A 42,937-nucleotide genomic window follows, 5' to 3' on the forward strand; every position below is an offset into this window, starting at 1 on the left:
GTGTCAAATACCCTGCGCCCTTGTTTCATCACCATTCCTCCAAAACCTTCTTCATCCCCCTATCTTACTGTCCGCTGACATTAGACCATTACACCAGTTTGTGCTTGGTTAAGTAGCGACTGCGCCAAGGTTTTTACTTCATTGCTATAGGCAATAAACAACGGTGCCAACTGAGTCGTGTTAATAGCGGCCTCGCTACTGCCAAGAATTTGGCCAAGCTGGGCAGCGAATGGCTGATAGTTGCCGGTGGTCAGATAATTTTGTACCGCGCTTAACTCATCAGCACTCACCAACTGGCTACCATCGGGCACGCTTTGGGTTGCTGCTAATTGGCTAAGTTTAACTTGTCCTGCCAATTCCAACAGACCAGCGGGGGTTAAGCTGCCGTTGTTTAACTGTGTCAGATAGGGATTGGCTTCTTGGCTATTGGCAACATGGCCGGTGAGGTTGCTATACAGGGTGTGAAATAAGGTGGTGTGGCTGGTGGCAGCGGGAATGAGGTGGGTTAAGACGGCCGCTGCGGCTTGGCTGGCACTATGAGATTGGGTTTGCACATAGTTGACAATGGTATTGACTTCGCTGCTGGTTGGGGCTTGATTAAACCACGCCATCCACAATCCAATGGTTTTAGCGACATCTGAATCCACAGCAAAGCGCGATACTTGTCCCCCGTGATCTAATAACAACGTCCCATTGCTGACTTGTGCAGTAATTGCCATGACCGATTGCCTTTCTGTTGGCGGATTAAGCAGACAACACCCGGCCAGGAAGGCGCACGGTTTGCATCCAATAGTGTTTCAAGTGATGCATCGCATCGACAAACACCGTCATATCACTGGGTTTGGTGACATAGCCGGCAGCACCAAGGCGATAGACATCCAAGACATCTCGCTCGGCATCCGAGGTGGTCAACACCACCACTGGAATTTGACTCCACCTCGGATGATGTTTCACGGTTTTTAAAAACTCTTTGCCATCCATCCTCGGCATATTCAAATCTAACAAAATCAGATCGGGCAGGGCGACAGGATGTTGTTCGAGGTATTGCACCGCATCTAAGCCATCACAAGCGTGATGGAGTGAGACGGGTAATTCCCCATTATTTAAAGCAAAGCGGATTAAGTGCATATCCGCTAGCTCATCCTCAACCAACATAATATTTAGGGCAGAAACAGGCATAGTGATTCCAACTTTTTGTGCGCGCTATGATTTGCATAGCATACGCAGCATATTTTGCAATAAACCCCACGGTTCCCCTGCTTCCGCCCCTTTGATACAACGATCAATCCGTGCACATTCACTCAAAGCATTGAGCAACTGTGGACGTGATAGCCGGCGCAAAGCAGGTTCAATCCAACGTTGACGTGCCCCCCACACTCGGAATTCACGCAACAACTCATTCATGGATCGGCCTTGTTGCCGACCATCGCTCACCCGAATTAGGGTGCGCAGCTCTTCTGCCAACGACCACAACACCAACACTGGGCTTTCGCCCTCTGCCGCTAAACCATGCAACATACGCAAGGTTCGGGCGGTATCGCCTGCCAGCCAAGCTTCTGACAAGGCAAACACATCAAACCGCGCTACATTGGCTACCGCCGCTTGCACCTCGGGCAAATCCAGTTCGCCGGCAGGATAGAGCAACGCTAATTTGTCGATTTCTTGTCGTGCTGCGAGTAAATTTCCCTCGACACGATCGACAAAAAACGCCAACGCTTCAGGGGTCATGCTGTGTTGTTGTGCTGCCAGCCGACGACGAATCCATTGTGGCAATTCGCGGCGGTCGATGGGCTGTGCTGCCAACACCACACCCTGTTTTTCTAGTGCGCTAAACCACTTGCTTTGTTGTTGAGCACGCTCTAGGCGAGGCAACAAAATCAGGACCAACGTATCAACAGGAAGCTGTTGGGCCAAGCGTTGTAGTGCCTCAGCGCCTTCGGTGCCGGGCTTGCCAGAGGGAATACGCAATTCAAGCAATTTACGGCTGGCAAACAACGACACACTCATCGCGGCTTCAAACAGATACGACCAATCAAAATGGCCCTCAACTGTCAAAACTTCGCGTTCTTCAAAACCCTGTTGCCGCGCGACAGTGCGTAGCACATCGGCAGCTTCGAGCGCGAGCAAGGTTTCCTCACCGTGGATTACGTACAACGGGGCAAGGCCTTGCTTGGATAAGGCAGTATTGAGCTCGTCAATCTTCAACTGTGGCATTAAGGACGACTCACCGCTTTCACCGCCGGCAACCGATACATTAACAGCGTGGTCGCTTCTTCTCGCATCATGCGCCAGACCAATTGTTCTTCTTGTTCCTTACCCAACACTGAACTATCGCTATACGGAAAATCGCGCCGCACCCATACCGTGACGGGCTCGCCAAACGCTTGGTTATTTTTCTTGAGCTGCACGCTGACGCGATATGTCAGCTGATATTCGTTGACACGACCGGCGCGGTTTAAGGTCAGTAAGTCTTTTGCTTGTTGTTCTGACAACACGCTTAAGACGGTATCTGCTGCCCGTACATCACTCATCACGCTCACGCCTTTTTGCAAAGACAGTGAGCGGCTGAGTAGGGGAGCGATGGCGCTACCACTTGGGTTTTCAACATACACCGTCGAAAACGGTAAGGCAGGGCCAACTTGGCCTTGGCCACGCAAGTGGAAGCCACAGGCCGACAGCCCTAGCGCCAGCACCGCAGCACAAAAGGTGCGAAAAGGGAAAGCCATCGGCACATCACTCCTATGTGTTATTACGCTACTTAAAAAAGTTACACCACGATATTGACCAAACGCCCCGGCACAACAATGATTTTCTTCGCCGGTTTACCTTCCATAAAACGTTGTACGTTTTCGTTGGCAAGGGCGGCTTGTTGAATTAATTCATTGTTGGCGTCGGCGGCGACAGTGACGGCGCCACGTAACTTACCGTTGACCTGCACCATCAGTTCAATTTCTGATTTCACCAACGCCGAGGCATCGACTGCCGGCCATGCTTGTTGCAACAGGCTGTTGTCGCCACGCAAGGCTTGCCACAAGCCCTCGCAGATATGCGGCACAATCGGTGACAACAATAATGCCACAGCCTCTAACACTTCTTGTGCCAAGGCGCGACCCACTGCATCACTTAAATCGGTCTTTTGATAGCTGTTGAGCAACTCCATCACTGCGGCAATGGCAGTGTTGAACTGTTGCCGTACACCATAGTCATCGGTCACTTTTTGAATGGTGCTGTGCAACTGATAACGCAGCGCTTTTTGATCCGCAGACAACCCTTGTTGCTCACGGCAAGCGGCGACCACACCTTGTTGCACATGCTCGTGGACGATTTTCCACACGCGGCGTAAGAAACGATGTGCCCCTTCCACCCCAGCATCCGACCATTCCAACGATTGTGATGGTGGCGCGGCGAACATCATAAACAAGCGCGCCGTATCTGCCCCATATTGTTCAATCAATGCTTGGGGATCAACACCGTTATTTTTCGACTTCGACATTTTTTCAATGCCGCCAATCACCACCGGCTGACCATCTTGTTTCAAAATGGCACCCGTAATTTTGCCTTTGGCATCACGGGTGATTTCAACGTCGGCAGGGTTAAACCAATCTTTTTTGCCGTTGGCTTGCTCACGATAGAATGTCTCACATACCACCATCCCTTGAGTCAGCAATTTTTGGAATGGTTCATCGGTATGCAACAGGCCTTGATCACGCATCAATTTGTTGAAGAAACGGGCGTACAACAAATGCAAAATGGCGTGTTCAATGCCGCCAATATATTGATCAACGTTTAACCAATATTTAGCGCGTTCATCGACCATCCCCGTTTGGCAATCGGGACTAGCATAGCGAGCAAAATACCAGCTCGATTCGACAAAGGTATCCATGGTGTCGGTTTCACGCTTTGCCGCACCGCCACATTTAGGACAAGTCGTTTCGTAAAACTCTGGCATTTTCGCCAATGGATTGCCGGAGCCATCCGGCACCACATTTTCTGGCAACACTACCGGTAACTGATCTTCTGGCACTGAAACATCGCCACAGCTTGGGCAATGAATAATTGGAATTGGACAACCCCAATAGCGTTGGCGAGAGATACCCCAATCACGCAGGCGATATTGGGTGGTTTTCTCACCAGCGCCTTTAGCGGCTAAATCTTGCACAATGGCAGTAAATGCCCCGTCAAAATCCAGCCCATCGTACTTACCCGAATGCAGCGTTTGTGTAGCACCAGCGTCTTTACAGGCATACCAATCTTGCCATGTGGTGGGGTCAAAATCGGCATTGCCGCTGGTCAAGGTAATGACTTGTTTAATCGGCAGTTGATACTTATTGGCAAAAGCAAAATCGCGCTCATCATGCGCGGGAACGGCCATCACCGCCCCAGAGCCGTAGCTCATCAAAACATAATTTGCCACCCAAATTGGCAGTTTTTCGCCGGTCAGTGGATGCACCACATAAAGACCTGTGGCTATGCCTTTCTTTTCCATGGTGGCTAAATCTGCCTCGGCGACCGAACCGGCTTTACATTCGGCAATAAAGGCGGCCAACTCAGGTTGGGTGGCGGCGGCTTGTTGCGCCAGTGGGTGTTCTGCTGCTACCGCCACATAAGTGGCACCCATCAAGGTATCGGGACGGGTGGTGTAAACAGACAACTCGCCTGCATGACCAATGGACACTTCATCATAGGCAAAGCGGATGTTGGCACCATAGCTTTTGCCAATCCAATTGCGCTGCATCGTGGCCACTTGTGGCGGCCAATCGAGTTTTTCTAAATCGTCTAACAATTCATCAGCGTACTTGGTGATGGCGAAGTAATACATTGGAATTTCGCGTTTTTCAATCAACGCACCCGAGCGCCAGCCACGCCCATCAATCACCTGCTCATTCGCCAACACGGTTTGATCGATTGGGTCCCAATTCACCACCCCGAGCTTTTTATAAATCACCCCTTTTTCATACAACTTGGTGAACAGCCACTGTTCCCAACGGTAGTAATCGGGTTTGCAAGTGGTCACTTCCCGTTCCCAATCGATGGCAAAACCGAGGCTTTTCAGCTGGGTTTTCATGTAATCGATATTGGCATAGGTCCATGCAGCGGGCGCAACTTGGTTGTTGATGGCCGCATTTTCAGCCGGCATCCCAAACGCATCCCAGCCCATGGGTTGCAAAACATTAAACCCCTGCATTTTTTTGAAGCGGGATAGCACGTCACCGATGGTGTAGTTACGGACGTGGCCCATGTGCAGTTTGCCGGAGGGGTAGGGGAACATCGACAAACAATAGAATTTTGGCTTGCTCAGGTCTTCCACTGCTTTAAACGCGGCAGTTTTTTCCCAATGCGCTTGTGCAGCCGCTTCAATATCGCGCGGGGCGTACTGTTCTTGCATGATGTAGTGAACCTAATGGAAAGAAAGAAAATCCAGCGATTATAGCGATTTGCATCCGCTTTTGCGGAATTGCGCAGCATGCTTTGTTGCGGCGCAAATTGACCTTTCGTGGTTTGCTCTCTAGATTGGCCACAGGGGGATAAAAATATCGCTACCCCACAGGTAAAACCCGCTCCACAAGAGCGAGGTGAATCAATCGCAATAAAGCCACCCATCTCGTTATCCACTTGATGAGGTTGGTTCACGAGGAGAAACACCATGATCCGAGAAACACTCTCTCTGGATGATAAGTACACCGCGCAAACTGGTCAGGTGTATATGACGGGCATTCAAGCCCTTGTGCGTTTGCCGATGATGCAACGGCAACGCGATCAAGCCGCTGGCTTAAATACCGCTGGTTTTATCAGCGGTTATCGTGGCTCTCCACTTGGCAATGTTGACCAAGCGATGGAAAAAGCCGAACCCCACCTCAAACCCCATCATATTCATTTCAAAGCTGGGCTGAATGAAGACTTAGCCGCCACTGCCGTATGGGGCACACAACAGGTTAATCTTTTTCAAGGGGCACAATACGATGGTGTGTTTGCCTTGTGGTATGGCAAAGGCCCCGGTGTCGATCGTTCCGGCGACGTGCTCAAACATGGCAATGCCGCTGGTAGTAGCCGTTATGGTGGTGTGTTAGTGATTGCAGGTGATGACCATGCGGCAAAATCCTCCACCTTTCCTCATCAATCCGATCATATTCTCGCTGCCTCAATGATTCCGGTGTTGAATCCAGCAGGGGTGCAAGAGTTTTTAGATTTTGGTCTGCATGGTTGGGCGATGAGTCGCTATTGTGGCTGTTGGGTTGCCATGAAAGCGATTTCGGATACGGTAGAAAGCTCGGCGGTGGTTGATGTGTCGCCAGAACGCATCACTACGCGAATTCCCGAGGATTTTCCGATTCCAGAAGGGGGGCTCAATATCCGCTGGCCGGATCCACCATTAGCACAAGAAGAACGACTGTTACATCACCGCCTGTATGCAGCGATGGCCTATGCGCGAACCAATCAACTGAATCGGGTTGTGCTCGACTCGCCCAACCCTCGGCTTGGCATTATCACCAGTGGCAAAAGCTATCTTGATGTTATGCAGGCCCTCGATGATTTGGGAATTGATGAGCGCCTAGCGGCTGATATTGGGCTACGGATTTTCAAGGTCGGGATGGTGTGGCCATTAGAGTCGGAAGGGGTGCGTCATTTTGCTGAAGGGCTGGAAGAAATTTTGGTGGTCGAAGAAAAACGCCAAATCATCGAATACCAGCTAAAAGAGCAGCTCTATAACTGGCGTGAAGACGTGCGGCCACGGGTGGTCGGAAAGTTTGCCGAAAAGGGTGAATGGGCGTTGCCGCATGGTGATTGGTTGTTGCCAGCGGCGGGCGAGCTGACTCCTGCGATGATTGCTCGTGCTATCGCCAAGCGTTTAGAAACCATTTTTGATAGCCCGATCATTCATGAACGGCTGAAGTTTTATCAAGAAAAAGAAGCCCAACTGCAACAAAAACGCGAGGCGATTGCCCGTGTACCGCATTATTGTTCGGGGTGTCCACACAACACCTCGACCAAAGTTCCCGATGGCAGCCGTGCCGTGGCAGGGATTGGCTGTCATTACATGGCGACTTGGATTGAGCCGCATACTCAAACCTTTACCCAAATGGGTGGAGAAGGATGCACTTGGATTGGCCAAGCGCCGTTCACCTCAGAGCAGCATGTGTTTGCCAACTTAGGGGATGGCACCTATTTCCATTCTGGCCTGATGGCGATTCGGGCTGCGATTGCGGCCAAGGTCAATATCACTTACAAAATTTTGTATAACGATGCCGTAGCCATGACGGGTGGTCAGCATGTGGATGGGTATCTTGATGTGCCGATGCTTACCCGTCAGCTGGCAGCCGAAGGGGTTAAACGGATTGTGATTACCACCGACGAGCCAGAAAAATACCAAGGGGTGCAAGGCTTGGCGGCTGGGGTGGAAGTCTTTCATCGGCGTGAGCTTGAGCAGCTACAACAACAGCTGCGTGTGATTGCCGGCACCACCATTTTGATCCATGACCAAACGTGTGCGGCAGAAAAACGGCGGCGGCGGAAACGCGGCAACTATCCCGATCCCGCTAAACGCGCTTTTATCAATCATCGTGTCTGTGAAGGCTGTGGTGATTGTGGCAAAACTTCGCAGTGCTTATCTGTGTTGCCGCTGGAAACACCACTAGGACGGAAGCGCACCATTGACCAGTCTTCTTGTAATAAAGATTTCTCTTGTGTGGATGGCTACTGCCCAAGCTTTGTCACTGTCGAAGGCGGCCAACTGAAAAAGAATGGCCAAAAGAGTCGGCCTAGCTTAAATGATATGCCGCCTCTGCCGTTACCACTTCTTCCCAGCACTCAGCAGCCCTACGGCATTATGGTCACTGGGGTGGGGGGCACCGGTGTTGTGACCATCGGCCAAATTCTCGGGGTTGCCGCACACTTAGACGGGCTGGGCATTTCGGTGTTGGATATGGCAGGCTTGGCACAAAAAGGGGGGTCGGTGTGGTCACACATTCGCCTTGCTGATCAACAAGATAAGCTGCACGCGGTACGGATTGCAGCAGGTGATGCCAATGTGGTGTTAGGTTGCGACTTAGTGGTGACCGCGAGTGCGGAATCATTGGCTAAAATGCGGCGTGGGTTTACCCGTGGTTTGGTCAATCGCTTTGAAGCCCCAACCAGTGAGTTCACCAAAAACCCCGATGCCCATTTCCCCAGTCAAGCCATGCGGCAAACGTTGGTGGACACCCTTGGACAAGAATACTATGCCGACCTTGATGCCACCCGCTTGGCCATTGCATTGATGGGCGATTCGCTGGCCACCAATATGTTTATGTTGGGTGTGGCATGGCAAAAAGGATTGATTCCAATCAGTGAACAGGCCATGTTACGTGCCATTGAATTGAATGGTGCGGCGGTGGAGTTCAACCGACAGAGCTTCACTTGGGGCCGCTATGCCGCGCACGATTTGGCTAAAGTGGAAAGTCTCGCCTTTCCTCCTGCTGTGGTAAAAACCTTGCCCTTCCCTCAATCGCTGGCAAAAATGCGTGAAGCACATGAGGCTTTTTTAACGGCCTATCAAAATCAGGCGCTTGCCAATCGTTACCACCATTGGGTTGAACACGTTCAAGCAGCAGAAGAACGAGTCAAACCCGGGTCGCGTCACCTTACCCGCGCTGCGGCTCGCAGTTATTTCAAATTGCTGTCGTATAAAGACGAATATGAAGTGGCGCGCTTGTACACCGATGGTGAGTTTGTCGCCGAATTGCAGCAACAGTTTGAAGGCGATTTCCACCTGTCGTTCTACTTTGGTACCGGCTATTTGCAAAAATGGCTAGGCGGTGGCAGTGATAAACCACGTAAATTCCGCTTTGGTTCGTGGGCGTTTTCTGCCCTCAAACTGTTAGCCAAACTGCGTGGCCTGCGTGGTTCTGCGTTAGATGTCTTTGGTTGGCAAACAGAACGGCGTGTTGAGCGGGGGTTGATCCGCGATTTTGAAGCAACCATGGCAAAGGTTGTGTCTGAACTGAACAGCGATAATCTTGCCCTCGCTATCGATATCGCCAGCCTGCCGGAGCAAATTCGTGGTTTTGGTCATGTCAAAGAAGCCGCCCTCCACAAGGTCAGACAACAAGAGCAAACGCTGTTTGCTCAGTGGCGCCAACAAACAACGGAGAATCGCGCCGCATAGTTAAAATTTAAACAAAAAATCAATTATGCCGGTTTTTGTGAATTATTCCGTAGTTACTGCAGGATATTCACAAAGACCGGCTTTATTTTCAAAAATTGGTATTGCGTTTCTGGTGTAATTTGCCCACCATGCATCATCACAGTTTGCTAAACTGTGCTATCACGTTTTTCTGACAAAATCATGTTATTGGCGTAACGTGATTCTGATAAAAGAAAACGTGATACTTGTCGATCCTCAGTGCAAATACGGAACCTGATACACATGGGCAGCATCAATACAGAATACGCACAACTCATGCAGCAAACTGCCATTGCTGAAGGTCGGATTGAAATTAGCGCCTCGCTATTGGCTAAGATCGATGCGGGAGAAGAAGGATTTGGCGAGTGGCTCAGCCATGCTAGACAAGCAGCCATCGAAGGCGCACGACAAACCGCCCATCTTTTTTCCGAGCCTTCCTATCGTAGTTTTATGCGAGTCACGGTAGGTTTTCGCTTTGATCGTGACAATGCCGCCATTATCTGTACGGCAAAGGCAGAAACACGCGGTGGCAATGGGGCAGATACCGAGGCGCTCAGCGCGGTCAGTGCGGCACTGTTAGCACTCTACACCCATTGCAAAGAAACCAGTGAGGCGTTGCGGATTGCCCATATTCGGCTGTTAGACGAAACACAACACGACACCCTAGCGGAGCAAACCCCATAACATTTCGCTTGCCATCACAATCAAAATCCCAGCAAAGGCTTTCTTTAACTGGGACACCGGCAGGGCATGAGCGATTTTGGCACCAATCGGTGCTACCACGGTGGTCACAATACACAGCGTCAACAATGCTGGCAGATAGACAAAACCGACAGAATACTCAGGCAAATTAGCCTGTGACCATCCGGCGATCACATACCCAATGGCGCCTGACAACGCAATCGGCCACCCCAAGGCGGCGCTGGTTGCAATCGCTCTTTGCATGGCGACATTGCACCAGCTCATAAACGGTACGCTCATCGAGCCACCGCCAATCCCAACAAAGCTGGAAATCACCCCAATCACGCCACCAATCGACCATAATCCTACGGCACCGGGTAAATCACGTTCTGGCTTCGGTTTGAGGTTTAATAACATCTGCACAGCGATCAGATAGGCATAAAACACAAAGAACCATTTCAAATCGCGGCTTGGGATAAAACCCGCAATTTGCGAACCCAACAAGGTCCCCAACACCATCGCGGGAGCCATCCGCCGTACGATCGACCAATCGACCGCGCCATGACGATGATGGGCGCGCACGCTGGCAAAGCTGGTAAACACCATGACGGCTAATGATGTCCCAAGGGCAATATGTTGCACATGATCGTGCAAACCGCTGGCTTCTAACATCCACACCAGCGCCGGCACAATAATTAAACCACCGCCAACCCCAAGCAAACCGGCAAGAAAACCAGCAACGGCGCCTATTGCCATCAGCCCCAATAAAATTGATAGTTCAGGCATTGTCTCTCAACCGTGATCGTAAACTAGAAAACACACGCCGCCCCCGTTCGGTAAGCACCGCATCTAAAGGTAAATCCCACGCTTCTGTTGGGACTGCCGCCACCTGTTGGCAGGCAAACGCCACCCCCACCAAACGCGGTTGTTGTAAGTGCTGATGATGGCGGCGAAAGGCCAGCGTAGCATCATAGAAACCCCCACCTTGTCCCAAACGATAACCTTGCAGATCAAAGCCAAGCAAAGGCATAAAGATGGTGTGCATTTTTTTTGCCGCGAGCGCCACCCCCCGCAGTTCAACAATACCAAATCGGTTGCGATAACGTGACTGCTGTGGCTGCCATTCGGTGAACGACAGGCGACGCCCCCGTTTTGGAACGACTGGGAGAAACACGCGACAGCGTTGTTGACGAGCTAACATCAATAAGGGTTGTAACGAGATTTCACTGCCATACGCTTGATAAAGCGCAATTCGTCGCCCCGATTTGAGATAAGGACGTGCCAATTTTGCCACACGTTGTGCCGCCTGACGGCGGTATTGGGGAGAAAGCGCCTGTCTAGCCTGTCGTAATTGCCGACGCAATTCACTTTTGTGGCGAACAAGATCGCTGACAGCAGATACAGGGGGGGTATTTGACATGGATAAGAAGAGAGAAGTCCCCCGCGATTGCCGCGCCGGCTGATTCGCTTGAACCTAAGGTTCAATGTGGTTCCCGACGTTGTACTTTGGGCGCACTGAACTAGGCAGCGCGACACGCCGGTACAAATCAAGCCAGAAACCAGTCTGCGATTATTGGTTCAAAGGAATTTGTGCCTTTGCAAACAGCGCAGGGGACTAAAAAAGGTGTTCGATGGTTGAGAGAGACTTAATCGTGCGCCTCGTCGGCATCGGGATCAAGCACTTCATCAATCAATCGACTCATGGCCTCTATTTTACCCTGAAATTGCAGTAAGTCTACATCGCTACCTGCAACCTGAGTGTGTAAATAGTCGTGAGTGATATTTAATGCCGCCAATAGCGCAATTTTTCCCACATCAACGACACGCCCCGCCTCACGAATTGAGCGCATTCGCGTTTCTAAGAAGCGAACGGCTTCCATCAACGCAGGTTTTTCGCCATCGGGACAACTGACATACAAACGTTGACCCAATAAATTGATCTCGACCTGTTGTATGCCCATTACACATCATCCTCTTCGGGTAATTGGCTGATTAAGTCCGCAATTTTCGCACATGTCTCTTCCAACCGTGCTTGTAAGAGTCGGTTATGTTGGGACGACTGTACTAATTGCTGACGCAATTCGGCATTTTCCGAGCGCAACTGCCGACAGAGAGCGGCAAGTTGCTGCACTTTTTGGTGTAGGGTTTCGAGTTCAGCGTTCATGGGAGCGCACTATAAAGGGCGACTGAATTAGCGTCAAACCTTGTTGAAATGCAATGAAAAACCACGGCAATTTGCGGCATAATCAAGCTGTTATCTATTCTGCGTTTTTACAAAACATGCTCGAACTTTTTTCGCCATTGGAATGGTTTTTTGTGATTTTGTTGGCCGTGATTCCCCTTGCTGGCGCGGTGTTTCATTTTTGGGTGATGTTCATCGGTCACGGAAAAACAACCGAACCAGAGGACACTCCACCCTCAACTTAATTCGACGGCCGGCGTAAGGTGGCGCGGAAACCGCCTTGGGGATGATTGGCTAAGTGCAATGCTAAACCGTGCAGCAAGGCCACGCGTTCAACAATCGACAACCCCAAACCACTGCCTTCGGCTTGTTGGCCTTCGGGGCGTGAGAAACGCTCGCGGACACGTTCCAGCCATGCCGCTTCCACCCCAGGGCCGTTATCACACACGGTTAGGGTCGATTCATTCGACTCAATCCATACCCGCCCACCGCTTGGTGTATAGCGAATGGCATTATCGATCAAATTGCGCAGCAAAATCGATAAGAAAGCCGGCGAACCTTCAATCCACAACGCTGGAACTTCACCAATCGGCTCCACCACCACCCCGCGCCGCGCTGCCCCTTCACCCAGTTCTAACATCACACTGGCCGCCAGTGTCATCACATCCACCCGCTGCCGATCAGGGACTTGGTCCAAATGATCTAAACGTGCCAAGGTCAGTAACTGTTCAACCAACCGCGTGGCACGATCAATTCCACTCAAAATTTTATTTAATGCTCGCTGGCGACTGACCTCATCCTCGCTCAGTTTTGCCACCTCAGTTTGTACCCGCAAAGCCGCCAGAGGGGTACGCAATTCATGTGCTGCATCAGCAGTAAAACGGCGTTCTTTGCTCAAGACTTGATGTAGTCGAGCAAAAAGATGATTGAGTTCATCTACTAAGGGTTGCACTTCCTCGGGGACTTTTTGGGTAATCGGTGTGAGATTGTCAGGACTACGGTGGGCGAGGTCTTGTTTGAGTTGACTCAGTGGTTTCAACCCCTGCCGCACCCCCCACCACAGCGCCAAGAACAGCACTGGCAAAGCGACAATCCACGGCAACATTTGTCCCAACGCCAAGCGCCAGACCAGTTTTGTGCGTGAACTCATGCGTTGCCCGACCATCACATAGGCACCGTTGTCCTCGTCATGAAAGTAAAACAAGCGCCACATTTTGCCATCGACCCGTTCATCCATAAAACCGATGGCATCAAAACGAAATGGCAAGTCGGTGTAGTTCACATCAGATAAAACCAAACGACCCGAGGCATCACGCAGTTGGAAAATAATATCGTCATCAATATCGTTCTCGCTGTCTTCAAACAGCTCGCGCAAACGACGGGGTGAAGTTGGGCGGATACTTAAACCACTGTTTTGTGCTTCTAAATTGACCGAGGCCAGCATCTGCGCAAAAAAAGCCTGTTCAGTATCAAACAGCTCATTCACTCGATCATGGGCGGCATACAGATTAAAAGCTGCAGACGCAATCCAAACCAAGGGGAGCGCAATCAACAAGGCCACCAACAGGCGGCGTTGTAATGAGGCCCCAACAACATCAGTGGGATGTCGCATCAACCTCACCTAATTGATAACCCACACCACGCAAGGTACGGATAAAACCACTGCCGAGTTTTTTTCTTAGATGATGGATGTGGACTTCTAGTGCGTTGCTGTCGAGTTCTTGCGTCCAGCCATACAACTTTTCTTCTAACAGCGCACGCGGCAACACCCGACCACGGTTTTCCATAAAGAGTTCTAATAACTGAAATTCACGGGCGGTGAGGTCAATTTCGTCCCCATTGCGGGTAACGGTATGAGCCTGAGGATCGAGCACCACATCTCCATGCTCTAACACCGGATTGGCACGACCATGTGAACGGCGAATTAAAGCACGCAAGCGCGCTACCAATTCTCCCAAAGCGAAGGGTTTGACCAGATAGTCATCGGCCCCTGCATTTAAGCCTCGGATACGGTCTTCAATGCCATCGCGGGCCGTTAGAATCAACACGGGAACGCTATAACCCGTTTGTCGCCAGTCGGTTAAGACATCCAAACCAGATAAACGCGGTAAACCAAGATCGAGTACGACAGCATCGTAGGGTGCCGCCGACAGCGCAGCACGAGCACTGACGCCGTCCTTCATCCAATCTACATTAAAGCCAATTTGTCGTAAGCCAACTTCCAAACCATCGCCGAGTAAGGCATCGTCCTCTACCAGTAATACGCGCATTCTGTTGCCCTTTCACTCATGAGGGATATCGGTTTTTTGTGCAACCACTCGACCATCTGTCGGGTCCACTGCCAACCATACCCTCTGTCCTTGTTTATCCCAGCCTTTTATTTCAATACAGTAGCGTTCGTACTCAAATTCACGCAGTTTATAGCCTTGCTTTTTTAACCGCGACACCAGTTGTTCTTCTGGCAACCACAGCGATGGCGGTTTATCTGTACACATCCGAGGTGCTGCCATCGCTGTGGCAGCGATCATGCTGCACGCAGGGAGATACCACCATAACTTAACCATCTCTTCTGCTCTCAAAAAAGTACGCCACCAAGCGCACGATGCTTTTCCTGTTCCAAATTCATCTTACTCGCTCCGCTAACAGGCATGACCTTCCCGACTGCTTCCGGAACCCTTCCGGACACAGTGCCGCCGTTGCCGGACAAACTCGCCACGGGTAGAGCAGTTGCGGTTGCCAGCCGTACAGTATTCCACGCTGTGTTTCTGCTTAGTGTAAGGGATTGACTCAAGGCGGGAAAAGAGAGACTCAAACCAGAAAAAATCCCTTAGTTGACTGATGTCTTAGCAGGTTTTTATTTGAGTGGGTAACAGAATAGAAATTCAAACTTAAAGCTAACTTACTATTGCCATTCTCACTCCGCTAGAGAAATGGGGCAGTCCCATTACGCTGAAGGTTGAACTAAATCCAGTCGGCCTGTTTTCCACCCTAAAAACCAAAGATTTATATGGTGCTCAGAAGTGACATCCAAATCACATTCCATAGCAAACAAGCTCAAATCCTTGATGGAATAAGGGCTTTTTTGACGTACCTCAAGTTGAATGTGCGATTTCGCACATTTTTAATTGCGTTTTCCAACAAAATGTGAGAAAAACACGCTGAGTACGGGGTTGATGTGCGTTTATGTGCGGTTGCAGCATAATCAAACGGTTGTTTGTTTTCAAAATCGCGCATTGCAGTCTATCCATCCCGTTTTTGTGGACCAAAATACGCAAACACGCACTCATAAAGTGCGAAAGCGAAAATAAGAGGTGGAGACATGACTGCCGAATTGCCCCGCGATCACGATATCGATCCGCAGGAAACGTTGGAATGGACCGAAGCACTTGAGTCGGTATTAGACGTAGAAGGCGCTGAACGCGCTCATTTCCTGTTAGAAAAAATGGTGGAACGGACCCGCCGCCGTGGTGCCCATCTACCTTTTGATGCCACAACGGCCTACCAAAACACCATTCCGGTCGGCAAAGAAGTCAAGTCTCCCGGCGACCACGAACTCGAACACCGTATCCGCTCAATCAACCGCTGGAACGCTGCCGCGATGGTGCTGCGGGCAGGGAAAAAGAACTTAGAATTGGGCGGCCATATTGCCAGCTTCCAATCCTCTGCCACGTTGTACGATGTCGGCTTTAATCATTTCTGGCGTGCTCACAATGATGAACAAGAAGGCGATTTGGTGTATTTCCAAGGCCATATCGCCCCGGGTATCTATGCTCGCGCCTACCTCGAAGGCCGGTTACAGGAAGACCAGCTCGACAATTTCCGTCAAGAAGTCGGTGGTAAAGGCTTATCCTCTTATCCTCACCCTTGGTTAATGCCTGATTTCTGGCAATTCCCTACCGTGTCGATGGGCTTAGGGCCATTGATGGCGATTTATCAAGCCCGCTTCTTGAAATACCTCGAAAGCCGTGGCTTGGCAAAAACCCCCGGCCGTAAAGTCTGGTGCTTCTGCGGTGATGGTGAGATGGACGAACCCGAATCACTCGGTGCCATTGCCCTTGCCGCCCGCGAAGGCTTAGACAATCTGATTTTTGTCATCAACTGCAACTTGCAACGTCTCGATGGCCCAGTACGCGGCAACGGTAAAATCATTCAAGAACTCGAAGGTGATTTCCGTGGTGCAGGTTGGAATGTGCTCAAAGTGATTTGGGGTAGCCGTTGGGATCCGCTGTTGGCGATGGATACCAAAGGGTTGCTGAAAAAACGCATGGATGAGTGCGTTGATGGGGATTATCAAACTTTCAAATCCAAAGATGGCGCGTATGTGCGTGAACATTTCTTTGGTAAATACCCCGGTAAATACCCCGAATTGCGTGAAATGGTCGCGAATATGTCCGACCAAGAAATTTGGGAACTCAACCGTGGTGGTCACGACCCACATAAAGTCTATGCCGCCTACCACGAGGCCACCCACAACGCTCATGGCCGCCCAACAGTGATTTTGGCAAAAACCATCAAGGGTTATGGCATGGGTTCGTCAGGTGAAGCCCAAAACGTGGCTCACCAAGCGAAAAAAATGGATTTGGACAGCCTGCGCCAATTCCGTGACCGTTTGGGCATCCCAATTCCTGACGATCAATTGTCGAGCGCCCCCTATTACAAACCAGCAGATGACAGCCCAGAAATGCAATATCTGCGGCAACGTCGCAGCAGTTTAGGTGGTTATTTGCCAGCCCGTAAGCCGGTTAAAGCACCGTTGCAAATTCCGGGGTTACATCTGTTTGACAGCCAATTGGCCGATTCTGGCGAACGTGAATTCTCCACCACGATGGCCTTTGTCCGTCAGTTGGGCATTCTGTTAAAAGACAAAAATATCGGCAAACAAATTGTCCCTATCGTGCCGGATGAATCGCGCACTTTTGGGATGGAAGGCATGTTCCGTCAGTATGGCATTTGGTCCACCGAAGGCCAAAACTATGTGCCGCAAGATGCTGACCAGTTGATGTTCTACAAAGAATCCAAAGACGGTCAGATGTTGCAAGAAGGGATTAACGAGCCCGGTGCCATGTCGTCGTGGATTGCAGCGGCCACCAGCTACGCCAATAACGGCATCCCGATGATTCCGTTCTACATCTACTACTCGATGTTTGGCTTCCAACGTATCGGTGACTTGGCGTGGGCAGCAGGCGACATGCGCGCACGCGGCTTTATGCTGGGCGGCACGGCGGGCCGTACCACGCTCAACGGCGAAGGCTTACAACACGAAGATGGCCATAGCCATATTCAAGCAGGTTTGATTCCAAACTGCCTGAGCTATGACCCAACTTTTGCCTATGAACTGGCCGTGATTTTGCAAGATGGCTTGCGCCGGATGTATGTCGAACAAGAAGACGTGTTCTATTACATCACCCTCATGAACGAAAACTACACCCACCCAGCCATGCCACAAGGCGCAGAAGAAGGCATCCTGAAAGGGATGTATCTGTTGCGTGATGGCGGTGAAGCCGAAGTAAAAGTGCAGTTGATGGGCTCGGGCACCATTTTGCGTGAAGTGATTGCCGCTGCTGATTTGCTACGCAACGACTTTGGTGTCACTGCCGATATTTGGAGCATGACATCCTTCAACCTGTTGCGTCGTGAAGGCATGGAAGTGTCGCGCTACAACCTGTTACACCCCACTGAAACACCGCGTGTGTCGTATGTGGAACAACAATTACAAGGTCGCACTGGCCCTGTGATTGCTGCAACTGACTATATCCGCAACTATGCCGATCAAATTCGCGAATATGTCCCAAGCCGTTATGTGGTGTTGGGTACCGATGGTTTTGGTCGTTCGGACAGCCGCGCCAACTTGCGCGAGTTCTTTGAAGTAGACCGTTACCACGTTGTGGTGGCTGCACTCTCGGCATTGGCACGCGACGGCAAAGTCGACGCCAACCGCGTTGCAGAAGCCATCACCAAATACGGGATTAACGTCGATAAGTTGCCGAGCTGGAAGGTGTAATCATGAGCCAGATCATCGAATTAAAAGTGCCTGACATCGGCGGGCACAGTCATGTGGATGTGATTGAAGTCTTTGTGCAAGTTGGGCAAACCCTTGCTGTGGACGATTCTCTGATCACATTGGAAACCGATAAAGCCACGATGGAAGTCCCTGCCGAATCGGCTGGGGTGGTGAGGGAAGTCCGTGTGGCAGTTGGCGGCAAAGTGTCAGAAGGGGATGTGATTGCTTTGGTTGAAGTGGGTGCAACAGCAGCAGACACCGCTGCCGCTGCCAAACCAGAAGCCACGCCCGTTGCCGCCACACCAGTTGCTGCGCCCGTGGCAACCGCCGCCAGCAGCCAACGCAGTGAAATTCGTATTCCCGACATCGGTGGTCATCACAATGTCGATGTGATCGAAGTCGCGGTCAATGTCGGTGATGAAATCAAGGTGGATGATTCCCTGATTACCTTGGAAACCGACAAAGCGACGATGGAAGTCCCTGCCACTGCCGCAGGTAAAGTGGTGGCGGTGCAAGTAAAAGTGGGTGACAAGGTCAATGAAGGTGATGTGATTGTGGTGGTGGAATCCGCTGCGGCCGTCACAGCCGCCACGCCAGTGGTTGCCGCACCTGTGGCTGCGGCTGTCGCGACACCGGCAAGCAAGGCAGAAACCGTGCCGATGCCTGCCCCAGTACCTGCCCCGACAGCAATCAACGAAGGGGGTTTTGCTCGTGCTCATGCCGGCCCTTCAGTGCGTAAATTGGCACGCGAATTGGGCGTTGACTTATCGAATGTCAAAGGCAGTGGTCGTAAAGGGCGGATTATGGAGCCCGATGTCAAAGCCTTTGTCAAAGGTGTGATGTCTGGCGCGTTACAAGCGGCCAATGTGGCGGCACCAGCGGCAACCAACGGCGGTGGGCTAGACCTCTTGCCATGGCCAAAAGTCGATTTCGCCAAATTCGGCCCTGTCCAAAGTGAACCGCTGTCACGGATTAAGAAAATTTCCGGTGCTAACTTGGCGCGTAACTGGGTGATGATTCCGCATGTCACACAGTTTGACGAAGCAGACATTACCGAGATGGAAGCCTTCCGTAAGAGCTTGGGCGAGGAATTGAAAGCTGATGGCGTGAAGCTCACCCCGTTGGCGTTCTTGGTCAAAGCCGTGGTCGCGGCGTTGAAAAAATACCCGACCTTCAATGCCAGCTTGGACGGTGACAATCTGATTCTGAAACAGTATTACCACATCGGTTTTGCGGCAGATACGCCAAACGGTTTGGTCGTACCAGTGATTCGTGATGCCGACAAAAAATCGTTAATTGAGATTGCTAACGAGAGCGGTGTGTTAGCGAAAAAAGCACGTGACGGTAAGTTATTACCTGCTGACATGCAAGGCGGATGTTTCTCGATTTCCAGTTTGGGTGGCGTCGGTGGCACGGCCTTTACCCCGATTGTGAATGCGCCAGAAGTGGCCATTCTCGGGGTATCGAAGTCGGACATCAAACCAAAATGGAATGGTAAAGAATTTGCCCCACGCCTGATGTTGCCTTTGTCGCTGTCCTACGATCACCGCGTGATTGATGGTGCAGCAGCAGCGCGCTTCACCAATTATCTGGCGCAAGTTTTGGGCGATATTCGCCGTTTGATGCTGTGAGGATTTGCCGATGAGCCAGCTAATTGAATTAACCGTTCCAGACATCGGTGGCCACAGCAATGTGGATGTGATCGAGGTCTTCGTCAAAGTGGGCGATGTCGTCAAACGTGACGATAGCTTGATTACCTTAGAAACCGATAAAGCCACGATGGAAGTCCCTGCTGAATCGGCTGGGGTGGTGAAAGAAATGCGTATTGCCGTGGGGAGCAAGGTCAACGAAGGGGATGTGATTGTGGTGGTAGAGGCTGAAGCCACTGCCTCCGCTCAACCTACTCCTGCGCCAACACCCGCCCCTGCGGTGGCCGCCAGCCCTGTGCCAGTGGCAGCTCAACATCAAGGCAGTGCCGATGTTGAATGTGATGTGTTGGTGTTGGGTGGTGGCCCCGGTGGGTATTCCGCTGCCTTCCGTGCTGCCGACTTAGGCCTCAAAGTGGTGTTGGTTGAACGCTATGCCACCTTGGGCGGCGTGTGTTTGAACGTGGGATGTATCCCCTCAAAAGCACTGTTGCACAATGCAGCCGTGATTGACGAGGTGAAACACCTTGCTGCCAACGGTATTAAGTTTGCTGAACCAGAAATTGATATTGATCAGCTACGCGGTTACAAGGAAAAAGTGATTGCTAAGCTGACCGGCGGTTTGGCTGGGATGGCAAAGGCGCGCAAAGTGCAGTTGGTGCGCGGTGTCGGGACTTTCCTCGACCCATATCATTTACAGGTTGAGCTGACCGAGGGTAAAGGGCAAGACAAAACTGGCGAAACGAAGGTAGTGAAATTTAAAAACGCCATCATCGCCGCCGGTAGTCGAGTGGTGAACCTGCCGTTTATTCCACAAGACCCGCGTATTGTCGATTCCACCGGCGCGTTGGAATTGAAGTCTGTGCCGAAGAAAATGCTGATTATTGGCGGTGGTATTATCGGCTTAGAAATGGGGACGGTGTATTCCACCCTCGGTGCGCGGTTGGATGTGGTGGAAATGATGGATGGCCTGATGCAAGGGGCCGACCGTGATTTAGTCAAAGTCTGGGAAAAAATGAATGCCCATCGCTTCGACAACATCATGATCAACACCAAGACCGTCGCCGTCGAAGCCAAACCAGATGGAATTTATGTCCAGTTTGAAGGGGCCAAAGCACCGGCCGAACCACAACGCTATGACTTAGTATTAGTAGCCGCTGGACGGGCACCGAATGGGAAGCTATTGGGCGCGGAAAACGCAGGGGTTGCGGTCACTGAGCGCGGCTTTATCGAAGTGGATAAACAACAACGGACCAATGTCCCGCATATCTATGCGATTGGTGATATTGTTGGCCAGCCGATGCTAGCGCATAAAGCAGTGCATGAAGCGCATGTGGCAGCAGAAAATTGTGCCGGTGGCAAAGCCTATTTCGATGCGCGGGTGATTCCTGGAGTGGCTTATACCGATCCAGAAGTAGCATGGGTTGGCGTCACGGAGGAGCAAGCCAAGCGCGATGGTATCAAAATCGAAAAAGGCGTGTTCCCTTGGGCGGCCTCTGGTCGGGCGATTGCCAATGGTCGAGATGAGGGCTTCACCAAGTTGATTTTTGATGCGGAAACTCATCAGATTATCGGCGGTGGCATCGTCGGTACTCACGCTGGGGATATGATTGGCGAGGTGTGCTTGGCGATTGAAATGGGATGTGATGCGGTGGATATTGGCAAAACCATTCACCCCCACCCGACCCTTGGCGAGTCAATTGGCATGGCGGCAGAAGTCGCTCACGGCACCTGCACCGACTTACCTCCGCAACGCAAGAAATAGAACTCATCCAACTCACACCAAATTCACCGGCCTTGGCATCTGCTCAGGCCGGTTTTTTATCGCCTTCGCCAGTGATTTTTTACGTGTGAAACGCGGAATGTTTCACGTGAAACATTCCTCGCCGATACCAGAAAGATGCCACAAGCAGAATGACGGTGATACCATCGGCGGCGATACTTTTTCTGAATCTGGGGGGAAATAATAGAGATGGATATCCAAGAATACATGCGTGGAATTGGTGAGGCGGCACGGGCGGCTAGTCGTGAATTGGCGCGGGCTGACACCAATCGTAAAAACCAAGCCTTGCATGCCATTGCCGATGCGATTGAGCGCGAACGAAAAAGTTTACTTGATGCCAATGCCGACGATGTTACCGCCGCATTGGCCGAAGGCTTAGCGCCCGCCATGGTGGACCGGCTGACATTGAACGACAAAATCATCAGTTCAATGGCCGAAGGCCTGCGGCAAATTGCAGCCTTGCCTGATCCCATTGGCGAAATGACGGATTTTGCTTATCGTCCTTCGGGGATTCAGGTTGGCAAAATGCGGGTGCCACTTGGGGTGATCGGGATCATTTATGAAGCACGCCCTAATGTCACGGCGGATGCAGCAGGGTTATGCCTCAAATCCGGCAACGCCACCATTTTGCGCGGTGGCTCTGAAGCCATCCGTTCTAACCGTGCGATTGCGGCTTGTGTGCGAGAAGGTTTGACTAAGGCAGGTTTGCCTGCGACAGCGGTGCAAGTGGTCGATACCACCGACCGCGCCGCAGTGGGGCAACTGATTACCATGCCTGAATATGTGGACGTGATTGTGCCACGCGGCGGTAAGGGCTTGATCGAACGCATTAGCCGCGAAGCTAGAGTGCCAGTGATTAAGCACTTAGACGGTAATTGTCATGTGTATATTGATGACACTGCTAACCCAGAAAAAGCAATTCGGGTGGCGGTAAATGCAAAAACACAGCGTTTTGCACCATGTAACACCATGGAAACGCTATTGGTGCATGAGGCGTTTGCTGCTTATCTCCTGCCAAAATTAGCGCCAATGTACTGGGAAAAAGGCGTTGAATTGCGTGGTTGTCCGCGTACCTTAGCGATTTTGGTCGATGAGCGAATGAAGGCGGCAACGGAGGAAGATTGGTTTACCGAATATGCGGCACCGATTCTTGCGATCAAAGTGGTGAAAGACTTGGACCATGCGGTTGAACATATCAATCACTATGGCAGCCACCATACCGATTCGATTATCACCGAAGACTATAGCCGTGCTCGTCGTTTCTTGCGTGAGGTGGATTCTTCCAGTGTGATGGTCAATGCCTCGACACGCTTTGCCGATGGCTTTGAATATGGCCTTGGTGCAGAAATTGGGATTTCCACTGACAAGATTCATGCGCGTGGCCCAGTCGGTTTAGAGGGATTAACCAGCCAAAAATGGTTGGTATTTGGTGATGGGCAAATCCGCGAATGACACCTTTGGCTGCACATCCTTTACGCCAACTGTTAAATGATGAAGCCCACGCACGGCCGGCGCTGCCTATTGCAGGGCCGGCGCGTTTATCTTCCATCGTATTGTGGTCGGATACGGTGGGCGAAGCGGAATGGCTTGATCTACAACAGTTAACCCAACGATTGGGATTGCCCAATCCCGAACCTCATGCAGTGCAATATCAAGCCCGTGTTGGCCCTTTGACGCTCAACTGGAGCCTACATACCGAGTTTGTGCGCTACACCTTTATCTTGCCCGAAATAGGCTGTAATCCATTTAGTGATACTGCTTTGGCGGCGGTGCCTGCCGATTGGCTAGCCGAGCTGCATGGTGAGTTATTGGTGGGGTTACATGTGGTGATTGTCCCTGCCCATCCCTCAGAAGATTGGCGGACACAGGTAGGGCACTGGTTTGATCCGCAAGATCTGATTGGGGCAGAAATTGGCGATCAGAGCGGGGTGGCGTTGACCGACTTGCGCTTACATCCCGATCCAAACTTAGGATTGGGGTTTACGCGCTTGGCAGTGTTAGACCGTGGTATGGGCGAGCGTCAGTGTGGCCGGATGGTGAGCCGACTGATCGAGATTGAAAGCTATCGCATGTTGGCATTGTTGGCATTGCCGATTGCCAAAACCGAGATGCGCCGGTTGGATGAGTTGGGGATGGCGATGCGTGCCATTACCGCCCGTCTTGATGATGGACAACGCGAGGATGGCAGTTTATTGGCCGAATTAACCTCTCTCGCGGGTCGATTGGAAGATGCGATTGCTTCATCGCAATATCGTTTTTCTGCCGCACGCGCCTACTATGCTTTAGTAGAACGGCGGATTGATGAACTGCGCGAAAGCCGTATTGCCGGCCTACAGCCATTTCATGAGTTTACCGAACGGCGTTTGGCCCCCGCGATGGCAACCTGTGACACGGTATTGGGGCGACAAGATCGGCTGGCGATGCGGCTGACCCGCGCCACAGCCCTGTTGCGGACTCGGGTTGAGATTGAACAGGAAAAGCAAAACCAACAATTACTCGCTTCAATGGATAAACGCGCTGCATTACAACTGCGCTTACAAGAAACAGTTGAAGGGTTATCGGTTGGGGTGTTGAGTTATTACGCAGTGGGTTTGTTGAGCTATGGCTTTAAAGCAGCGAAAGCGGCAGGTCTGCCGATCAATGCAGATTTGGCGACTGGATTGGCAATTCCTGTGGTGTTAGCGACCTTCTGGTTGGGTATGCGTCGCATTCGGCGCCACCTCGGTCACTGACAAACCTTTGCCCACTTTCCACGAGGGGAATTACTTTGAAAACAACTGCTTGGTTATCGCGTTGCTCGGTTTTTACCAAACTCGCTCTATTAGTTGGCCCACCGATTATTGGTCTAACTTTATTAACTGGCCATAGCACATGGCAACGTTATCAAGAGTGGCAAGTCAGTGTCAGTGCGGCGATGGAGGTCGAAACCGTACGCGCCGCCAGTCAGCTCGTCCACACGTTGCAAGCCGAGCGTGGTTTAAGTAATGGCTATTTGAATGGCAAGGCGGAAACCTTGCCTGAACCGTTGCGCCAAGCACGTGCTGCAACCGATCAGGCAATTGCAGCTTTTTCCGCTGTGGCAAAACATCCAGCGGCACAACAAGAAGCACAAGCGGTAAGTGCTTTGTTGGCGCGGCGGGGAGAGATTGAACAACGTCGCCGCCCTGCGCCTGAAGTTTTTTCCGACTATTCAAACCGGATTGATGGTTTATTTACTCTGTTGGCGAACTTGGGTAACCAAGTGGGCGATTTAACCTTTTATCGCAGCACAGTGAGCTTGTTGGCTTTGTCCTGTGAAAAAGAATTTGCTGGTCGTGAGCGCGGCTTTATCAACGGCGTATTGGCGGCGGGTAGCTTTACCACGCCAGCTTTAATCCAAGCCAGTGGTTTTGTAGCACGGCAAACACAATGTGCCGCTGATTTTGTTCGTTATGCCGATCAAGACATCATGGTGGCTGCTAAGACGCTACAAGACAGCCCAGTCAATACGCAGTTTCTACAGCTACGCAGCCAAGTGTTTGCCATCGGCCCTAATGAACCACAACAACTGGCTCCGCCACAGTGGTTTGGTGCGGCTTCGGCTCGTATCGATGCCATGAAAGCGTTGGAAGGGCTGCTATTAGACCAACTGGCACAACAGCTATTAAGCAAATCAGAGCGTATTGAACGCCAGATGTTGTTGAACGGCCTTGGCAGCCTCACCGCCTTGGCCTTATTGCTGTGGTTGAGCTGGGGCATTATGCACAATCTCCGCAGTCGCCTCCGCCGCTTGGAGCAACTGATGCGAACCATGAGCCAAACTCTCGATCTTGCGCCAAGGGTGGATGTACGCGGTAAAGATGAAATTGCGTTGATGGGACAAGCCTTTGATGTACTGGTGGATAACTTTGGTCGGACGTTATTTGAAGTGAAACAAAGTGCACACCAACTTGCTACCGCCGCTGGGGATATGGAGCATTTATCCGAGCGTGCTGCTCACAGTGCATCGGTGCAAAGCGATGCCTCAAGTAGCCTAGCGGCGGCTGTCGAAGAAATGACTGCTGGTATTCGTTCGGTGCGAGAAAATGTCCATGAAACGCGCTTAGTGTCTGAGAAAATGCAATCGCATACCCAAGCTGGAGAGGGAGAAATTCAACACTTGGCCGCCGCCTTGGCCAGCACGGCGGTGGCAGTGGAAACTGCAGCTAAACGGATTGAAGCCTTGGAAGGTCGCTCGCAGGCGATCAGTCAGATTGTGGTGGCGATTCATGATATTGCGGATCAAACCAATTTATTGGCTTTGAATGCGGCGATTGAAGCTGCACGGGCGGGTGAGCAGGGACGTGGTTTTGCTGTGGTGGCGGATGAAGTGCGTAAATTAGCCGAGCGAGTGAGCAAAGAAACGGTGCAGATTTCCACTCTGATTGATGCTATTCGCGGTGATACACAGCAAGCAGTGACAGAAATGAGTGATGTGCGGCAACGACTCAACGAAGGCACGGCATTAATGGGCAATTCGACGTCGTTGTTACAAGAAATTCGTGACCAAGCCACCGATACCGTCGAGCGCAGTGTGAGCAATGCTGCTGCAATGGATCAGCAAACTCAGGCCAGTTCGGATGTGGCACAAAACGTCAATCAAATTGCTGGTTTGGCTGGTGAAAGCGCCCAGATTGTAAAAGAAACGGCGCTGGTCGCTGATACGCTTAACCAAACGGCACAACAGCTAGCACAGTTGATCGACCGCTTTACACACACTTCGTCGCGACATCATTAACGCTTGTTGCCCCGTTTCCAGTATGGCGACGGGGCAAGCTTGAATCTGTTAACGGCCTGCCAATTTTTGATTACGTAGCAAGCACAGTAAATCACAGGCAATGTGCGCTGCGGCAATGGCGGTAATCTCGCTTTGGTCAAACGGTGGCGAGACTTCGACCACATCCATACCAATTAGATTAACTTGGCCAAGTTGTCGCACAATACCCAACGCTTGGGCACTCGATAGGCCACCGGGGACGGGAGTGCCGGTGCCGGGGGCAAAAGCGGGGTCGAGACAATCAATATCAAATGTCAGATAAGTGGGATGATCACCAACAATTTGTTGAATGCGGCGCACGGTTTCTGCTACGCCAATTTCATGCACCGTTGGTGCATCAAGGCGAGGGATGCCCATAAAATCATCGTTCCACGTCCGCAGGCCCACCTGTACCGAGCGTTGTGGGTCGATTAACCCTTCTTTGACGGCTTTGTAAAACATGGTGCCGTGGTTAAGCGAGTCGGGGTTGTCATCGGCCCAAGTATCACAGTGAGCATCAAAGTGAATCAGACTCAGTGGTTTACCGTAGCGTTCACAATGCGCCACTAACAGAGGATAGGTGATGTAATGATCGCCGCCGAGGGTCAACATCTTGGCACCACTGGCGAGAATCTCGCGGGCGTGTTGAATAATGCTGTCTTTGATGGTCAGTGGATTATGGGCATCAAACCAACAATCGCCATAATCAATCACCGCCAAATCTTCAAACGGATCAAAGCCCCAAGGGAAGGGTTTTAGTTCAGCGAGTTGGACACTAGCGGCACGGACAGCCGCAGGGCCAAGGCGGGCACCAGAACGAAAGGTCGTAGCGAGATCAAGCGGTATGCCGCTGATGGCGACATCGACGCCATTGAGATCGCGGCTGTAGTTGCGCCGCATAAACGACAACACACCGGCGTAGGTGTTTTCAATAGAGGATCCGTATAACGAGGGGCGGCGGATAGCCCCGTCCCCGTACAAGGTTTGGCTCATGGCTGTTCCTTGGTGAAAAAGAACAGCCAGTGTGCCAGAAAATCAGATGTATTCCAGATCGTCGTGTTTTGGGCTGACCAATTTGCCGCAAGAAAGCGACATTAAGAACAGCGCAATCCGTTCGTGCATAATCAAGGTATGGTTATTTTGCGTTTCAATCATGTGATAACGCAGGCTTTCCCGCACCATCGATGCCCCAGTGACATCAATCAAAATATCCACATCCTCACCCAACGCTGCCAACTCCATAAAATCTTGTGTGACAAAGACACCATGTTCTTTTGCCAATGCAATCCCTGGTTGGTTGAGATCGAGGTCGGCAACGCCTAATACTTCGACAAAATCACATGACAGCATTTGTTTTAACAATGGGGTGCCGGTTTCCCCCGCCCCGATCATGGCAATACGAAATGCGGACATCAATCACTCCAAAGACAAAAGAAAAAACTGACCGTAGCATAAAACTTTTGTCATGAAATTGATAGCTGTCAAGGTTTGCTGTCCAGATTTGGCAGTCGTCCCACGCGTAAAGTTAGCGGCCAGCGCAAAGTCCGACTGCTAGCATTGCCCCACGCCTGTTCGAGTGCTGGTTCAATGACAAGCAGTGGGTCGCTGTGATGGGTTTCTTGATAGCGGCGGCTGGCCGACCACGTCGAAAGATAGCCGCGTAAACCGGCTAAAGTCCATTCTGCAGTCAGGGTAAATGGCATGGCAGGGTAATCGATAAATGGCCATTTCAGCTGACGATAACCACTTTCTACCCACTGCCGTTGGGGGGGCCAATAGCGGCCCACAACCTCGTGATAATAGTGTTGTAACACCTGATTTAATTCGCCGTCGGCCTCGATATTTTGATAACACCACACAGCAATCAGGCCGTTAGGTTTAAGTACCCGTTTCGCTTCGGCAAAAAAACCTTCCATATCAAACCAGTGTAACGCTTGAGCTACAGTGATCAAATCAACCGATTGATCGGCCAGCGCCGAGGCTTCGGCATGTTCGCACACATATTCGACATTGTTGCGGGCGGTGGCATGGGCAAGCTGGGCACTGCTAGCATCGGTGGCGACGACACGCACAAAGCGTTCTGCCAGCGCAATGGCGGCTTGCCCGTTACCAGTGGCAACGTCCCATGCTAACTGACGGCTAGGCGCAAGTGCCGCGAGCCAATCGAATAAAGCTGGAGGGTAGTGAGGCCGGTAGCGAGCATAGTCGGAGGCTAGCGGGGAGAACTCGTCGCAAAATGACATAAAACACCATGAGCGCCAAAATAATCATGGGCATGTCATACAAACATTTTGTCATCAGGTCAAGAAATTTGTGCGTTAAAGGCTATTTTTCTCAAAAAAAATCAAAAAAACAAAAAAAGCCGGCGCTCTAGTAAAAGAGAGCCGGCCATCAAAACACACTCCGTGTCTTACCTAAAGCAAAATCAATGCCGTTTTTGGTGGTGGCGCATCATCGGGTGTTGTTGGTCAAAAATGGCTTTTTGTTCGGTGCTTAATGTGTCGTAGAAGTGACGAGTTTCCGCGCTGGCTTTTTCCATGTGTGCCACATGATCGCGGGCATGTTCCAACATGCGTTCCATTTTTTCTGGGACGGTTTTAGGTTGTTCTGTATTACGCCATGCTTTGATTTTTTCTTGTTTGGCTTTGCTGTGTTCCAGCATAAAGTCGGCGTAGCGTTTCCAATCGGCTTCTTGTTTGTTGCTCAATTTCAATGCGGTTTTCAATTTATCCAACCGCGCTTGCACTGCTTCGGGTTGCATCATTTTGTGCATTTTCTCACTGTGCATCCCTCCTGCCATTGGGCCATGTTCCATTGGCGCCGCGATGCTATACGCGGCAGGTAGGCTCAGGCCCAAGGCCAAGGCGGATGTCAGTAAGAATTGTTTGGTCTGCATGATTCAGGTCCTCCTGTTTTGTCGTGAAGATGAAGATATAGACGACCCTCAGTCGAGAAAAGTTCACTGCAGTGCGACATTTTGTCACTTCACAAATAAGCATAATGTCTGCCACGATATGCCAGTCTAAATGGTCATACCTTATGACCTAAAACGAAAAAATCTTGATTTTTCAATGTATATAGGGCGGCTGTTATGGCAAAACCACGCAGCTTACTGCAGGAAGTCATATGGATTGTGGTGATCAAATTGCTGGCTCTGACCAGTATTTGGTGGTGCTTTATCCGCGATGTGAAGGTCGAGGTCGCTACCACCGATACAGCACACCATTTTCTTGCCTCTCCTTCTTCCTCGGCTCAGCAACGGAGCACTCACCATGACTGAAGAATTAGTCAATCTCTCGCGGCTGCAATTTGCCGTGACCGCGATGTATCACTTTTTGTTTGTCCCGCTGACTTTGGGTATGACATGGCTGTTGGTCATTATGGAGTCGGTGTATGTCATGACAGGTAAGGTGATTTACAAAGACATGACCCGCTTTTGGGGAAAATTGTTCGGAATTAACTTTGCTTTAGGTGTGACCACCGGCATTACTTTGGAATTCCAATTTGGTACAAATTGGGCGTACTACTCGCATTATGTCGGTGATATTTTTGGTGCCCCCTTGGCAATCGAAGGCTTGATGGCCTTTTTTCTCGAATCGACTTTCATCGGTCTGTTTTTCTTTGGCTGGGACCGTTTGTCGAAACAGCAACATCTGTTGGTAACACTATTGATGGCGGTAGGTACCAATCTTTCCGCGCTGTGGATTTTGATTGCTAACGGTTGGATGCAAAACCCCGTTGGGGCCGAGTTCAGCTATGAAACCATGCGGATGGAGATGGTGGATTTTGCGGCGGTGTTGTTTAACCCCGATGCACAAGCCAAGTTTGTCCATACTGTCAGTGCCGGTTACGTCACAGGCGCCATGTTTGTCCTATCGATTTCAAGTTGGTATTTGCTGAAAAAACGCGATGTGGAGTTTGCTAAAAACAGTTTCCGTATTGCAGCAGCCTTTGGCTTTGCTTCGGTGTGCTCGGTGATTGTGTTGGGTGATGAATCGGGTTATGTGGTCGGTGAAGCACAACAAACCAAATTAGCCGCGATGGAAGCGATGTGGGAAACCGAGCCGGCGCCGGCATCGTTTAACTTGATTGCGATACCCAACGAAGCAGAAATGAAAAACGACTTTGCCATTCATATCCCGTGGTTAATGGGATTGATTGGAACGCGTTCGTTAGATCAACAAATCCCCGGGATTAAAGACATTGTCGCGCACAACCGAGAGCGAATCGTCTCGGGTATCTCTGCTGTCAAAGCCTTAGAACAACTGCGTCAAGATCAAAGCAACACAGCAGCAAAGGCCGTGTTTGAAAAACATAAGGCAGATTTGGGCTTTGGTTTGTTGCTGCGTAAATACACTGCAGATGTTGGCACTGCCACGCCCGAGATGATTGATCAGGCGGCGCGCTCAACAATTCCAAAAGTAGCGCCGATGTTCTGGAGTTTCCGTGTCATGGTGGCCTTGGGTTTTGCTATGTTGCTGCTATTCGGTTTGGCCTTGTGGTACTCCATCAAAGGTAATTTTGCAGAAAAAAGCGGCTTTTTGCGGACGGCGGTGTGGTGTTTGCCGATGCCGTGGATTGCATGTGAGGTGGGTTGGTTTGTGGCGGAGTATGGTCGCCAACCGTGGACGATTTACGGTGTGTTACCGACGCATCTGTCCGTATCTACGCTATCCCCAGCATCGTTGTATGGCTCCTTGGCTGGTTTTATTGCCTTTTATACCGTGCTGTTGATTGTCGAGATGTATTTGATGATTCGGTTTGCTAAGCAAGGCCCCGGTAGTTTAGGCACTGGGCGTTATCTCAATGAAGCAATTGCCCATTAACCACGGAGCGACACTATGGACATGCTTTTGGATTACCCAACCTTAAAAGTCATTTGGTGGCTGTTGGTGGGCGTGTTATTGGTTGGCTTTGCCATCATGGATGGCCACGATATGGGAGTGGGGACTTTACTGCCTTTTGTGGGCCAGAATGATGTTGAACGGCGGGTGGTGATTAACACCGTTGGCCCACATTGGGACGGAAATCAGGTCTGGTTTATCACCGCTGGTGGGGCAATCTTTGCTGCTTGGCCGCTGGTCTATGCCACCGCTTTTTCTGGGTTTTATTGGGCAATGTTGGCGGTGTTGTGGGCATTGTTTTTCCGTCCCGTTGGTTTTGACTATCGTTCGAAAATTCACCATCCAACATGGCGTAAGGTGTGGGATTGGGGTTTGTTTATCGGTGGTTTTGTCCCGCCATTGATCTTTGGTGTGGCATTCGGAAATCTGTTGCAAGGTGTGCCTTTCCATTTTGACGATAACTTGGTGCCTTACTACACCGGCTCGTTCTGGGGATTGCTCAATCCTTTTGCGTTGTTATGTGGCGTGGTGAGCTCTGCCATGGTGACTTTTCACGGTGGAGTGTATTTGATGCACCGAACGGAAGATGAGGTGTATCAACGCAGCCGGCGTTGGGTCAATGTGACAGGTTTGTTGACTGTGGTGGCGTTTTCTCTGGCTGGGCTGTGGCTCGCGTGGGGGATTGATGGCTTTGTGATCAGTTCGGTGGTGAATCCTGCTGCACAACCCGATCCATTGGCAAAAACAGTGGTGAAACAAGCCGGAGCATGGTTGGCTAACTATCAACAGTGGCCGTTGGCGATGGCATTGCCTGTACTGGCTTATATTGGTTTTTTGGCTGCGTTGTGGTTAGCAAATCGAGGCCGGACATTGGCTGCCTTTGTGGCCTCCTCTGTAGCCATGACAGGGGTAATTGGTACAGCAGGCATCTCCATGTTCCCCTTTGTGATGCCCTCTTCCACCGATTTGCGTTCGAGTTTGACCGTGTGGGATAGCGTCTCGAGTCATAAAACCTTGGGGATTATGTTGGTTGCAGTGGTAATTTTTATGCCCATCATCATTGCTTATACCCGTTGGGCGTATGGCGTGATGAGTGGCAAGGTGACTGCCGCCTATATCCGTGAAAATGAACACTCGGCTTACTAAACAGAGGGGAATGCAAGATGTGGTATTTTGCGTGGATGTTGGGAATTGGTTTTGCTGTGCTGCTGGCGATTCTCAATGCACTGTGGGGTGATAATGAGGCATCACGCCAGCCTGTCGCTGATTCCAGAGTGAAATCAGATCATGTCTGATAATGCTAGTCCAGCCCGTACTCATACTCACTGGCCGCTGCTGTTATTGGCCCTGACCATTTTGGTGGTCACCACGGTGTGGCCGCACAGTTTGTCGAATGAAGCAGGCCAAGCCGATCATCTATTGGCGATGTTGGTGTTTTGGGCCATGTGTGCGAGTTTTATTCGCGGGGTGGGGTTTATTCCCCATCACCGCCTGTGGCGTGCGCTGTTTTCAATCCCTGCGGTAGGTGTGGCACTGTCTGCGGCAGGTGGTCGGATGTTTTTTTAAATTCATCTCTGTCGTAAATATTGAAAAAGCCCCCTGTTTAAAAGCAGAGGGCTTTTTTGTTTGTTGCGCAGATTAGAACTGATAACGACCTTTTACCCACCAAGTCCGACCAGGTTCATTGACCCGCAGGGTTTGTTCATAGCCGGCGGGTTGGGCCATACCGCCCGGCATCCCACGGCTAATTGGCTCGGCATAGCTACGATCAAATAAGTTATCCACCCCAGCGATTAACGACAATGATTTCTCTGGTTTCCAACCGCCATACAGCGACACCGTGCTAAAGCCGGCGGCGGGTGTGGATAAGTCCATATTGAAGACATTGCCGCGAGTTGGATCGAGACGGGTTTGCCGTGCGACAGCGCGCACAGAAGCACCGGCAGAGAACACACCATCATCGTAATCAACAGCTAAACGACCTTCGAGCGGTGGCGTTTGTGCCAAGGGACGGCCACTGCTGTCATTACGACCATAGACATAAGCAACACTGGCTTGAGCCTGCCAATGTTTAGCAAACCGCCAGCTAATATCCGCTTCACCCCCAAGGCGAGTGGCATCCACATTGGTGGCGCTTGCCATCGAGAAATGCGGGGCATTTGGGTATTGCGCCAAAATAAAGTCATCAATTTTGGCGTAGAACACGCTGGCATTCGCTTGCCAATCCCCTTGCCGCCATGACAAGCCGAGATCCAATTGTGTTTGTTTCTCTGGATTGAGTAAGAAGGCATTATTGCTTTTGGTGCGCTCCCAATAATCTGGCGCGCGTTCGGTGTAGCCCACACCGGCAAACCATAACCATTGTGGTGTGGCTTGTTGTTCAAACCGGATAAAACCGCCGTGTAAGGTATCGCGATCTGTGACCCCTGCCGTTTTAGATGCACTGCTGGCACGTTGATCGGTCGCTTCATGCTGATCGACACGCCATCCGGCCAAAATGCGGCTTTGTTCCGACAACGTATATTTACCTTCCAGATAGACCCCTTGACGGCTAAAGCGCATATCGGGGGTGCGTGCTTGTTGTTGATAATTCACCCCACTACGGGCGGTGTGCCAGTCGTGTTGTACGTCAGCGCCAAGATTCAGAGTGAGTTGGTCAAAACTCAGTTCCGCATCCACTTTAGCGCCTTCTACTTCGCGGTCGGGATTACTCAATGCCCATGCCGACTTCATTGCTGGAGGCCGGCGCAAGGAGAAGTTATCCATCACATGATCGACATAGCTGTGATAGTACGATGCCGATACTTTATTTAACCAAGGCGTGATTTGGCGGCGCTCGGCTTTAATCTGCCACGCATCGCGGTCAAACTTTGCCCCGTCCATCATGCGGTCGGCGTAAGCCCCTTCACCACGGCTCCAATCATAAGAGAATTCCAGCAAGGTCTGACTATTGGGAGTCCAACCCACAGTTGCAGCTGCGCTATGGCGACGGGCGGCAGAATTCACCTGCACACCGTCACCATCGCGATAATCACCGCTTTCATTGCGTTGACCAGATAAACGAATCCAGCCCAACTCCGAACCTGCTAATAGATTCAGTGATTGGTCATTACGATCAAAGCTGGCAGCTGTCGCCGACACATCACCACTGATACTCGGGCCGGTAAAAACAGGGGTATCACGTTCAAAACTGACACTGCCCGCTAATGGCACTGGGCCATGCTGTACGCTTTGTGGCCCTTTGCGAACCACGACACGATCGAAGGTATCTGGATAGATATATGCCGTTGGTGGATCCATCCGCATCCCACAGCCACCAAAAGCACTGCTGCCATCAATCAAAATATTTAAGCGTCCAGCGCCCAAACCGCGTAATAACGGATCGCCACCCGAGCCCCCTTTGCGGGTTACGCTAAACCCCGGAATGCTTTTGAGCAAACCGGCGCCATCTGCTGCCGGCAAAGGTTGGCGTGGTGCTTTGGCATCAGTGATGATGGTCAACGGGTCGCGCATTGGGGCCGCCGTCACCACAATCGGTTCAAGCGTGGCGGGATCGGTATTAGCGTAAACGGTACTGGCACTGCTGAGGGCACAGGCAGCGATGAAAAAGGAACGGGTGTTCATCGGTCGGTGTCGCTTTATCAGAAAGAAATAAAGCCGCGATGATAAAGACATGAAATTGTCTTGCTAATGTGGCAAAACGTCGCAGCCAAGGTCGCAACCAGCAAAAAAAATGCCCCACAACAAGGTGGGGCATTTTAAGTCAAACGAAATGCAAATTAAGAATTGAGTGCCTGAGCCGACTGTTTCTCAATTTGTTTATTGACATACCACTGCTGTGCCATCGACAGAATATTGTTGACGACCCAGTACAACACCAGACCAGCAGGGAAGAAGAAGAACATAACCGAGAACGCTAACGGCATGATTTTCATCATCTTCGCTTGCAAAGGATCGGGTGGCGGTGGATTGAGGAAGGTTTGCGCAAACATGGTCGCGGCCATGATCACTGGCAAAATATAGAACGGATCGGGACGCGATAAGTCTTCAATCCAGCCTAACCAAGGGGCTTGACGCAGTTCGACCGATGCCAACAACGCCCAATACAAACCGATGAACACCGGAATCTGAATCAAAATCGGCAAGCATCCACCCAAAGGGTTGATCTTTTCGGTTTTGTACATTTCCATCATCGCTTGCTGCATCTTCATGCGGTCGTCGCCGTATTGCTCTTTCAGGCGTTGCAAGCGTGGTGCCACCGCTTTCATTTTTGCCATCGAGCGATAGCTGGCAGCAGACAACGGATAGAAAGCGGCTTTGATTAACACCGTCAGCAAGACAATCGACCAACCCCAGTTACCCACCAACTGATGCAGGCGGTCCAACACCCAGAACAGTGGTTTGGCGATGATGGTGGTCCAACCATAGTCTTTGGTTAAGTCCAAGCCCGGGGCAATCGCTTCTAAGGTGCGGGTTTCTTCTGGGCCAGCATACAGCGGCATGGAGAAGGTGCTGGTTTGACCGGCGGCAATCGCTGGCAAGGTCACAATAGTGCCGGCTGAGTAAAGGCCATTGCTGGCGGGCTTCAACTCAAAACGACAAGCGGTTGCAGTTTGGCACAGCGTTTTACCGTCATTGGTTTTTAAAATCCATGCGGTAGCAAAATAATGCTGCAACATAGCAACCCAGCCGTTATCGGCTTGTTTGACGTATTCAGCCTTATTCTTGTCTAAATCTTCAAACTTAACCTTTTGGAACTTGCCTTCTTCGGTGTAAACCGCTGGGCCAGTAAAGGTATAAGCTAAAGAATTTTCACCCTCTGGGGCCTGACCATCACGCAAGAAACGATAGTAAGCTTCGAGCGACAAAGGCTGGTTACTTTGGTTAACCACCTCATGGCGAACATCAATTAAGTAGCTGCCGCGAGTGAAGCGATAGACCTTGCGTACCTCAACCCCATTCACTGCCGGCGCGGTCAACACCACTTCAACATGATCTTGCCCTTGTTGCAGTTGATAGCGAGCTTGTCCTGCTTGGAAAATCGTTTTGTGCGATGGCAAGTTGGGTTGTTGCGCCGAAATCAGACCACTTTGGGCGATATAGGTGCGGCCACCGTCATCTTGCAACAGCAAGAAAGGTTGTTTGGGATCGTGCACGGCCCCTTGTTTGAGCAGCTCCATCCGGCGGATGTCGCCCCCTTGGGTGTCGATCATCACCCGCAACAAATCGGTTTCGACTTGGATGCGCTGTGCTTTTAATAATTGACCCGCAGCGGCAGGCTCAACCGTTTTGGCTGCTGTCGTAGGCGTTGGCGTTGGGGTGTCTGTGGAGGCCGTCACTGCCGGTTTTGGTGGCGGAGGCGGGGCGAAAAATTCTTGCCACAACATCAAGATGCTGAAGGACAGAATAATAAAAGCGATGAGTCTTTTGGTATCCATCTCGTTTCCGGGCTGGAGTCTAAGGAACAGGATCGTAACCACTGCCCCCAAGGGGGTGGCAACGGCCTATGCGTTTTAGGGCCAAGTAACCGCCTTTGATCGCACCATGTTTTTGAACTGCTTCGAGTGCATAGCTAGAGCACGTTGGCTGATAGCGGCAGCGCGGTGCAAGCCAAGGACTGATGGCGACTTGATAAAAGCGAATCAGGAAGATGAAGATGCGTGACATCGTGCCAGTTTCGTGAAAAGACTGCGTAAAGCCGAGCGAACCTCGGCAGCATGGCGACGGTCGAAAGGTTGACGTACTCGCACCACAAAGTCAACGCTACCTAGCCGCGCTGCACACAGGCGAAAAGTTTCGCGAGTGGTTCGTTTCATGTAGTTACGCTTGATGGCGCGTTTTGCTACCTTCTTACCCACTACCAAACCCAGCCGAGCCTCACCCACTGTGTTGGGGCACGCATAGACCTGCACCCACTGATTGCTGCGCAAACTACGCAAACGAAAAACGGATGAAAAATCATCCGTTTTCAAAAGACGCTGTGTGCGGCGGAAGGAAAAAGCCAAGGCTATCAGACAGCCAAACGCTTACGGCCACGACCACGGCGTGCGTTGATAACAGCGCGTCCACCACGGGTTTTCATACGAACGCGGAAACCATGAGTGCGTTTGCGGCGGGTGACGGAAGGTTGGAAGGTGCGCTTCATGAACTAAGTTCCTATTCTGCAACAGAAAATAAACGTGAGATTACAACGCGTCCTAGCAAAATTGTCAATGGCAATTTTTAGGGTGGCCTGTGGATAACTTTTGGGAAAACGAGTAGAATCGCCGGCTTTAAGCCAAGTTATTCACAACCCGCGCTGTGTATTTTCTCATCGGACAACCACTTGCTAGTGGTGTTCCTCTTGTTGGATGTTGCTGTAATCGAATGGTTAATTACGCCACTCGCTACTGCGAATAAGACATCCTTTCTCCCTCCACCGTGCAGCAAACTTTGGGATTGAGCTCGCGGATCTGTTAACGTGGACCTCGCCGCATCATGACCGACTTTGATCAATTTTGGCCTTTGTGTCTGTCGCGTTTTCAGACAGAACTCTCGGCGCAACAATTCAACACATGGATCAAGCCGCTGCACTGTGAAGTGAAAGAACAGGGTTTGGTGTTGTACGCGCCTAATCGTTTTGTCCTGCAGTTTATTAAAGAGCGTTTTTTTGCTCGGATTGAAACGTTTGCCGAAGAAGCTGGGGTCGCTGGAATAGACATCGAATTGCGTATTGCTGCGCCGGCCACTACCCCAAAAAGCCCGTCCCCGCGTCTTGCTCCCCCTGCACGGGTGGTGGCGGGACCGGCTATCTTAACCCCTCCGCCTTCACCAGCCAGCATCACAGCCGCCAAGCCAACCAGTAAACCGATTGGCAGCGGTCATGAAAGCACTCGCCTCAACCCTGCTTTTACCTTTGATAGTTTAGTCACCGGTAAGGGGAATCAGTTGGCACGGGCGGCAGCCATGCAAATTGCCGAGCATCCCGGCGACCCAACTTATAACCCTTTCTTTGTCTATGGTGGTGTCGGTTTGGGGAAAACCCACTTGATTCAGGCAGTGGGGAATTTGGTCTATCAAAAAAACCCCCATGCCAAAATCCGCTATGTTCATGCCGAGCGGTATGTGGCTGATATTATGCGTGCCTATCAGCATAAATCGTTCGATGATTTTAAGCGTTACTACCATTCGCTCGACTTATTGTTGATTGACGATATTCAGTTTTTTGCCGGTAAAAACCGCACCATGGAAGAATTCTTCTATGCTTTCAATTCGCTGTTAGAAAGTGGCAAACAAGTCATTATGACCTGTGATACCTACCCGAAACAGATTGAAGGAATGGATGAACGCTTGATTTCACGTTTTTCATGGGGTTTAACGGTGGAAATTCAGCCACCAGAGTTAGAGATGCGGGTGGCGATTTTGATGAAAAAAGCCGAGGCCGATCATCTTAAGCTCGAACACAATGTGGCTTTTTTTATTGCACAAAATGTGCGTTCGAATGTGCGGGAATTAGAAGGTGCGTTAAAGCGGGTGGCGGCATACGCGCGCTTTAGCCATTTGCCGATTACCTTACCATTGGTAAAAGAATCGCTTAAAGATTTACTGGCGGCGGGCAATCGACAAATTTCCGTCGACAATATTCAAAAAACCGTTGCCGAGTATTTCAAACTCAAGCTGGCTGATATGTACTCACAAAAACGCAAACGCGAAATTGCCCGCCCTCGGCAAATTGCGATGTGCTTGGCCAAAGAACTCACCGAGTTGAGTTTGCCCAATATCGGCGATGCGTTTGGCGGTCGTGATCACACGACAGTGATGCACGCCTGTAAAACCATACACAGTCTGCGCGAGAGTGATGCCGAACTCGCCCGCGACTACACCACCCTACTCAATATGTTGCGCGGTTAACACCGGCTCAACTGAGAGCGATTACAGTGATTGAGGAATAAGCCATGTTGATTTTGCAAGCCGACCGCGACGATCTACTCAAACCATTATCTGCTGTGACCGGTATTGTTGAACGCCGCCACACGCTACCGATTTTGGCCAATGTGTTAATCCAAAAACGGGGCAACACAGTCAGTTTTTTAGCGACTGATCTTGAGATTCAAGTTACCACCGCCAGCCCCGACACCATCGTCGGGCCAGATTTTTCTTTGACCACCTCGGCAAAAAAACTGCAAGACATTTTGCGGGCGATTCCTGAACATTCGACAGTGTCGTTTGAACATGAAGACAACCGACTGAGCGTGAAAGCCGGACGCAGCCGGTTTCAATTACAAACCCTGCCTGCCGATGATTTCCCCCTGTTAGCGGTCAATCAACAAGCCCAAGCACAGCTCACCCTGTCGCAAAAAGTGTTCAAAGATTTGCTGTCGCAAGTGCAATACGCGATGGCGGTGCAAGACATTCGTTACTACCTCAACGGGATGATGTTTATCATGGCCGGCGATCAGGTGAAATTGGTGGCGACAGACGGCCACCGTTTGGCCTATGCCAACACCACTTTGCAAGTGGATTACCCCACCTCACACGCTGAGGCGATTTTGCCGCGCAAAACCATCTTGGAATTAACCAAACAATTATCCGACCACGACGAACCGTTATTGATTGAATTATTGGGTAATCAGGTGCGTTTTAGCTTTGGTGCCAGCGTGGTGGTGTCAAAAGTGGTCGATGGTAAATTCCCTGACTACAACCGCGTGATTCCATTGGATAACGACAAAATTTTCTTAATCGACCGCCAAGAGTTACAACATGCTCTGCAACGGGCGGCGATTTTGGCTAATGAGAAATTCCGTGGTGTTCGTCTGATGTTAGAACCCGGAAAATTATCGGTGATGTGTAACAACAGCGAGCAAGAAGAAGCGCAAGAAGAACTCGAAATCGAATACGAGGGCGATACCCTAGAGATCGGTTTTAACATCAATTATCTGTTGGATGTGTTGAATCATGTCTCGGTCGATACGGTGCAGATTGCCTGCGGTGATCCCAACCGCAGCGCCCTATTCACCATTCCAGATAATCCCAACTTTAAATACATTGTGATGCCGATGCGAATTTAAGCCGCTTCCTGATGGTTGAGGGAAGAATGTTTCACGTGAAACATAGTTGGTTTTTCCATACGTGGCGATTAGATAGAAAGAATGCTCATGAGTGAACAGCAAGAATACGATTCCAGCAGTATCAAAGTGCTAAAAGGCTTGGATGCAGTGCGGAAGCGTCCTGGCATGTATATCGGCGACACCTCGGATGGCACCGGTTTACACCATATGGTGTTCGAAGTGTTGGACAACGCCATTGACGAAGCCTTGGCTGGGCACTGTGACACCATTCGTATCACTATTCACCCCGACCAGTCGATTTCGATTGAAGACAATGGCCGTGGCATCCCAACCGACATCCACCCCGAAGAAGGCCGTTCGGCGGCTGAAGTCATCATGACGGTATTACATGCCGGCGGTAAGTTTGATAGTAATAGCTACAAAATTTCCGGCGGTTTGCACGGCGTTGGGGTGTCGGTGGTGAATGCCCTGTCTGATTGGTTGCGCCTCAAAATTTGGCGTGATGGTCATGTGCATGAAATGGAATTTCGCCGTGGCGAACCCGTCGCTCCATTGCGGGCTACGGGGCAAAGCCAACACCGTGGCACCGAAGTGACCTTCATGGCCAGCCAAGAAACCTTTGGCTTGATTGAATACCACTATGAAATTTTAGCGAAGCGGATTCGCGAGCTGTCGTTCTTGAATAATGGTGTATCGATCATTCTTTCGGATAAGCGCAGCGGCAAAGAAGAAAACTTTGCTTTTGCTGGCGGGGTGGCTGGGTTTGTGGAATACATGAACCGCAACAAGAGCCCGCTGCATAGCAAAATTTACTATGCCCAAGGTGAAAAAGAGGGGATGACGGTTGAAGTCGCCATGCAATGGAACGACTCCTATCAAGAATCGGTGCAATGTTTTACCAACAACATTCCGCAACGCGATGGTGGCACCCACCTCACCGCGTTACGCGCCGTCTTAACTCGCACCCTCAATCAATACATTGAAGAACACGAGTTCGCTAAAAAGGCGAAGGTGGAAACCGCCGGTGATGATATGCGCGAAGGTTTAACCTGCGTGCTTTCGGTGAAGTTGCCCGATCCGAAATTCAGCTCCCAAACCAAAGACAAATTGGTGTCGAGTGAAATCAGTCCGATAGTACAAGAGATTATCGGCCAAACGCTGCACGATTTCTTACAAGAAAACCCCAACGAAGCCAAAATCATCTGTAGCAAAATTGTCGAGGCGGCACGGGCACGGGAAGCGGCCCGCAAAGCGCGTGAGATTACCCGTCGCAAAGGGGTGATGGATGGTTTGGGCTTACCTGGTAAATTAGCCGATTGCCAAGAAAAAGACCCTGCCCTGTCTGAGTTGTATTTGGTGGAGGGCGACTCTGCCGGCGGGTCGGCAAAACAAGGGCGTGATCGTAAATTCCAAGCCATTTTGCCGTTGAAGGGCAAAATCTTGAACGTGGAACGGGCGCGCTTCGACAAGATGATTGCCAGCCAAGAAGTGGCGACATTGATTACCGCAATGGGCACGGGCATTGGCAAAGAAGACTACAACCCCGAGAAGTTGCGTTATCACCGCATTATTATCATGACTGATGCCGATGTGGATGGCGCGCACATTCGCACGCTGTTACTAACCTTCTTCTACCGGCAAATGCCGGAGTTGATCGAACGTGGCCATGTCTATATTGCCCAGCCGCCACTGTATAAGATGAAGCATGGTAAAACTGAGCGTTATCTTAAAGATGAACATGAGTTGAATCATGCCTTGTTAGAGCTGGCACTGAGCAATGCCCAGATTATTCCACGAGCAGGCGCCGAGCCGCTGCAAGGCGAAGCTTTAGCCAATATTGCGCGGCAATATATGGTGGCGCAGGCGGTGATCGAGCGTGAAAGTCGGGTGATTGATCCGTTGGTGTTAAACGCTTTGTTGTCGTGCCCCCCGTTGCAACTGGATAGTCAAGCCGCCGCACAGCAGGCATTAGACACCCTGTCGGCACAACTCGACCCTGCTTTGCTGCAGTTGAGTTTGGTGCATGATGATAAAAACGATCAGTGGCGCATTCGGATTGTGCGGCAACAGCATGGTAATAGCACGGTGACGTCGATTGATGCCGACTTTTTGAACAGTGTTGATTATCAACATATCAAAACAACGGCAGGCGTGTTGTTAGGGTTGTTGGGGCCCGATGCGACGGTGCGCCGTGGTGAACAAGGCCGAGTGATTGCACATTTTGGTGAGGCGTTAACGTGGTTGTTGCAAGAAGCACGGCGTGGCCTGAGCATTCAACGCTATAAAGGCTTGGGTGAAATGAACCCCGGACAGTTGTGGGAAACCACGATGGATCCGAATGTCCGCCGTTTGTTGAAAGTGCGGATTGAGGATGCGATGACGGCAGATGATGTGTTCACCACGCTGATGGGCGACCACGTCGAACCCCGCCGCGCTTTCATCGAAAGCAATGCACTGGTTGCACGGAATATCGACGTTTGACTTCCTCCCCGCCCTAAAGAGCGGGGATTCCTTCTGCAAGACGGCGAAGTCCCGCCGCGAGAATGTTTTTTGCCGCATTGGTGTCGCGGTCGTGTACTGCACCGCAGTCGCTGCAAATCCATTCTCTTATTCGCAAACTTGCCCTACCTTTCGGACTGCTGGCGGGTATGACACCGCAGCACGAGCATGTTTGGGTTGAAAACGCTTCGTTGATTTCCTCGAACACCACACATTGCCTCATGGCTTTGTACTTGAGTTGTGTTCTGAACGTTGTCCATGCCGCATCGTACACAGATTTTGCCATCTGTGTTTTTGCTAGTGCTTTGGCGTTCACATTG

38 protein-coding genes and 1 other RNA gene are annotated in these 42,937 nt (G+C 51.0%); 16 read left to right on the top strand and 23 right to left on the bottom strand.

Annotated elements, in window-relative coordinates:
• Positions 1-80: 80 nt before the first annotated feature.
• Genes G465_RS0104545 through leuS form a run of 5 tightly spaced genes read right to left on the bottom strand, consistent with a single transcriptional unit; the run spans position 81 to position 5,386 of the window.
• Positions 81-719 (bottom strand): hypothetical protein, encoded by a 639-nt coding sequence (locus tag G465_RS0104545; RefSeq protein ID WP_022653302.1) that lies wholly within the window; start codon positions 717-719, stop codon positions 81-83.
• A 25-nt stretch (positions 720-744) separates the two neighbouring features.
• A complete protein-coding gene (locus G465_RS0104550; protein WP_022653303.1) occupies positions 745-1,179 on the bottom strand; it encodes a response regulator in 435 nt (144 codons plus the stop codon).
• A gap of 24 nt (positions 1,180-1,203) precedes the next feature.
• The gene (gene holA / locus G465_RS0104555) at positions 1,204-2,214 is read right to left on the bottom strand and encodes a DNA polymerase III subunit delta (RefSeq protein ID WP_022653304.1); all 1,011 of its coding nucleotides are present in this window, start codon (positions 2,212-2,214) and stop codon (positions 1,204-1,206) included.
• The gene (locus tag G465_RS0104560) at positions 2,214-2,726 is read right to left on the bottom strand and encodes an LPS-assembly lipoprotein LptE (protein WP_022653305.1); all 513 of its coding nucleotides are present in this window, start codon (positions 2,724-2,726) and stop codon (positions 2,214-2,216) included. The genes holA and G465_RS0104560 overlap by 1 nt, the downstream gene beginning before the upstream one ends.
• A 41-nt stretch (positions 2,727-2,767) precedes the next feature.
• Positions 2,768-5,386 carry a leucine--tRNA ligase gene (gene leuS / locus G465_RS0104565; RefSeq protein ID WP_022653306.1) on the bottom strand — a complete coding sequence of 873 codons (2,619 nt, stop codon included), beginning with the start codon at positions 5,384-5,386 and terminating at the stop codon, positions 2,768-2,770.
• Between the two features lie 258 nt (positions 5,387-5,644).
• Here leuS and G465_RS0104570 point away from each other — a divergent pair, with 258 nt between their 5' ends.
• Positions 5,645-9,142, top strand: coding sequence for an indolepyruvate ferredoxin oxidoreductase family protein (locus G465_RS0104570; protein WP_022653307.1), 3,498 nt, complete (start codon positions 5,645-5,647; stop codon positions 9,140-9,142).
• A gap of 261 nt (positions 9,143-9,403) precedes the next feature.
• Entirely contained in the window at positions 9,404-9,844 is a 441-nt protein-coding gene (locus G465_RS13515) for a cyclic pyranopterin monophosphate synthase MoaC (RefSeq protein WP_022653308.1), read from the top strand.
• Here the strand turns inward: G465_RS13515 and G465_RS0104580 are convergent.
• The 8 genes from G465_RS0104580 to G465_RS13525 all read right to left on the bottom strand — a co-directional run bounded on the left by G465_RS0104580 (position 9,824) and on the right by G465_RS13525 (position 14,587).
• Entirely contained in the window at positions 9,824-10,627 is an 804-nt protein-coding gene (locus tag G465_RS0104580; RefSeq protein ID WP_022653309.1) for a sulfite exporter TauE/SafE family protein, read from the bottom strand. The genes G465_RS13515 and G465_RS0104580 overlap by 21 nt on opposite strands.
• Entirely contained in the window at positions 10,620-11,261 is a 642-nt protein-coding gene (locus G465_RS0104585) for a 5-formyltetrahydrofolate cyclo-ligase (protein WP_022653310.1), read from the bottom strand. The genes G465_RS0104580 and G465_RS0104585 overlap by 8 nt, the downstream gene beginning before the upstream one ends.
• A gap of 14 nt (positions 11,262-11,275) precedes the next feature.
• Positions 11,276-11,458, bottom strand: a non-coding RNA gene (ssrS, locus tag G465_RS15325) — 6S RNA.
• A gap of 29 nt (positions 11,459-11,487) precedes the next feature.
• The gene (locus tag G465_RS0104590; RefSeq protein ID WP_022653311.1) at positions 11,488-11,802 is read right to left on the bottom strand and encodes a cell division protein ZapA; all 315 of its coding nucleotides are present in this window, start codon (positions 11,800-11,802) and stop codon (positions 11,488-11,490) included.
• The gene (locus G465_RS0104595; RefSeq protein ID WP_022653312.1) at positions 11,802-12,005 is read right to left on the bottom strand and encodes a coiled-coil domain-containing protein; all 204 of its coding nucleotides are present in this window, start codon (positions 12,003-12,005) and stop codon (positions 11,802-11,804) included. Before G465_RS0104595 ends, G465_RS0104590 begins: the two co-directional genes overlap by 1 nt.
• Positions 12,006-12,264: 259 nt before the next feature.
• Complete coding sequence (locus G465_RS0104605) at positions 12,265-13,635, bottom strand: ATP-binding protein (RefSeq protein WP_022653314.1); 1,371 nt, start codon at positions 13,633-13,635, stop codon at positions 12,265-12,267.
• A complete protein-coding gene (locus tag G465_RS0104610; RefSeq protein ID WP_022653315.1) occupies positions 13,619-14,293 on the bottom strand; it encodes a response regulator in 675 nt (224 codons plus the stop codon). Before G465_RS0104610 ends, G465_RS0104605 begins: the two co-directional genes overlap by 17 nt.
• 12 nt (positions 14,294-14,305) lie before the next feature.
• Positions 14,306-14,587, bottom strand: a complete 282-nt coding sequence (locus G465_RS13525) for a PepSY domain-containing protein (protein WP_022653316.1) — start codon at positions 14,585-14,587, stop codon at positions 14,306-14,308.
• A 755-nt stretch (positions 14,588-15,342) separates the two neighbouring features.
• On the opposite strand from G465_RS13525, the gene aceE reads away from it, so the two are divergent.
• From aceE to G465_RS0104645, 6 genes are all read left to right on the top strand, one after another.
• Entirely contained in the window at positions 15,343-18,024 is a 2,682-nt protein-coding gene (gene aceE / locus G465_RS0104620) for a pyruvate dehydrogenase (acetyl-transferring), homodimeric type (protein WP_022653317.1), read from the top strand.
• Positions 18,025-18,026: 2 nt separating this feature from the next.
• Complete coding sequence (aceF, locus tag G465_RS0104625) at positions 18,027-19,655, top strand: dihydrolipoyllysine-residue acetyltransferase (protein ID WP_022653318.1); 1,629 nt, start codon at positions 18,027-18,029, stop codon at positions 19,653-19,655.
• 10 nt (positions 19,656-19,665) lie between these two features.
• Positions 19,666-21,435, top strand: coding sequence for a dihydrolipoyl dehydrogenase (gene lpdA / locus G465_RS0104630; RefSeq protein WP_022653319.1), 1,770 nt, complete (start codon positions 19,666-19,668; stop codon positions 21,433-21,435).
• Between the two features lie 207 nt (positions 21,436-21,642).
• Positions 21,643-22,905 carry a glutamate-5-semialdehyde dehydrogenase gene (locus tag G465_RS0104635; protein ID WP_022653320.1) on the top strand — a complete coding sequence of 421 codons (1,263 nt, stop codon included), beginning with the start codon at positions 21,643-21,645 and terminating at the stop codon, positions 22,903-22,905.
• Entirely contained in the window at positions 22,902-24,185 is a 1,284-nt protein-coding gene (locus G465_RS0104640) for a DUF3422 family protein (protein ID WP_022653321.1), read from the top strand. Before G465_RS0104635 ends, G465_RS0104640 begins: the two co-directional genes overlap by 4 nt.
• A gap of 35 nt (positions 24,186-24,220) precedes the next feature.
• Positions 24,221-26,209: a methyl-accepting chemotaxis protein gene (locus G465_RS0104645; protein ID WP_022653322.1), complete on the top strand. Its 1,989-nt coding sequence runs from the start codon at positions 24,221-24,223 to the stop codon at positions 26,207-26,209.
• A 48-nt stretch (positions 26,210-26,257) separates the two neighbouring features.
• Here G465_RS0104645 and speB read toward each other — a convergent pair whose 3' ends face one another.
• The 4 genes from speB to G465_RS0104665 all read right to left on the bottom strand — a co-directional run bounded on the left by speB (position 26,258) and on the right by G465_RS0104665 (position 29,123).
• On the bottom strand, positions 26,258-27,220 hold the full coding sequence (speB, locus tag G465_RS0104650) for an agmatinase (protein WP_022653323.1): 963 nt from the start codon (positions 27,218-27,220) through the stop codon (positions 26,258-26,260).
• Positions 27,221-27,262: 42 nt separating this feature from the next.
• Positions 27,263-27,640 (bottom strand): oxidoreductase, encoded by a 378-nt coding sequence (locus G465_RS0104655; protein WP_022653324.1) that lies wholly within the window; start codon positions 27,638-27,640, stop codon positions 27,263-27,265.
• A 68-nt stretch (positions 27,641-27,708) separates the two neighbouring features.
• Positions 27,709-28,470, bottom strand: a complete 762-nt coding sequence (locus G465_RS0104660; RefSeq protein ID WP_022653325.1) for a class I SAM-dependent methyltransferase — start codon at positions 28,468-28,470, stop codon at positions 27,709-27,711.
• Between the two features lie 182 nt (positions 28,471-28,652).
• Entirely contained in the window at positions 28,653-29,123 is a 471-nt protein-coding gene (locus G465_RS0104665) for a Spy/CpxP family protein refolding chaperone (RefSeq protein WP_022653326.1), read from the bottom strand.
• A 195-nt stretch (positions 29,124-29,318) separates the two neighbouring features.
• Between G465_RS0104665 and cydP the strand changes: the two genes are divergently transcribed.
• From cydP to G465_RS0104690, 5 genes are read left to right on the top strand one after another with little or no spacing between them, the layout of a single operon-like run.
• Positions 29,319-29,507, top strand: a complete 189-nt coding sequence (cydP, locus tag G465_RS16470; RefSeq protein ID WP_022653327.1) for a cytochrome oxidase putative small subunit CydP — start codon at positions 29,319-29,321, stop codon at positions 29,505-29,507.
• A complete protein-coding gene (locus G465_RS0104675; protein ID WP_022653328.1) occupies positions 29,500-31,053 on the top strand; it encodes a cytochrome ubiquinol oxidase subunit I in 1,554 nt (517 codons plus the stop codon). The genes cydP and G465_RS0104675 overlap by 8 nt, the downstream gene beginning before the upstream one ends.
• Before the next feature lie 15 nt (positions 31,054-31,068).
• Positions 31,069-32,217: a cytochrome d ubiquinol oxidase subunit II gene (cydB, locus tag G465_RS0104680; protein ID WP_022653329.1), complete on the top strand. Its 1,149-nt coding sequence runs from the start codon at positions 31,069-31,071 to the stop codon at positions 32,215-32,217.
• A gap of 17 nt (positions 32,218-32,234) precedes the next feature.
• Positions 32,235-32,366, top strand: coding sequence for a cytochrome bd-I oxidase subunit CydX (gene cydX, locus G465_RS15330; protein WP_022653330.1), 132 nt, complete (start codon positions 32,235-32,237; stop codon positions 32,364-32,366).
• Positions 32,359-32,637, top strand: a complete 279-nt coding sequence (locus G465_RS0104690) for a cyd operon YbgE family protein (RefSeq protein ID WP_022653331.1) — start codon at positions 32,359-32,361, stop codon at positions 32,635-32,637. Before cydX ends, G465_RS0104690 begins: the two co-directional genes overlap by 8 nt.
• Before the next feature lie 72 nt (positions 32,638-32,709).
• Here the strand turns inward: G465_RS0104690 and G465_RS0104695 are convergent, their stop codons facing one another.
• From G465_RS0104695 to rpmH, 5 genes are all read right to left on the bottom strand, one after another.
• A complete protein-coding gene (locus G465_RS0104695; RefSeq protein ID WP_022653332.1) occupies positions 32,710-34,695 on the bottom strand; it encodes a TonB-dependent copper receptor in 1,986 nt (661 codons plus the stop codon).
• Between the two features lie 155 nt (positions 34,696-34,850).
• Positions 34,851-36,509: a membrane protein insertase YidC gene (gene yidC / locus G465_RS0104700; protein ID WP_022653333.1), complete on the bottom strand. Its 1,659-nt coding sequence runs from the start codon at positions 36,507-36,509 to the stop codon at positions 34,851-34,853.
• A 19-nt stretch (positions 36,510-36,528) separates the two neighbouring features.
• Positions 36,529-36,738 (bottom strand): membrane protein insertion efficiency factor YidD, encoded by a 210-nt coding sequence (gene yidD / locus G465_RS15335; RefSeq protein WP_081642694.1) that lies wholly within the window; start codon positions 36,736-36,738, stop codon positions 36,529-36,531.
• A complete protein-coding gene (rnpA, locus tag G465_RS15340) occupies positions 36,714-37,076 on the bottom strand; it encodes a ribonuclease P protein component (RefSeq protein ID WP_081642695.1) in 363 nt (120 codons plus the stop codon). Before rnpA ends, yidD begins: the two co-directional genes overlap by 25 nt.
• Before the next feature lie 5 nt (positions 37,077-37,081).
• Positions 37,082-37,216, bottom strand: coding sequence for a 50S ribosomal protein L34 (gene rpmH / locus G465_RS0104705; RefSeq protein WP_022653334.1), 135 nt, complete (start codon positions 37,214-37,216; stop codon positions 37,082-37,084).
• A gap of 332 nt (positions 37,217-37,548) precedes the next feature.
• Between rpmH and dnaA the strand changes: the two genes are divergently transcribed.
• The 3 genes from dnaA to gyrB all read left to right on the top strand — a co-directional run bounded on the left by dnaA (position 37,549) and on the right by gyrB (position 42,599).
• Positions 37,549-38,961: a chromosomal replication initiator protein DnaA gene (dnaA, locus tag G465_RS0104710; protein WP_022653335.1), complete on the top strand. Its 1,413-nt coding sequence runs from the start codon at positions 37,549-37,551 to the stop codon at positions 38,959-38,961.
• A gap of 44 nt (positions 38,962-39,005) precedes the next feature.
• On the top strand, positions 39,006-40,118 hold the full coding sequence (dnaN, locus tag G465_RS0104715) for a DNA polymerase III subunit beta (RefSeq protein ID WP_022653336.1): 1,113 nt from the start codon (positions 39,006-39,008) through the stop codon (positions 40,116-40,118).
• Positions 40,119-40,205: 87 nt separating this feature from the next.
• Positions 40,206-42,599: a DNA topoisomerase (ATP-hydrolyzing) subunit B gene (gyrB, locus tag G465_RS0104720; protein WP_022653337.1), complete on the top strand. Its 2,394-nt coding sequence runs from the start codon at positions 40,206-40,208 to the stop codon at positions 42,597-42,599.
• 13 nt (positions 42,600-42,612) lie between these two features.
• Here the strand turns inward: gyrB and G465_RS0104725 are convergent.
• On the bottom strand, positions 42,613-42,937 hold a 325-nt coding region (locus G465_RS0104725), incomplete at its 5' end, for a zinc ribbon domain-containing protein (protein WP_022653338.1).

Source organism: Aquaspirillum serpens DSM 68 (assembly GCF_000420525.1).
Classification (GTDB): Bacteria; Pseudomonadota; Gammaproteobacteria; order Burkholderiales; family Aquaspirillaceae; genus Aquaspirillum; species Aquaspirillum serpens.

Bases quoted from the DNA above. Each gene is read 5' to 3' on its own strand.
- G465_RS0104550 (WP_022653303.1), bottom strand. From the start codon at position 1,179: ATGCCTGTTTCTGCCCTAAATATTATGTTGGTTGAGGATGAGCTAGCG.
- G465_RS0104560 (WP_022653305.1), bottom strand. From the start codon at position 2,726: ATGGCTTTCCCTTTTCGCACCTTTTGTGCTGCGGTGCTGGCGCTAGGG.
- cydX (WP_022653330.1), top strand. From the start codon at position 32,235: ATGTGGTATTTTGCGTGGATGTTGGGAATTGGTTTTGCTGTGCTGCTG.
- speB (WP_022653323.1), bottom strand. From the start codon at position 27,220: ATGAGCCAAACCTTGTACGGGGACGGGGCTATCCGCCGCCCCTCGTTA.
- cydB (WP_022653329.1), top strand. From the start codon at position 31,069: ATGGACATGCTTTTGGATTACCCAACCTTAAAAGTCATTTGGTGGCTG.
- G465_RS13515 (WP_022653308.1), top strand. From the start codon at position 9,404: ATGGGCAGCATCAATACAGAATACGCACAACTCATGCAGCAAACTGCC.
- G465_RS0104610 (WP_022653315.1), bottom strand. From the start codon at position 14,293: ATGCGCGTATTACTGGTAGAGGACGATGCCTTACTCGGCGATGGTTTG.
- rpmH (WP_022653334.1), bottom strand. From the start codon at position 37,216: ATGAAGCGCACCTTCCAACCTTCCGTCACCCGCCGCAAACGCACTCAT.
- G465_RS0104590 (WP_022653311.1), bottom strand. From the start codon at position 11,802: ATGGGCATACAACAGGTCGAGATCAATTTATTGGGTCAACGTTTGTAT.
- G465_RS0104585 (WP_022653310.1), bottom strand. From the start codon at position 11,261: ATGTCAAATACCCCCCCTGTATCTGCTGTCAGCGATCTTGTTCGCCAC.
- G465_RS0104660 (WP_022653325.1), bottom strand. From the start codon at position 28,470: ATGTCATTTTGCGACGAGTTCTCCCCGCTAGCCTCCGACTATGCTCGC.
- dnaA (WP_022653335.1), top strand. From the start codon at position 37,549: ATGACCGACTTTGATCAATTTTGGCCTTTGTGTCTGTCGCGTTTTCAG.
- G465_RS0104570 (WP_022653307.1), top strand. From the start codon at position 5,645: ATGATCCGAGAAACACTCTCTCTGGATGATAAGTACACCGCGCAAACT.
- dnaN (WP_022653336.1), top strand. From the start codon at position 39,006: ATGTTGATTTTGCAAGCCGACCGCGACGATCTACTCAAACCATTATCT.
- cydP (WP_022653327.1), top strand. From the start codon at position 29,319: ATGGCAAAACCACGCAGCTTACTGCAGGAAGTCATATGGATTGTGGTG.
- leuS (WP_022653306.1), bottom strand. From the start codon at position 5,386: ATGCAAGAACAGTACGCCCCGCGCGATATTGAAGCGGCTGCACAAGCG.
- G465_RS0104635 (WP_022653320.1), top strand. From the start codon at position 21,643: ATGGATATCCAAGAATACATGCGTGGAATTGGTGAGGCGGCACGGGCG.
- lpdA (WP_022653319.1), top strand. From the start codon at position 19,666: ATGAGCCAGCTAATTGAATTAACCGTTCCAGACATCGGTGGCCACAGC.
- G465_RS0104640 (WP_022653321.1), top strand. From the start codon at position 22,902: ATGACACCTTTGGCTGCACATCCTTTACGCCAACTGTTAAATGATGAA.
- yidD (WP_081642694.1), bottom strand. From the start codon at position 36,738: ATGTCACGCATCTTCATCTTCCTGATTCGCTTTTATCAAGTCGCCATC.
- holA (WP_022653304.1), bottom strand. From the start codon at position 2,214: ATGCCACAGTTGAAGATTGACGAGCTCAATACTGCCTTATCCAAGCAA.
- G465_RS0104605 (WP_022653314.1), bottom strand. From the start codon at position 13,635: ATGCGACATCCCACTGATGTTGTTGGGGCCTCATTACAACGCCGCCTG.
- yidC (WP_022653333.1), bottom strand. From the start codon at position 36,509: ATGGATACCAAAAGACTCATCGCTTTTATTATTCTGTCCTTCAGCATC.
- G465_RS0104665 (WP_022653326.1), bottom strand. From the start codon at position 29,123: ATGCAGACCAAACAATTCTTACTGACATCCGCCTTGGCCTTGGGCCTG.
- G465_RS13525 (WP_022653316.1), bottom strand. From the start codon at position 14,587: ATGGTTAAGTTATGGTGGTATCTCCCTGCGTGCAGCATGATCGCTGCC.
- G465_RS0104675 (WP_022653328.1), top strand. From the start codon at position 29,500: ATGACTGAAGAATTAGTCAATCTCTCGCGGCTGCAATTTGCCGTGACC.
- G465_RS0104695 (WP_022653332.1), bottom strand. From the start codon at position 34,695: ATGAACACCCGTTCCTTTTTCATCGCTGCCTGTGCCCTCAGCAGTGCC.
- aceE (WP_022653317.1), top strand. From the start codon at position 15,343: ATGACTGCCGAATTGCCCCGCGATCACGATATCGATCCGCAGGAAACG.
- G465_RS0104595 (WP_022653312.1), bottom strand. From the start codon at position 12,005: ATGAACGCTGAACTCGAAACCCTACACCAAAAAGTGCAGCAACTTGCC.
- G465_RS0104655 (WP_022653324.1), bottom strand. From the start codon at position 27,640: ATGTCCGCATTTCGTATTGCCATGATCGGGGCGGGGGAAACCGGCACC.
- G465_RS0104690 (WP_022653331.1), top strand. From the start codon at position 32,359: ATGTCTGATAATGCTAGTCCAGCCCGTACTCATACTCACTGGCCGCTG.
- G465_RS0104580 (WP_022653309.1), bottom strand. From the start codon at position 10,627: ATGCCTGAACTATCAATTTTATTGGGGCTGATGGCAATAGGCGCCGTT.
- G465_RS0104545 (WP_022653302.1), bottom strand. From the start codon at position 719: ATGGCAATTACTGCACAAGTCAGCAATGGGACGTTGTTATTAGATCAC.
- gyrB (WP_022653337.1), top strand. From the start codon at position 40,206: ATGAGTGAACAGCAAGAATACGATTCCAGCAGTATCAAAGTGCTAAAA.
- aceF (WP_022653318.1), top strand. From the start codon at position 18,027: ATGAGCCAGATCATCGAATTAAAAGTGCCTGACATCGGCGGGCACAGT.